44 protein-coding genes, 2 tRNA genes and 1 pseudogene (1 of these 47 only partly in view) are annotated in these 57671 nt (G+C 70.6%); 7 read left to right on the plus strand and 40 right to left on the minus strand.

What is annotated here, in order from left to right; all coding sequences use genetic code 11:
• Positions 1-113: 113 nt before the first annotated feature.
• Complete coding sequence (locus ACIBCU_RS04445) at positions 114-2003, minus strand: AMP-dependent synthetase/ligase (protein ID WP_399229151.1); 1890 nt, start codon at positions 2001-2003, stop codon at positions 114-116.
• 310 nt (positions 2004-2313) lie between these two features.
• Positions 2314-4188 (minus strand): translation elongation factor 4, encoded by a 1875-nt coding sequence (gene lepA / locus ACIBCU_RS04450; RefSeq protein WP_362935804.1) that lies wholly within the window; start codon positions 4186-4188, stop codon positions 2314-2316.
• 215 nt (positions 4189-4403) lie between these two features.
• Here lepA and rpsT point away from each other — a divergent pair, with 215 nt between their 5' ends.
• Positions 4404-4670 (plus strand): 30S ribosomal protein S20, encoded by a 267-nt coding sequence (rpsT, locus tag ACIBCU_RS04455; protein ID WP_014156344.1) that lies wholly within the window; start codon positions 4404-4406, stop codon positions 4668-4670.
• A gap of 267 nt (positions 4671-4937) precedes the next feature.
• Here the strand turns inward: rpsT and holA are convergent, their stop codons facing one another.
• Positions 4938-5927 carry a DNA polymerase III subunit delta gene (holA, locus tag ACIBCU_RS04460; RefSeq protein WP_104785575.1) on the minus strand — a complete coding sequence of 330 codons (990 nt, stop codon included), beginning with the start codon at positions 5925-5927 and terminating at the stop codon, positions 4938-4940.
• A gap of 89 nt (positions 5928-6016) precedes the next feature.
• Here holA and ACIBCU_RS04465 point away from each other — a divergent pair, with 89 nt between their 5' ends.
• Positions 6017-6262 (plus strand): hypothetical protein, encoded by a 246-nt coding sequence (locus tag ACIBCU_RS04465; RefSeq protein WP_362935807.1) that lies wholly within the window; start codon positions 6017-6019, stop codon positions 6260-6262.
• 33 nt (positions 6263-6295) lie between these two features.
• Here ACIBCU_RS04465 and ACIBCU_RS04470 read toward each other — a convergent pair.
• A pseudogene (locus ACIBCU_RS04470) lies at positions 6296-7180 on the minus strand (YceI family protein).
• 221 nt (positions 7181-7401) lie between these two features.
• The gene (locus tag ACIBCU_RS04475) at positions 7402-8220 is read right to left on the minus strand and encodes an arylamine N-acetyltransferase (RefSeq protein WP_399229155.1); all 819 of its coding nucleotides are present in this window, start codon (positions 8218-8220) and stop codon (positions 7402-7404) included.
• Positions 8221-8320: 100 nt separating this feature from the next.
• Here ACIBCU_RS04475 and ACIBCU_RS04480 point away from each other — a divergent pair, with 100 nt between their 5' ends.
• Positions 8321-8776 (plus strand): pyridoxamine 5'-phosphate oxidase family protein, encoded by a 456-nt coding sequence (locus ACIBCU_RS04480; RefSeq protein WP_399229158.1) that lies wholly within the window; start codon positions 8321-8323, stop codon positions 8774-8776.
• A gap of 23 nt (positions 8777-8799) precedes the next feature.
• Here ACIBCU_RS04480 and ACIBCU_RS04485 read toward each other — a convergent pair whose 3' ends face one another.
• From ACIBCU_RS04485 to leuS, 5 genes are all read right to left on the minus strand, one after another.
• A complete protein-coding gene (locus ACIBCU_RS04485; protein ID WP_399229161.1) occupies positions 8800-11388 on the minus strand; it encodes a ComEC/Rec2 family competence protein in 2589 nt (862 codons plus the stop codon).
• Positions 11385-12062 carry a helix-hairpin-helix domain-containing protein gene (locus ACIBCU_RS04490; protein WP_399229163.1) on the minus strand — a complete coding sequence of 226 codons (678 nt, stop codon included), beginning with the start codon at positions 12060-12062 and terminating at the stop codon, positions 11385-11387. Before ACIBCU_RS04490 ends, ACIBCU_RS04485 begins: the two co-directional genes overlap by 4 nt.
• Positions 12063-12819: 757 nt before the next feature.
• On the minus strand, positions 12820-13665 hold the full coding sequence (locus ACIBCU_RS04495; RefSeq protein ID WP_362935831.1) for a DegV family protein: 846 nt from the start codon (positions 13663-13665) through the stop codon (positions 12820-12822).
• Between the two features lie 159 nt (positions 13666-13824).
• Positions 13825-14517, minus strand: coding sequence for a hypothetical protein (locus ACIBCU_RS04500; protein ID WP_362935834.1), 693 nt, complete (start codon positions 14515-14517; stop codon positions 13825-13827).
• A 153-nt stretch (positions 14518-14670) separates the two neighbouring features.
• Entirely contained in the window at positions 14671-17544 is a 2874-nt protein-coding gene (gene leuS / locus ACIBCU_RS04505) for a leucine--tRNA ligase (protein WP_362935837.1), read from the minus strand.
• 483 nt (positions 17545-18027) lie between these two features.
• On the opposite strand from leuS, the gene ACIBCU_RS04510 reads away from it, so the two are divergent.
• Positions 18028-19239 (plus strand): hypothetical protein, encoded by a 1212-nt coding sequence (locus tag ACIBCU_RS04510; RefSeq protein WP_399229166.1) that lies wholly within the window; start codon positions 18028-18030, stop codon positions 19237-19239.
• Positions 19236-20810 carry a ferredoxin gene (locus ACIBCU_RS04515; protein ID WP_399229168.1) on the plus strand — a complete coding sequence of 525 codons (1575 nt, stop codon included), beginning with the start codon at positions 19236-19238 and terminating at the stop codon, positions 20808-20810. The genes ACIBCU_RS04510 and ACIBCU_RS04515 overlap by 4 nt, the downstream gene beginning before the upstream one ends.
• A 75-nt stretch (positions 20811-20885) precedes the next feature.
• Here ACIBCU_RS04515 and ACIBCU_RS04520 read toward each other — a convergent pair.
• The 9 genes from ACIBCU_RS04520 to ACIBCU_RS04560 form a co-directional block, all read right to left on the minus strand.
• Positions 20886-20958: transfer RNA gene (locus ACIBCU_RS04520), tRNA-Ala, on the minus strand.
• A 163-nt stretch (positions 20959-21121) separates the two neighbouring features.
• On the minus strand, positions 21122-21355 hold the full coding sequence (locus ACIBCU_RS04525; RefSeq protein ID WP_033305681.1) for a hypothetical protein: 234 nt from the start codon (positions 21353-21355) through the stop codon (positions 21122-21124).
• Positions 21356-21808: 453 nt separating this feature from the next.
• Positions 21809-21881 (minus strand) — tRNA-Ala (locus ACIBCU_RS04530).
• Between the two features lie 116 nt (positions 21882-21997).
• The gene (locus ACIBCU_RS04535) at positions 21998-22651 is read right to left on the minus strand and encodes a histidine phosphatase family protein (RefSeq protein ID WP_362935924.1); all 654 of its coding nucleotides are present in this window, start codon (positions 22649-22651) and stop codon (positions 21998-22000) included.
• The gene (gene rsfS / locus ACIBCU_RS04540; protein ID WP_099172529.1) at positions 22648-23079 is read right to left on the minus strand and encodes a ribosome silencing factor; all 432 of its coding nucleotides are present in this window, start codon (positions 23077-23079) and stop codon (positions 22648-22650) included. The genes ACIBCU_RS04535 and rsfS overlap by 4 nt, the downstream gene beginning before the upstream one ends.
• A gap of 60 nt (positions 23080-23139) precedes the next feature.
• Positions 23140-24837, minus strand: a complete 1698-nt coding sequence (locus tag ACIBCU_RS04545) for an LCP family protein (RefSeq protein WP_399229172.1) — start codon at positions 24835-24837, stop codon at positions 23140-23142.
• A gap of 19 nt (positions 24838-24856) precedes the next feature.
• Positions 24857-25474: a nicotinate-nucleotide adenylyltransferase gene (nadD, locus tag ACIBCU_RS04550; RefSeq protein WP_362935849.1), complete on the minus strand. Its 618-nt coding sequence runs from the start codon at positions 25472-25474 to the stop codon at positions 24857-24859.
• A 38-nt stretch (positions 25475-25512) separates the two neighbouring features.
• A complete protein-coding gene (locus tag ACIBCU_RS04555; RefSeq protein ID WP_164493695.1) occupies positions 25513-25674 on the minus strand; it encodes a hypothetical protein in 162 nt (53 codons plus the stop codon).
• Positions 25675-25758: 84 nt separating this feature from the next.
• Positions 25759-25911 (minus strand): hypothetical protein, encoded by a 153-nt coding sequence (locus ACIBCU_RS04560; protein ID WP_362935852.1) that lies wholly within the window; start codon positions 25909-25911, stop codon positions 25759-25761.
• Positions 25912-26022: 111 nt separating this feature from the next.
• On the opposite strand from ACIBCU_RS04560, the gene ACIBCU_RS04565 reads away from it, so the two are divergent.
• On the plus strand, positions 26023-27168 hold the full coding sequence (locus tag ACIBCU_RS04565) for a M48 family metallopeptidase (RefSeq protein WP_399229175.1): 1146 nt from the start codon (positions 26023-26025) through the stop codon (positions 27166-27168).
• Here the strand turns inward: ACIBCU_RS04565 and ACIBCU_RS04570 are convergent.
• The 5 genes from ACIBCU_RS04570 to proB all read right to left on the minus strand — a co-directional run bounded on the left by ACIBCU_RS04570 (position 27101) and on the right by proB (position 32357).
• A complete protein-coding gene (locus ACIBCU_RS04570) occupies positions 27101-28222 on the minus strand; it encodes a hypothetical protein (protein WP_399229177.1) in 1122 nt (373 codons plus the stop codon). The genes ACIBCU_RS04565 and ACIBCU_RS04570 overlap by 68 nt on opposite strands.
• A gap of 342 nt (positions 28223-28564) precedes the next feature.
• Complete coding sequence (locus ACIBCU_RS04575; protein ID WP_399229179.1) at positions 28565-29164, minus strand: hypothetical protein; 600 nt, start codon at positions 29162-29164, stop codon at positions 28565-28567.
• Positions 29165-29240: 76 nt separating this feature from the next.
• Entirely contained in the window at positions 29241-30524 is a 1284-nt protein-coding gene (locus ACIBCU_RS04580; RefSeq protein WP_362935864.1) for a glutamate-5-semialdehyde dehydrogenase, read from the minus strand.
• A gap of 98 nt (positions 30525-30622) precedes the next feature.
• The gene (locus ACIBCU_RS04585) at positions 30623-31108 is read right to left on the minus strand and encodes a hypothetical protein (RefSeq protein ID WP_362935867.1); all 486 of its coding nucleotides are present in this window, start codon (positions 31106-31108) and stop codon (positions 30623-30625) included.
• Positions 31109-31238: 130 nt separating this feature from the next.
• Positions 31239-32357: a glutamate 5-kinase gene (gene proB / locus ACIBCU_RS04590; protein ID WP_362935870.1), complete on the minus strand. Its 1119-nt coding sequence runs from the start codon at positions 32355-32357 to the stop codon at positions 31239-31241.
• A 297-nt stretch (positions 32358-32654) separates the two neighbouring features.
• Between proB and ACIBCU_RS04595 the strand changes: the two genes are divergently transcribed.
• Positions 32655-34067: a polysaccharide pyruvyl transferase family protein gene (locus ACIBCU_RS04595; protein WP_399229182.1), complete on the plus strand. Its 1413-nt coding sequence runs from the start codon at positions 32655-32657 to the stop codon at positions 34065-34067.
• Between the two features lie 31 nt (positions 34068-34098).
• Here ACIBCU_RS04595 and ACIBCU_RS04600 read toward each other — a convergent pair whose 3' ends face one another.
• The 16 genes from ACIBCU_RS04600 to ACIBCU_RS04675 form a co-directional block, all read right to left on the minus strand.
• Positions 34099-35322: a glycosyltransferase family 2 protein gene (locus ACIBCU_RS04600; protein WP_399229184.1), complete on the minus strand. Its 1224-nt coding sequence runs from the start codon at positions 35320-35322 to the stop codon at positions 34099-34101.
• A gap of 211 nt (positions 35323-35533) precedes the next feature.
• The gene (gene rfbC / locus ACIBCU_RS04605; protein WP_362935879.1) at positions 35534-36130 is read right to left on the minus strand and encodes a dTDP-4-dehydrorhamnose 3,5-epimerase; all 597 of its coding nucleotides are present in this window, start codon (positions 36128-36130) and stop codon (positions 35534-35536) included.
• A 94-nt stretch (positions 36131-36224) separates the two neighbouring features.
• Entirely contained in the window at positions 36225-38219 is a 1995-nt protein-coding gene (locus ACIBCU_RS04610; RefSeq protein WP_399229187.1) for a glycosyltransferase family 2 protein, read from the minus strand.
• 237 nt (positions 38220-38456) lie between these two features.
• Positions 38457-39308 (minus strand): hypothetical protein, encoded by an 852-nt coding sequence (locus ACIBCU_RS04615; protein WP_399229189.1) that lies wholly within the window; start codon positions 39306-39308, stop codon positions 38457-38459.
• A gap of 227 nt (positions 39309-39535) precedes the next feature.
• On the minus strand, positions 39536-40414 hold the full coding sequence (gene rfbD, locus ACIBCU_RS04620; protein ID WP_362935888.1) for a dTDP-4-dehydrorhamnose reductase: 879 nt from the start codon (positions 40412-40414) through the stop codon (positions 39536-39538).
• Between the two features lie 144 nt (positions 40415-40558).
• Complete coding sequence (gene rfbB / locus ACIBCU_RS04625; RefSeq protein ID WP_362935891.1) at positions 40559-41545, minus strand: dTDP-glucose 4,6-dehydratase; 987 nt, start codon at positions 41543-41545, stop codon at positions 40559-40561.
• Positions 41542-42612: a glucose-1-phosphate thymidylyltransferase gene (locus ACIBCU_RS04630; RefSeq protein WP_362935894.1), complete on the minus strand. Its 1071-nt coding sequence runs from the start codon at positions 42610-42612 to the stop codon at positions 41542-41544. The genes rfbB and ACIBCU_RS04630 overlap by 4 nt, the downstream gene beginning before the upstream one ends.
• A 445-nt stretch (positions 42613-43057) precedes the next feature.
• On the minus strand, positions 43058-45103 hold the full coding sequence (locus ACIBCU_RS04635; RefSeq protein ID WP_362935897.1) for a hypothetical protein: 2046 nt from the start codon (positions 45101-45103) through the stop codon (positions 43058-43060).
• Between the two features lie 129 nt (positions 45104-45232).
• Positions 45233-46735, minus strand: a complete 1503-nt coding sequence (locus tag ACIBCU_RS04640) for a bifunctional cytidylyltransferase/SDR family oxidoreductase (protein ID WP_362935900.1) — start codon at positions 46733-46735, stop codon at positions 45233-45235.
• A gap of 299 nt (positions 46736-47034) precedes the next feature.
• Positions 47035-48477, minus strand: coding sequence for a GTPase ObgE (gene obgE, locus ACIBCU_RS04645; RefSeq protein ID WP_362935903.1), 1443 nt, complete (start codon positions 48475-48477; stop codon positions 47035-47037).
• Between the two features lie 140 nt (positions 48478-48617).
• Complete coding sequence (gene rpmA / locus ACIBCU_RS04650) at positions 48618-48875, minus strand: 50S ribosomal protein L27 (RefSeq protein WP_014045902.1); 258 nt, start codon at positions 48873-48875, stop codon at positions 48618-48620.
• Positions 48876-48889: 14 nt separating this feature from the next.
• Complete coding sequence (gene rplU / locus ACIBCU_RS04655; RefSeq protein WP_015577124.1) at positions 48890-49210, minus strand: 50S ribosomal protein L21; 321 nt, start codon at positions 49208-49210, stop codon at positions 48890-48892.
• A gap of 502 nt (positions 49211-49712) precedes the next feature.
• Positions 49713-53927 carry an Rne/Rng family ribonuclease gene (locus tag ACIBCU_RS04660; protein WP_399229194.1) on the minus strand — a complete coding sequence of 1405 codons (4215 nt, stop codon included), beginning with the start codon at positions 53925-53927 and terminating at the stop codon, positions 49713-49715.
• Positions 53928-54156: 229 nt separating this feature from the next.
• The gene (locus ACIBCU_RS04665; RefSeq protein WP_362935909.1) at positions 54157-54936 is read right to left on the minus strand and encodes a TIGR03936 family radical SAM-associated protein; all 780 of its coding nucleotides are present in this window, start codon (positions 54934-54936) and stop codon (positions 54157-54159) included.
• A 122-nt stretch (positions 54937-55058) separates the two neighbouring features.
• The gene (locus ACIBCU_RS04670) at positions 55059-56192 is read right to left on the minus strand and encodes a hypothetical protein (RefSeq protein ID WP_399229197.1); all 1134 of its coding nucleotides are present in this window, start codon (positions 56190-56192) and stop codon (positions 55059-55061) included.
• A 75-nt stretch (positions 56193-56267) separates the two neighbouring features.
• Positions 56268-57671 carry the 3' portion of a TIGR03960 family B12-binding radical SAM protein gene (locus ACIBCU_RS04675; RefSeq protein ID WP_399229199.1) on the minus strand. The gene runs 522 nt beyond the window's last position, so the window shows 1404 of its 1926 coding nt (coding positions 523-1926); its start codon lies off the right edge, out of view; the stop codon is at positions 56268-56270.

Raw genomic sequence — 57671 nt, forward strand, 5'->3', positions numbered from 1 at the left:
GGGTGCCCAATACGCCGGTGTTGCGGGTGGGGCCCGGGGCCCCCCCCCCCGGGGCGGGGGGGGGGGGGGGCCCCCCCCCCCCCCGGCCCCGGCTCCGACCTGCTCCTCGGCCGCTACGCCTCGCGGGAGCCCGCGTACATGTCCTCGATGAGGTCCTTGTACTCGCGCTCGACGACCGGCCGCTTCAGCTTGAGGCTGGGGGTCAGTTCACCGTGTTCGATGTCGAGGTCGCGCGGCAGGAGCCGGAACTTCTTGATCGTCTGCCAGCGCTGCAGGCCCTCGTTGAGGCGCCGCACATAGCCCTCGATGAGCTCCACGGCCTGCGGCGACGCCACCACGTCGGCGTACGGCTTGCCGCCCAGCCCGTTCTCCTGCGCCCAGCCGAGAATGGTCGGCTCGTCGAGCGCGATGAGGGCGGTGCAGAAGTTACGGTCCGCGCCGTGCACCAGGATGTTGGAGACGAACGGGCAGACCGCCTTGAACTGCCCCTCGACCTCGGCCGGGGCGATGTACTTGCCGCCGGACGTCTTGATCAGGTCCTTCTTGCGGTCGGTGATCCGCAGGTAGCCGTCCTGCGAGAGCTCGCCGATGTCGCCGGTGTGGAACCAGCCGTCCGACTCCAGGACCTCGGCGGTCTTCTCGGGCAGCCGGTGGTAGCCCTCCATGAGGCCGGGGCCCCGGAGCAGGATCTCGCCGTCGTCCGCGATCCGGACCTCGGTGCCGGGGAGCGGCTTGCCGACGGTCCCGGTGCGGTAGGCCTCGCCCGGGTTGACGAAGGAGGCGGCGCTGGACTCGGTGAGCCCGTAGCCCTCCAGGATGTGGATGCCGGCGCCGGAGAAGAAGAGGCCGATGTCGGGGGCGAGCGCGGCCGAGCCGGAGACACAGGCCCGGAGCCGCCCGCCGAAGGCCTCGCGGATCTTCGCGAAGACGAGGGTGTCGGCGACCTTGTGCTTGGCGCCGAGCCCGAACGGCACGGAGGCCTTGCCGGTGCGCCGGAAGTTGTCCTGCGACACCGTGGCGTACTCCCGGGCGACCCCGGCCGCCCACTGGAAGATCTTGTACTTGGCGCCGCCGCCGGCCCGGGCCTTGGCCGCGACCCCGTTGTAGACCTTCTCGAAGATGCGCGGGACCGCCGCCATGTAGGTCGGCCGGACCACCGGGAGGTTCTCGATGATCTTGTCGACGCGTCCGTCGACGGCCGTGACGTGACCGACCTCGATCTGGCCGGAGGTGAGCACCTTGCCGAAGACGTGGGCGAGCGGCAGCCAGAGGTACTGGACGTCGTCCGCGGTGATCAGCCCGGTCGCGACGGTCGCCTTGGCCATGTACGACCAGTTGTCGTGCGGCAGCCGTACGCCCTTGGGGCGGCCGGTGGTGCCCGAGGTGTAGATCAGGGTCGCCAGCTGGTCGGAGGTGATCGCGGCGACCCGGTCGGTGATCGCGTCCGGGTTCTTCACCAGGTGTTCGGCGCCCCGGGCTTCGAGGTCGGCCAGGGTGAGCACCCAGCCCTCGGGGTCGCCCTCCACGGACTCCGCACCGGCGGGGTCGATGACGACGACATGCGCCAGCTCGGGCAGCCCGGCCCTGTTCTCCCGGGCCTTCGCCAGCTGGGCGGCGTCCTCGGCGATCAGGACGCGGCTGTCCGAGTCGGCCAGGATGAAGGCGGACTCCTCGGTGTTCGTCGAGGGGTAGATCGTCGTGGTCGCGGCACCCGCGCACATCACGCCGAGGTCGGCGAGGATCCATTCGACGCGGGTGGAGGAGGCCAGCGCGACCCGCTCCTCCGGCCGGACACCGAGAGCGATCAGACCGGCCGCGATGGCGTGGACGCGCTCGGCGGCCTGCGCCCAGGTGAGCGACTTCCAGTCGTCCGGTCCCTGACCGGAGGCGGCGGGCACCGGATAGCGGTACGCCTCCCCGTCCGGGGTGGCCGCCACGCGGTCGATGAAGAGAGTCGCCACGGAGGGCGGTCGGCTATCGATCAAGGTCTGTGTGTCGCTCACGACGTCCTCCGGGCCTGCGGCATTGCTACGACCGGCTTATGGGTGCTGCTGCTTGTATGTCCTGCTTCTCGTTCCCGCTCGGCCTGCTTGTTTAACTGGCGAGTAACTAACGGGTGGTGATCAGACTAGAGCGCGTCGGACCGTCGCGTAAGAGGCAACAGGCCGCCGCTTGATAACGAACCGGGCCCCTGTGCCGCGGACGTCCGCGGCACAGGGGCCCGTGGGGCTACCCCCGGGTACGCCCGACTACGTACTCCCGGGTGGCCCCGGGCGGGGCGGGCGGGGGAACGGGGCGGGCGCCGGGCGGGTGCTACTTCTTGCCCTTGCTCTCGCCGGCCGACTCGTCGGTCGACAGGACGGAGATGAACGCGTCCTGCGGCACCTCCACGTTGCCGACCATCTTCATCCGCTTCTTGCCTTCCTTCTGCTTCTCCAGCAGCTTCCGCTTACGGGAGATGTCACCGCCGTAGCACTTGGCGAGGACGTCCTTGCGGATGGCGCGGACGGTCTCACGGGCGATGACCCGGGAGCCGATGGCCGCCTGGATCGGCACCTCGAAGTTCTGCCGGGGGATGAGCTTCTGCAGCTTGGCGACGAGCCGGACGCCGTACGCGTACGCCTTGTCCTTGTGTGTGACCGCCGAGAAGGCGTCGACCTTGTCGCCGTGGAGCAGGATGTCCACCTTGACGAGCTGGGCGGACTGCTCACCGGTGGGCTCGTAGTCCAGCGAGGCGTAACCACGGGTCTTGGACTTCAGCTGGTCGAAGAAGTCGAAGACGATCTCGGCGAGCGGCAGGGTGTACCGGATCTCGACCCGGTCCTCGGAGAGGTAGTCCATGCCGAGCAGGGTGCCCCGCCGGTTCTGGCAGAGCTCCATGATCGCGCCGATGAACTCGCTGGGCGCCAGGACGGTGGCCCTGACGACCGGCTCGTGCACCTTGTCGATCTTGCCCTCGGGGAACTCGCTCGGGTTGGTGACGGTGTACTCCGAGCCGTCCTCCATCTCGACGCGGTAGACCACGTTGGGGGCCGTGGCGATGAGCTCGAGACCGAACTCGCGCTCGAGCCGCTCGCGGATCACGTCGAGGTGCAGCAGGCCGAGGAAGCCGACACGGAAGCCGAAGCCGAGCGCGGCCGAGGTCTCCGGCTCGTACACCAGGGCGGCGTCGTTGAGCTGGAGCTTGTCCAGGGCCTCGCGCAGGTCCGGATAGTCGGACCCGTCCAGGGGGTAGAGCCCCGAGAACACCATCGGCTTGGGGTCCTTGTAGCCACCCAGCGCCTCGGTCGCCCCCTTGTTCAGGGAGGTGATGGTGTCACCGACCTTGGACTGCCGGACGTCCTTCACACCGGTGATGATGTAGCCGACCTCGCCCACGCCGATGCCGTCGGCCGGGGTCATCTCCGGGGAGGAGACACCGATCTCCAGCAGCTCGTGGGTGGCGCCCGTCGACATCATGCGGATGCGCTCGCGCTTGTTGAGCTGGCCGTCGACGACCCTGACGTAGGTCACGACACCGCGGTACGCGTCGTAGACCGAGTCGAAGATCATCGCCCGGGCGGGGGCGTCCGCCTGGCCGATCGGTGCCGGGACGTCCCTGACGACCCGGTCGAGCAGCGCGTCCACGCCGATGCCGGTCTTCGCGGAGACCTTGAGCACGTCCTCGGGCTGGCAGCCAATGAGGTTGGCCAGCTCCTCGGAGAACTTCTCGGGCTGCGCGGCGGGCAGGTCGATCTTGTTGAGCACCGGGACGATGGTGAGGTCGTTCTCCATCGCCAGGTAGAGGTTGGCCAGCGTCTGCGCCTCGATGCCCTGCGCCGCGTCGACGAGTAGGACGGTGCCCTCGCACGCGGCCAGCGAGCGGGAGACCTCGTAGGTGAAGTCCACGTGGCCCGGGGTGTCGATCATGTTGAGGATGTGGGTCGTGCCCTTGTCCTCACCCTCGGTGGGTGCCCACGGCAGGCGGACCGCCTGGGACTTGATGGTGATGCCGCGCTCGCGCTCGATATCCATCCGGTCGAGATACTGGGCGCGCATCTGCCGCTGGTCGACCACTCCCGTCAGCTGGAGCATCCGGTCGGCAAGGGTCGACTTGCCGTGGTCGATGTGCGCGATGATGCAGAAGTTGCGGATCAGCGCCGGGTCGGTACGGCTCGGCTCGGGCACGTTGGTAGGAGTCGCGGGCACGCAGGGTCCTGATTCTTGAGACGCCGGACGCCGTGTCTCGGGTCGATGTCGGGTCGGACGGATCGATACGTAGCCTCCATGGTCCCACGCCCACGGGGCCGGGACCGGTTTGGGCCGGTCCGAGGGTGACTGCTACCGTGGGCAGCTGTGCCTCGTGGCCCTCAGAAGCGGCGTGGCGCACATAGAAGATCCAACGAACCTGAAAAGGCTCTTTCGTGGCGAACATCAAGTCCCAGATCAAGCGGAACAAGACGAACGAGAAGGCGCGCCTGCGCAACAAGGCCGTCAAGTCCTCGCTCAAGACCTCGATCCGCAAGGCCCGTGAGGCTGCCGCTGCCGGTGACGTCGAGAAGGCCACTGTGGCCGTCCGCGACGCCTCCCGCCAGCTCGACAAGGCTGTCTCGAAGGGTGTCATCCACAAGAACGCCGCCGCCAACAAGAAGTCGGCGCTGGCTCTCAAGGTTGCCGCCCTCCAGGGCTGAGCTACTGATGTGATCGCCGGAACGGACTCAGCGGGCCCTCTCTCCCGCTCCTGACCGGCACCCGCGCCGCACACCGAACCTGCGTTCGCCACGCGGGTGCGGCGCACCAAGCGTGAACCGAAGGCCCCGGCCGCGTCCTCCCCAGGACGCCGGCCGGGGCCTTCGCGCGTGCCTCTCGCGGGCGGAAAAGGCTGCGGGGCGGGGCGGGCTGTGCTGGGGCCGGGCTGTCCCGGGCCGGGCTGGACGGCGGGGGTTGTCGGGCGGCGTTCAGCGGCCGCCGGAGCGTGCCGCGCGGGCTACCGCGACCACGGCCTTCTCCAGGGCGTACTCGGGATCGTCCCCGCCGCCCTTCACACCGGCGTCGGCCGCGGCGACCGCGATCAGCGCCGCTGCCACTCCGTCCGGGGTCCATCCGCGCATCTGCTGGCGGACCCGGTCGATCTTCCAGGGCGGCATGCCGAGCTCGCGGGCCAGGTCCGCGGGCCGGCCGCCCCGGGCGGAGGAGAGCTTGCCGATCGCCCGGACGCCCTGCGCGAGGGCGCTGGTGATCAGGACGGGGGCGACGCCGGTCGACAGCGACCAGCGCAGCGCCTCCAGCGCCTCCGCGGCCCGGCCCTCGACCGCGCGGTCGGCGACCGTGAAGGAGGAGGCCTCGGCGCGGCCCGTGTAGTAGCGGCCGACGACCGCTTCGTCGATGGTGCCCTCGACGTCCGCGGCCAGCTGCGAAACGGCGCTCGCCAGCTCCCGCAGGTCGCTGCCGATGGAGTCCACCAGCGCCTGGCAGGCCTCCGGGGTCGCGGAGCGCCCGAGCGCCCGGAACTCCGACCGCACGAAGGACAGCCGCTCGGCGGGCTTGGTGGTCTTGGGGCAGGCCACCTCACGCGCCCCCGCCTTCCGCACCGCGTCCAGCAGGCTCTTGCCCTTGGCCCCGCCCGCGTGCAGGAGGACGAGGGTGATCTCCTCGGCGGGGGCACCCAGGTACGCCTTGACGTCCTTGACGGTGTCGGCGGAGAGATCCTGCGCGTTGCGCACGATCACCACCTTGCGCTCGGCGAAGAGCGAGGGGCTGGTGAGCTCGGCGAGCGTGCCGGGCTGCAGCTGGTCCGGGGTGAGGTCGCGGACGTCCGTGTCGGCGTCGGAGGCGCGCGCCGCGGCCACCACATGCTGCACGGCACGGTCCAGGAGCAGGTCTTCCTGGCCCACGGCGAGCGTGACGGGGGCGAGCGGATCGTCGGTGGAACTACGTCTGGTGGCCATCGCGGTCCAGCATCCCACGCCCCTGTGACAAGGCCGCGGGGCAGCCGCCCCGGCGCACCGCCCACCCGGGCATACCGGAGAATGACCGGGTGAGCGATGTGAGACATGTGCTGGTGCTACCCGACCGCGACACGGCCGAGGAAGTCGCGGGGGAGCTGTCCGACCGGTTCGGCGTCACCGAGGAGCCGCAGCTCGTGCGGGACGCCCTGGCGGGCGAGGACGACGCCGAGGACGCCCAGTGGCTGGTGGTGGTGGAGGACCCGGCCGCACGGCTGGACCCGGCGGCGCTCGACGCGTTCGCCGCGGAGTACGAAGGGTGGCTGGAGGCGCCGTAGGGGCACGGCCGGGCCTCGGTGAGCAGAGCGGGATCAGCCCTTGGGGACGATCTGGATGTCCATCTCGATCTTGATGCTCGGGCCGACCACGGCGATGCCGCGCGCCAGCATCGTCTGCCACGTCAGCGTGAAGTCCTCGCGGTGCAGCTCGGTGGTCGCCCGGCAGGCGGCCCGGGTCTCGCCCTCCAGGCCGTTGCCCAGACCGAGGTACTGGGTGTCCAGCGTGACGGTACGGCTCACACCGTGCAGGGTGAGCGCACCGGTGACGCCCCAGCGGGTGCCGCCGCGGTGGACGAAACGCTCGCTGTAGAAACTCGAGGGTCGGGTAGCGCTCGACATCGCGGAAGTCGCCGGACCGCAGGTGGTCGTCACGCATCTGGACGTTCGTATCGATCGACGAGGCGTCGATGATGACGTGCATGGCGGAGTCCTCCATGCGGTCGGCGATCCGCACGGCGCCGGCGAAGGTGTTGAACCTGCCGTGGATGCGGGCCATGCCGATATGACGTGCCGTGAAGCCGATCTGGGTGTGCGACGGCTCGATCTCCCAGTCACCCGGGTCGGGGAGCTGCGGGGGCTGGGCCACTTGGAGGGAGACGTCGCCGAGGCTCACGTGGCCGCCCTGGGCAACGGTGGCCGAACCGTGGAACGGAGTGAAGCCCTCAGCCGTGACACCGAGGCGGTAGTCGCCGACCGCGAGGGTGGCGACGACGTTCCCGAAGGGTCCGTCTCTCCGCCGACGACCTTGCGCCCCGCGCTGTCGGTCACCACGAACTCGGCCTGCCGTACGGGCTCGGAGACAGGGTCCAGCACGCGGCAGCTCAGCATTCCGGCGTTCTGCGGCACCGGGAGCCCGGCGAGGGCGTTGCTCTGCGGGGTGCCGGACTTCGCTCTGCTGCCTAGCCAACGGCCGAACATGTGCACGCACTCCCCAGGGGCGGTTCTCACCTGCCCCTGACAGCCGGACGTCGTTGTCGGAGCAGCAGCCCGCCGACGAATACGCATTCGATCACCGTTGCGACGTTCGAGGCAAACGCAGCAGCTCAGAGAAGGTTGTGCCGAGCTGTACCCAGCTGTGCGTCGCTGTACGCAGGTAGTACCTGAGGTCCGTATTGCCCGGGGTCCCGGCGTGGGCACGGTCAGCCCCGGGGGCGCACCGTGGGCGGGCGGGTGAGCGCCAGACCGAAGTGGTCGCGGTAGGCGGCGAGTACCTCGGCGTCGTCCTTCAGCTCCGTCTCGTGCCGTTCGCCACGCACGGTCGTGATCAAGGTGCGCCCGCGGAGCGTCACCCTGCCGTCCGCGGTGCGCCGGGAGCAGATGAGGGACCGTGCGAAGTGGGAATCCGGCGAAGTGCGGTGGTACCAGGACCCGGCCCGGAAGTCCGACAGCACCCGCGGCCGCAGATCCAGGCGGAACTGGCGCGAACCGTCGCGCAGCAGATCGAGGTCTCCCTGCGGCGCCTCCCGGAGCCGGAACCTGCCGCAGGGATCGTCCTGCTCGGTGCGGGCCTCCAGTTCGAGCGGGTGCAGGGCGTGGTCGCCGAACCCGACATCGGCGAGCCACGGGCCCGTACCGTCGTCGGTCCCGACGCGCAGCGCGACGTGGTCGTACGGGATACCGAGGCGTCCGCCGTCGCCGAACACCCGTGCCTGGAGCAGGGTGACGCGGAAGCCCAGCTCTCGGAGCAGTGCGGCGAAGGCGCCGTTGAGCTCGTAACAGAAACCGCCCCGGCGGTCCGTGACGATCTTGTCGACGAGCTTCTCCTCCTCCAGCACGATGTCCTGGCCGAGATGGATCGAGAGGTTCTCGAAAGGCACGGTCATCAGGTGGCGGAGCTGCAGCTCGCGCAGTGCGGCGGCGTCGGCACGCGCGGGGCGGGTCGCACCGATGCGTTCCAGGTAGGCGTCCACCCGGGCGGCGGCGGGCGCGTGGGCCTGCCGCTGCGTTTCCTCGTTCATCCCTGAAGTCTGTCGCGGTGCGCCGGACGACGCCATGGGCCCGTCGGCCTAGGACCGCCGACGGATGTGGCTCGCCCTGCCGGTGGCTAGCGTGTCGGCCATGACGGAGCGAGAGCCGGCGCGCGGCCCGGAACAGCGCAAGCAGGACGCACTCGACCGCCTGGAGAAGGACGAAGACGTCTGGGTGGCGACGGCCTCCGCCGACGGTGTGCCGTGTCTGGTGCCGTTGTGGTTCGTATGGGACCGGGGCACGCTGCTGCTGGCCACCCGGCGCACCAATCCGACGGCGGTGAACGTGACTCCGTCCGGGCCGGTCAGGCTCGCTCTCGGACACACCCGCGATGTCGTGCTGATCGAGGGAACGGCGGAGATCGTGGAGGGGGCGGACCTTCCCACCGAGTCGGGGGACGCCTTCGCCGGGAAGTTCCACTGGGACCTGCGCGGACGCCCCGCCTGGGTGTATCTGCGCATCACTCCGGCCACCGTCAGGGCGTGGCGCGAGGCGAACGAGCAGGCCGGGCGCGATCTGATGCTCGACGGCACCTGGCTGGTCTGACAGCCGGCGCAGGCGACTCGCCTTCATGACCGGCCTGCCGCACGCAGCCCCGCGCCGGAACCCGTCACCGCGATCGCACCGTGGACGTCGGTGCGCAGGACCTTCGCTCCCGCCGCCTCGAGCGCTTCGACCGTACGGGCCGCCGGGTGACCGTACGGGTTGTCCCTGCCGCAGCTGATCAGCGCGAACCTCGGGCGTGCGCTGCGCAGGAGCGCGGCGTCCTGGTGGGCGGAGCCGTGGTGCGCGACCTTCAGCACATCCACCCGGGGCAGCACCGGATGGCTGCGCAACACCCCTTGCTGCGCCGGGGGTTCCAGGTCACCGAGGAGCAACAGGGTCAGCCCGCCGGACCGGACGAGCAGCGTGACGCTGGAATCGTTCGGCTCCTCGGTCACGTAGGCCGCTGCCGCACCCGGCGCGCCGGGCCAGAGCACCTGCCAGTCGAGGGGCCCCGTCCGGCGCCGCTCCCCCGCAACCGCCCGGACCATCGGAACACGCGCCGCCGAGGCCGTTCTCTCCACGAAGGCCGCCTGCTCCGGCGGTTCGTCGAGACTCGTGGTCTCGATCGCGCCGACCTCGCGGCCCCTCAGCACGCCGGGGAGGCCGCGCACATGGTCGGCGTGGAAGTGGGTCAGCAGCAGAAGCGGCACACGGGTGATGCCGAGGTCGCGCAGGCACCGGTCCACGAGGCGGGGTTCGGGACCGGTGTCCACGACCACTCCCGTGCCGTCCCCGGCGGCGAGCACCATGGCGTCTCCCTGTCCCACGTCACAGAGCGCGAAGGCCCAGCCCGGCGGCGGCCATCCCGTCACGATCCGGGTGAGCGGTACCGGCCTCAGCACCACGAGCACCAGAAGGAGCGCGGCGGCGGAGCAGACCCAGGGGTGGCGGGCCAGGCGGCGGGCCGACAGCACCAGCAGGGCCGTGAGGACCGCCAGGAGGGCCGCGCCGCGCCAGCCGCCCGGCCAGTCGGCCTCCGCCCCGGGAAGTGCGGCGCCGGTGCGGGCCACGGACGCGATCCACCCGACCGGCCAGCCGGCGATCCCGGCAAGCACCTCGGCGGCCGGCATGGACGCGGGGGCCACGGCGAGGGCGGCGAACCCCAGGACCGTCGCGGGCGCCACCGCGAATTCGGCCAGCAGATTGCAGGGAATCGCCACCAGGCTGACCCTGGACGCGAGGACCACGACCACGGGTGCGCAGACCGCCTGAGCGGCTCCCGCGGCGGCCAGCACCTCCGCGATCCGTGCCGGGACCCCGCGCCGCTGAAGAGCGCCGCTCCACCTGGGCGCGAGGGTGAGAAGCGCCCCGGTGGCCAGCACGGACAGCAGGAACCCGTAACTACGGGCCAGCCACGGGTCGTACAGCACCAGCAGCAGCACGGCCGCGGCCAGTGCGGGAATCAGCGATCTGCGCCGGCCCGTCCCGATGGCGAGCAGCGTGATCAGGCCGCAGGCGGCCGCCCGCAGGACGCTCGGCTCGGGGCGGCAGACGATCACGAAAGCCAGCGCGATGCCGCCACCCGTCAGGGCGGTCATGCGCAGGGAGATGCCCAGTCGGGGTGCCAGCCCGCGGCGTTCGCTGCGCGACGCCGTTCCCGGCGGACCGATGAGGAGGAAGAGCAGGATCGACAGGTTGGCGCCGGAGACGGCGAGCAGATGCGTGAGGTCGGTGGCCTTGAAGGCGTCGTGCAGGTCGGGCGGGACCCGTGAGGTGTCACCGACCACCAGCCCCGGCAGGAGAGCTCGCGCATCGGCGTCGAGCCCGTCGGTGGCTTCACGCAGGCCGGACCGCAGCCGCCCTGCCGCGCGTTGGAGGAGGGTGGGCTCCGTGGTGACCTGCGGCGGGTCGTCCGCGTCGGCGCCCAGCACGGCCGCCATGCGCTCCCCCTCGTGACGCGGTGGTGCGAGCCGACCGCTGATGCGGAGACCTGTCGAGGGCAGCAGCCGCTGCCACCGCCCCGCCGCGTCACCCGGGGCGACCATGACGAGAACGGGAGTGCTGAGCCTGGTGACCGTGCCGTCGGGGGCGGTCAGCCGGTCGATCTCGGCGTCCAGAAGGAGGGAGACGGGCGTGCTGTGATCCCCCTGCACACGCGGCCGGGTCCGGCGGGGGTCGGAGGTGACGGTCACCTCCGCCACGACGCGCGCGTACGACTCCGCCAGTCCGGGGACGGGGCCACTACGGGAATCCGCGCCGTGGAGCCCGGCCGCAGCCGCGCCGGCCGCGGCGCAGAGCAGCACCCCGGCGGCGGCCGTGGTTCGCGTCCCGGCACGCCGGGGCGCCCGCGCCGGCCCTGAGCCCGCAGCCGCCGTATCCGCCGGGCCCGCCGGATCCGCCGCCGCCACGACGCCGCGGGGCTCTGCTCGCGGCACGATCCGGGGTTCTGCTCGTGGCACGATCCGGGGTACGGCGATGAGGCCGAGCCCCGCGCACCCGCAGAGGACCGCCCCGACCGCCACCCACCGGCCCGGCTCACCCAGTGCCAGGACGGAGGCCGCCCAGGCCGCCAGGGCCGGAGGGACCAGCCGCAGATCGGCCGGAGCCTCCTGGTGCGGGTCGGCAGCGCCCAGTCGGCCGCCCGAGTCCGCGTGGACGTCAGGACCGGTCATGGCCTGACCAGCGGCCGGATATCCGCGAACCGGCGGTCCCCGATGCCGTTGACCTCGCGGAGTTCGTCGACGGAGCGGTAACCCCCGTGCTCGGTGCGGTAGTCGACGATGTGCTGGGCGAGCACCGGCCCGACGCCCGGCAAGGTTTCGAGCTGCTCGACGGTGGCCGTGCCGAGGCTCACCGGCGCAGCCGGCCCGGGTTGTCCCGGTGCGCCGCCGCCCGCCCCCGTGCCGCCCGCCGGTGGTGGGGCGGCGGGCAGGCCCACCGCTACCTGCTCACCGTCCGTCAGGACACGCGCCCGGTTGAGTGCGGAGACGTCGGTACCCGCGCGGACACCTCCCGCGGCGCGCAGGGCGTCCGCGACGCGGGAGCCGGCCGGCAGATACTGGATCCCCGGCCGGCGCACCTTGCCGCTCACGTCGACGACGATCTGCCCGCCGGGCGCGGTGCCCGTCCTCGCTCCCGCGTCCGGACCGGGCGTGAGGCTCGGCAGAGCCTTCGGGGCCCCCGGCCCGCCGTCCTGGACCGCGGCGGCCTCCGCGACACGGTCGGGCGCGCGTACGGGCTCGGGACGGGCCGACCAGAAGTGGGCCGCCGCGAATACCGCGGCCCCGACCAGGACGACGGCGAGGGCGGCGAGCGGGCGTGGCTCCAGGCCGCATCGCAGCTGCACCCACAGGGGTAAGCGATCCCGCAGAGCGGGCCCGGCTTCTCGCCACCACGGCCTCCGCACGCCGGAGTCGTCGGGCACTGCGCGTCGCAGCGGACCCGGCGGGGCTGACGGGCCTGTCCCCGAACTCGCGTCGGATGCCGGGCGCGGTGGCGTGGCCACTGCCCAGGAAGGTGCGACGCGGGCACGACCGGGCCCGCCGGGCAACGCGGTAGCCGTGCCCGCTGCCGCCTCCGTGGCGGAAGTAGACGCAGGCCCAGCAGCCCAGGGTCCGGACGCAGGCCCAGGAGGCCCGGACGCCGGCCCGGGCGCGGGCGCAGACCGGTCGGCGGTCATGAGCGCGTCCGCGCGGAGCCGGGAAGCTGCCGCGATCTCGGCGTCCGACCCGCGCAGAGTGGGCCGTCGGCGCCCGTGCCGCCCGCCGGACGCGGCGCCGGGCGAGCTGCCCGCCGCTCCGCCGGGGCGGACACCGGACCTGTGCCGGGCACGCCCCGCCGGGCCGGGCCCGTGGGGCACACGGCGTGCGGCACCGTGCGTGGGCGGGTCCATGGCCGCGTGCGCGGGCAGATCCGCGGGCCGGTGTGCGGGCGTAGCGGCGCCGGCCTGGCTCAGCCGGTCTGTGGCACGGTCAGCTGCGAGAAGTGAACGGAGTGTCATGCCTCACGACGCTAGACACTTCCGTGAAAATCTGCCGAGCTGCCCCACTTACGGTGGATAACTCGCCAGTTGTGGATAACCGCATCACCCGCCGGAGTGACGTTCAGCGCGGTGCGACCACGGCTCCCAGCAGCCCCGGCCCGGTGTGCGCCCCGATCACCGCGCCCACTTCGCTCACATGCAGGTCCACGAGTCCGGGCACCCTGCCCCGCAGCCGCTCCGCCAGCCGCTCGGCCCCGTCCGGAGCGGCCAGATGATGGACGGCGATGTCCACAGCCCCCGTTCCGGCCCGCGCGGCGACGATCTCCTCCAGCCGTGCGATCGCCTTGGATGCCGTCCGCACCTTCTCCAGCATCTCGATGCGCCCGCCGTCGAGTTGAAGGAGCGGCTTGACGGCCAGGGCCGATCCCAGCAGCGCCTGGGCCGCACCGATGCGCCCGCCCCTGCGCAGGTAGTCCAGCGTGTCGACGTAGAAGAACGCCGACGTGCCCGCCGCCCGCTTCTCTGCCGCGGCCACCGCCTCGTCCAGCCCACCGCCCGACTCGGCGGTCTCGGCCGCGGTGAGCGCGCAGAATCCCAGGGCCATGGCGACCATGCCGGTGTCGACCACGCGCACCGGCACGGGCGCGTCCTTCGCGGCGACCACGGCGGCGTCGTACGTGCCGGAGAACTCGGCCGACAGATGGAGGGAGACGATGCCGGTGGCCCCCGCCTCGGCCGCGGCTCGGTACGCGGCCGAGAAGACTTCCGGACTGGGCCGTGAGGTGGTCACGGAGCTGCGCTTCTGCAGGGCCAGTGCCAGCGACCGGGCCGAGATCTCCGTGCCCTCCTCCAGGGCCTGATCACCCAGGACGACGGTCAGCGGCACCGCGGTGATGCCGTGCCGCTCCATCGTCTGGGGCGGCAGGTAGGCCGTTGAATCGGTGACGATCGCGACATGGCGGGACATGAGCCGGAGGTTACCTTCCGGGGCGGGGGCACGGCAGCCCGGGACCGGCCTGCTGATCATTTCAGGTCGGTCCCGGAGCCGTAGTTGACGTGCCCCGAACCTCTTCGGAGGCGTTCAGGACGCGCCCGTGCGCGTCCCCGATTCCGCCGCCGACGCCCGTCAGTTCGTGGTCTCCGGCCTGGCCGACTTCTGCCACGGGTAGCCCGTGCGCAGCCGCGGGTCCGGAGGGGTGAGCGAGGGCGGCGTCTCCTCGTCGGCGGGCCCGCTCCAGCTGTGCCCGGCCGTATCGGCCTGTGCAGCCGGCTCCTCGGTCGTCCAGTGCCGCAGGGCACCGGACTCCAGGTCGATCTGCGCGTTGAGTGCGGCCAGGTCGTCGTCGGCGAACTGCCGGGCCCGGTCACGCGCCGCCCAGCGCAGCGATTCCGCCGAGTGCGTGATGCGCTCCGTGCGCTCCTTCAGCCCCGGCAGCAGCGTGGCCACGGTCGCCCGGTCAGGCTCGCGCTCCAACCGCTTGAGCTCGTTGTCGAGCTCGCGTCCGTGCGCGCTCAGGCGCTGGAAGAGCCCGATCGACTCCGCCAGGGAGGCGTCCTCCGCCGCCCCGGCGTTCAGCGCCTCTTGGGTCGCCCGCATCGACGTACGCAGCGTGAGCCTCAGCTGCGCGAGTTCCCCCGGCACGCCCGGCTGACCGTAGCTCTTGGCCCGCAGGGCGGTGTCCTCGACGGAACGGCGCGCCTGCGTGATCGTCCGGTCCACACCGCGTTTGGCGGCGCGCACCGTCTTCACACCGGCGTACACCCCGAGCGCCATGAACGCCACGAACAGCAGCGTCAGGATCAGGATCACGGCTTCCATGAACGCCCCTCGGGTTGTCGGTCGGCAGCCGCGTGCGGTCGCCCCTTCTACCGTAAACGGAACGGGCAGGCCGAGGGTTCCACCGGAACCCCCAACCTGCCCGTAGGGGAAAGCCCTGGCACGCCCGCGAGGACCGCCGGGCCGCCCGCGCCGTTACGCGGGGACGATGTTGACCAGCTTCGGCGCCCGCACGATCACCTTGCGGATCCCGGCCCCGCCCAGCGCGGCGACGACGTTCTCGTCGGCCAGGGCCAGCGCTTCCAGTTCCTCGTCCGAGATCGACGGGGAGATCTCCAGGCGCGCCCTGACCTTGCCCTTGACCTGAACGACGCAGGTCACGGTCTCGTCCACGACGTACGCCGGGTCCGCGACCGGGAAGTCCTGGTGCACGACGGACTCGGTGTGACCCAGCCGGCGCCACAGCTCCTCCGCCACGTGCGGCGCCAGCGGAGCGATCAGCAGCACCAGCCGCTCGGCGACCGACCGCGACAGCGGCCCGCCCGCCTTCGTCAGGTGGTTGTTCAGCTCGGTGACCTTGGCGATGGCGGTGTTGAACCGCATCCCCGCCATGTCCTGGCCGACACCGTCGATGGCCTTGTGCAGCGCCCTCAGCGTGTCCTCGCCGGGCTCCGTGTCCACGACGGTGACCTCACCGGTCTCCTCGTCGACGACGTTGCGCCACAGCCGCTGCAGCAGCCGGTACTGGCCGACGACGGCCCTGGTGTCCCACGGACGCGAGACGTCCAGCGGGCCCATCGCCATCTCGTACAGCCGCAGGGTGTCCGCTCCGTACTCGCCGCAGATCTCGTCCGGCGTCACGGCGTTCTTCAGGGACTTGCCCATCTTCCCCAGGACGCGGCTGACCTTCTCGCCGCCGTGGTAGAACGCCCCGTCGCGCTCCTCGACCTCGGCCGCCGGCACCGCGATACCGCGGCTGTCCCGGTAGACGAAGGCCTGGATCATGCCCTGGTTGTACAGCTTGTGGAACGGCTCGACGGACGAGATGTGCCCCAGGTCGTGGAGCACCTTCGACCAGAAGCGCGCGTACAGCAGGTGCAGCACGGCGTGCTCGGCACCACCGACGTACAGGTCGACGCCACCGGTCGGCTGGCCCTCGCGCGGCCCCATCCAGTACTGCTCGATCGCCGGGTCGACGAGCCGCTGGTCGTTGTGCGGGTCCAGGTAGCGCAGCTCGTACCAGCAGGAACCCGCCCAGTTCGGCATGGTGTTGGTCTCGCGGCGGTACTTTCGCGGGCCGGCGCCGTCGCCCAGGTCCAGGGTGACGTTGACCCAGTCGGCGTTCCGGGACAGCGGGGTCTCGGGCTGGGTGTCGGCGTCCTCCGGGTCGAAGGTGCGCGGCGAGTAGTCGTCGACCTCGGGCAGTTCCAGCGGCAGCATCGACTCGGGCAGCGGGTGGGCGATGCCCTCCTCGTCGTACACGATCGGGAAGGGCTCCCCCCAGTAGCGCTGGCGGCTGAACAGCCAGTCACGCAGCCGGAAGTTGACGGTGCCCTCGCCGACGCCGCGCGCCTGCAGCCACTCGGTGATCTTCGCCTTGGCGTCGACGACGCCCAGGCCGTCCAGCGAGATCTCCTCGTTGGCGGAGTTGACCAGCTTCGCGTCGTACGAGCCGAAGGCGTCATCCCAGGTCGAGGGGTCCAGGCCGCGGTCGTCAGCCGGCTCGACGACGCAGCGCATCGGCAGTTCGAAGGCGCGCGCGAAAGCGAAGTCGCGCGCGTCGTGCGCCGGTACGGCCATGATCGCGCCGGTGCCGTAACCCATCAGGACGTAGTCGGCGATGAAGACGGGAACCTTCTCGCCGCTGACCGGGTTGGTCGCGTAGGCGCCGGTGAAGACACCGGTCTTGTCCTTGGCCTCCGCCTGCCGTTCCACATCGGACTTGGCCGCGGCCTGCTTGCGGTACGCGGTGACGGCCTCGGCCGGGTTCGCGTGGCCGCCGGTCCACACGGGATGGGTGCCCTCGGGCCAGGCGGCGGGGATGATCCGCTCGACCAGCTCGTGCTCGGGCGCCAGCACCATGTAGGTCGCGCCGAACAGCGTGTCCTGGCGGGTGGTGAAGACGGTGATGTCCCCGGCCCCGTCGACGGGGAAGTCGACGCGCGCACCCTCGGAACGGCCGATCCAGTTGCGCTGCTGCAGCTTGATGGCCTCGGGCCAGTCCAGGCCGTCCAGGTCGTTCAGCAGGCGGTCCGCGTACGCCGTGATGCGCATGTTCCACTGACGCAGCTTGGCCTTGAAGACGGGGAAGTTACCGCGCTCGGAGCGGCCGTCGGCCGTCACCTCCTCGTTGGCCAGCACGGTGCCCAGCCCGGGCGACCAGTTGACGGGGGCGTCCGAGGCGTACGCCAGGCGGTACTGCCCCAGGATGTCGGCGCGCTCGGCGGCGCTCAGCGCGCCCCACTGACCGCCGCCGGGGACGGGGCGCTCACCGCTCTCGAACTGCGCGACCAGTTCGGCGATCGGACGGGCCCGGTCGGCCTCGGTGTCGTACCAGGAGTTGAAGATCTGCAGGAAGATCCACTGGGTCCACTTGTAGTAGTCCGAGTCGATCGTCGCGAAAGAGCGGCGCTTGTCGTGGCCCAGGCCCAGCCGGCGCAGCTGGACCTTCATGTTCTCCATGTTGGCCTCGGTGGAGGCCCGCGGGTGTGTGCCCGTCTGCACGGCGTATTGCTCGGCCGGCAGGCCGAAGGCGTCGAAGCCCAGGGTGTGCAGGACATTGTGCCCCGTCATCCGCTGGTGGCGGGCGTAGACGTCGGTGGCGATGTAGCCCAGCGGGTGACCGACATGCAGGCCGGACCCCGAGGGGTACGGGAACATGTCCATGATGAACTTCTTCGGCTTGGCGGCCAGCTCCGGATCGTCCGCCAGGTCACCGGTCGGGTTGGGCGCCTCGTACGTCCCCTCGGCGTCCCAGAAGTCCTGCCAGCGTGCCTCGATGTCGGCGGCCATCGCTGCCGTGTAGCGGTGCGGCGCGGCCACCTCGGCCGCGGAATTCGTCTCGCTCATGATCCTCAAAGCTCCATCGATCGTCATCTGCCGGCGCCCACGTCTACGGACACACGTCTACGGAAACGAAAAATCCCCTCGCACAGGAGGGGACGCCGCGCCGAGTCCGACCAGGCATTCTCACCGGTCGGGAATGATCAGCGCGGCTCGCTAAGCAGAAGGCGTACGGCACGCATGGCGTCAGGGTACCGCACAGGCCCGGGAGCCGGCCCGGCACATATGCGGCAGAGGGGCCGCCCGGGGCCCGCCGCCCCGCGTCCGGAAGGCACGCCATCAGCGCCAACCTTCCACATGACCCACACACTCCGGAGGTTACTCCGCGTACTGCCTCCTATCGGGGCAACAGTTCAAACCTCGTACCGGCCGGTATACGGCGACCTAGCATGCCGCAACGGGACCGCATTGCCGAACCATTCGGAGTCGCCCCCCATGAAGCCTCATCGCAGGATCCGTACGTCCTCCTCCATGAGTACCGGCCCAGGTATGAGCCGCCAGGTGCAGGGCGGGCTGATCGTCGCGGCGCTGGTCCTCATCCCTCTGCTCGCCGTCGCGGGGAGCGACGGCATGCGCGCCGCATTCGACTTCACCACCGGCGTCCTGACGCTGGTGTCCCTCACCGCCGCGGTCGCCTGGGGCCTGCTGGCCACCGACCGGGTGTTCCTCTCGACCCGCCAGCGGATCGTCTGCCAGGGCATCCACCGGGCCGCCGCCGTCGCCTCGCTCGGATTCCTCCTGCTGCACGGCACGGTGAAGGTCGCCCTGGGGCACGTCGGTCTGCTCGGCGCCCTCATACCTTTCGGCGCGGGGGTGAGCGGCGCGGCCGGCCTCATCGGCTTCGGTTCGCTCGCCGGGCTGCTGATGATCACCACGGCGGCGACCGGCGCCATGCGCAGCGCCTTCGCCACTCCGGGCAGGGTCGCCGGCCGCTGGCGCGCGCTGCACGCACTGGCCTACCCGGCCTGGTGCTCCGCACTGGTGCACGGACTGTACGCCGGCAGGCAACCCGCGACCTGGGTCGTCGTGATGTACATGCTCTGCCTGACGGCGGGGGCCGCGGCGCTCGCCCTGCGGCTGCTTCCCGGCCCGACCAAGCGTCTGCTCACCGACCTGGTCACCGGCCTGATCCGACCGGACGGCCCTCCGTCCGCGCCCGACCCGGTCATACGCCCTTCCCCGCTCCCCCGCCCTGAACACACGGCGTCCCCGGCCGGCCGGGGCCTGCCCCCCGACGCACCCGGCTGGGGCGACGACGACCGCGGCGCACGCGGTACCCCGGTCCGCCCCAGGACGCTTTCGGCCCCGGCGCCAGGAGCCTTCGAACCACCGACGTACGAGCCCCAGCCGCACGACCGGCCGCCGTACGGACACCAGCAGTACGGGGCGCCTCCGTACGAACCCCCGCCGCGCAGCTCCGAACGGCTCACCCCGAGCCCGGTTCCGGCACCGGCGACGGGGCCCCGGCCCGGCATCTCCGCGGCGTATAGGGCCGTCTCCCGGCCTTCCGGCCGCCCGCCGGAGCCGACGCACCACCGCTGGCCCGCTCCGGCCCCCGCGCCTCCCGCGCAGGCGCTCAGGCCCGCGTACGCCCCGCCCCCCGGCCCCGCCCCCACCCAGGAGACCGAGCAGTTGCCGGGCCCGCTCTACCCGCCCTCGGCAGGAGAGCCCTGGAACACACCGGCAGGAGACCGACCGTGAACGTCCCCCTCCCCGATGTGCCCGAGGTCCGCGTCGTCGGACTCCCCCAGCTGACCACCGGCTTCGACCTGGTGGAACGCCTCGACCTCGCCATGCACCTGAAGGTGCACGGCCCCCTCGAACCGATGACCGGCGAGCGGCTCGCCGAACTGGCCGAGTCCATCTCGCTGCGCGGCCGCGGCGGTGCGGGCTTCCCGTTCGGGAAGAAGCTGCGCGCCGTGGCGAAGGCCTCCGTACGCCGCGGCGTACGGCCGGTCGTCGTGATCAACGGCAGCGAGGGTGAGCCGGCCTGCCGCAAGGACACCGTGCTGCTCAACCGCACCCCGCACCTCATCCTCGACGGCGCCCTGCTGGCCGCGGAGGCGCTCGGCGCACGCACGCTGGTCGTGGCCGTCACACGCAACTCGACGGAGATCTCCGTACGGACCGCCCTGGCCGAACGCGGTCTGTCCGACCGGCGTGGCCGGCATCTTCGCGCCCAGGTGGTGCGCACCCCGGAGCGCATGGTCTCCGGGGAGGCCTCGGCGGTCATCCGGGCGGTGAACGGCGGTCCCGCCCTGCCGCCGGGCCGCCGCGAGCGCGCCGCGGAGTCCGGCGTCGGCGGCGCCCCGACCCTCCTGTCCAACGCGGAGACCTACGCGCAGCTCGCCGTCGCCGCACGGCTCGGCTCCCGCCGCTACGGGCACACCGGCCTGCCCGACGAACCCGGCACGGTGCTGCTCACGGTCTCCGGGGCGGTGGGCCGCCCGATGGTGATCGAGGTGCCCACCGGCGTGCCGCTGCGCTACGTCCTGCAGCTGGCCGGCGCCCCGCCGCTGCCCCAGGGCGTGCTCACCGGCGGCTACCACGGCAACTGGATCGACGCGCTCGCCACACACGACGCCATGGTCTCCAGAGCCTCCCTGGCCGCGGCGGGCGGCGCGCTCGGCGCCGGTGCCATCCTGCCGATCGGGCCGGAGACCTGCCCGATCGGCGAGTCGCTGAGAATCGCGAACTGGCTGGCCGCCGAGACCGCGGGGCAGTGCGGCCCGTGCAAGCTCGGGCTGCCTGCCGCAGCGGGCGGCCTCTCCGACGTGCTGAACGGCGGCGGCCCCGCCGCCCTGGAGGCGCTCCGCGAGGTGACCCAGGCGGTGAAGGGCCGCGGGGCGTGCAAACATCCGGACGGATCCGCCCGGTTCCTGGCCTCGACCCTCTCGGCGTTCACGGACGATCTCGCCGCGCACGTGCTGGACGGCGGCTGCGGACGGGAGACGCTCGGGGTGCTGCCGCTGCCTTCACCCGGCTACGAGGACCTGGAGGAGTCCATCCCGAGCGGCGAGAAGCTGGCGGTGGACTGGACGCTCTGCCAGGGCCACGGCCTCTGCGCGGACATCGTTCCGGAGCTCATCAGGCTGGGTCCCGACGGCTACCCGGCGCTCGCGGACGCCACTGTTCCGATGCACCTGCGGGGCCGCGCCCAGCGGGCCGTACGGAGATGCCCCGCTCTGGCACTCCGTATCGAACAGGCGCCGGCAGAACGTCCCGCGCTCCCGAGCGCACAGCGCAGGGCCCTGGGCAGCGGACGCGGCTGACCTGCGGGCGGCGACAGAGGTGACGGACACAACAAGAAGCGGGTCATCCGATCCGGATGACCCGCTTCTTCACTGTGGAGCTAAGGAGAATTGAACTCCTGACCTCCTGCATGCCATGCAGGCGCTCTACCAACTGAGCTATAGCCCCGTGCTGTTTGCCACCCGGTTCCCCCGGCGACATCGAGAACATTACACGGTCCCACCGGCCCATCAAAAATCGTTTCCACTCTGTCCGCATATGGCCGGTGCGCACTGCCCTGACCAGCGGTTGCTCCGGTCATGAGGAGCGTGTGCCGGAGGCACACGGCACGTCAGGCGGTGGCGAAGGAGTAGAACCTCTTCAGGGTGCAGTGCTCCTCGAGGAGCCGACCGTAGATGGGCTCCCCTTCGAGCTCCCGGTACGTCTCGATGGGGTCGCCTTTTATGATCAGCGCCCGCGCGCACTCCTCGCACCAGTACTGGAACTCCGCGTTGACGGGGTCCATGTCCCGGACGATGGGCGTACCGCTGCCGCACCAGTCGCACTTCCTCCTGTGTGCACCCATCCGGTCAGCTCCGGGGGTGGCCGCAGGCCGCGCACGCGGAGGAGCCCTCTTGCGAGGCGCCGGAAGAACGGGTCGCGGTGGGGCCATGAGCGGCGAATCGGTGACCGGCGGAGCGATGGGTCCCGGTGGGGGTAAGGGGCGGGCCCGGGGCCCGTACGCGGCTCGCAGGCATCGCGCTCCCTCCCGATCGGTCCGTCGCCCCCTCCGGCGCTCCGATTCTGCCATGGCCCCGCAAGGAGGTCAGCCCGACGACCGCCCCGCCGGGCGGCTTTGCCCTGAAGGAAGGGGACCGGAGCGGCCGGCCGGCCTGCGAAGAAGGAGCCGGCGCGCCCTGTCGGCCCTTGTCCCAGGCGGGCCGGGGCAGTTGAGGCACGGCGGCGCGGACCACCGCGCCGCATCCTCATGAACGGCAAAAAAAGATCCCGCCCCCTGCTGGGGACGGGATCTTGACTGTGGAGCTAAGGAGAATTGAACTCCTGACCTCCTGCATGCCATGCAGGCGCTCTACCAACTGAGCTATAGCCCCGCTGTCCGCTGTGTTTCCCTGCGTTTCCGCGCTGCGAACAAGAAGAACTTTAGCCTGCGACGAGCCGGAAAGTGAAATCCGGCCCCCGGCGCCCTGAGGGGGCCTCCGGGCACCCGCTAGTCGTCGTCCCCGAGCACCGGTTCAGGTAGCGTCCCGGCGTTGTGTTCGAGGAGGCGCCAGCCACGCGCGCCCTCGCCCAGCACGGACCAGCAGCAGTTGGACAGCCCGCCGAGCCCTTCCCAGTGGTGGGCCTCGAGACCGAGCAGCCGGCCGATGGTCGTCCGGATGGTGCCGCCGTGGCTCACGACGACGAGCGTGCCCGCGTCGGGCAGCTTGCCGGCGTGCTCCAGGACCACCGGGGCGGCCCGGTCGGCAACCTCGGTCTCCAGCTCGCCACCGCCCCTGCGGACCGGCTCACCGCGCTTCCACGCGGCGTACTGCTCGCCGTACTGCCCGACGATCTCCTCGTGCGTGAGGCCCTGCCAGGCGCCCGCGTACGTCTCGCGCAGCGCTGAGTCGTGCGCGACGTCGAGACCGGTGACCGAGGCGAGCTCGGCAGCCGTGGCCGCCGCCCGCCGCAGGTCGGACGCCACTATCGCGTCCGGCTGCAGCGAGGCGAGCAGCCGGGCGGCGCGGCGGGCCTGCCCGACACCGGTCTCGGTCAGCTCGATGTCCGTGGAGCCCTGGAAACGGCGCTCCAGATTCCACGCCGTCTGTCCGTGCCGCCAGAGGACGATCTTGCGGCCCCTGCCGCTGCTGCTGCCGTTCAGCTCTGGTCACCTTCCGTGCCGCCGTTGAGCTGGGCGTGCTCCTCGGCCTTGCCCCGGGTCTTGAGCGCGTCCTCCGGGAGGGCGATCTCGGGGCAGTCCTTCCACAGCCGCTCGAGCGCGTAGAACACGCGCTCCTCGCTGTGCTGGACGTGGATCACGATGTCGACGTAGTCGAGAAGGATCCAGCGGGCGTCGCGGTCGCCCTCGCGGCGCACCGGCTTGGCGCCGAGCTCCTTCTGCAGCCGCTCCTCGATCTCGTCGACGATCGACTTGACCTGGCGGTCGTTGGGAGCCGATGCCAGCAGGAAGGCGTCGGTGATCGACAGCACGTCGCTGACGTCGTAGGCGATGATGTCGTGCGCGAGCCGGTCGGCCGCCGCCTGGGCGGCGGCGTTGATGAGCTCGATGGAGCGGTCCGTGGCGGTCACATGCAGGCTTTCGTCGGCGGTCAGATCGACCTCTAGGGTCTCACGGACCGCCGACAGCCCTTACGACGTCGGCTCGGCGATCTTGTAGTCCTGTCCGAGGGCGACGGACACGTCGGCGTTCGCGGCCGGCTCGCCCTTCTTCACAGTGCTCTCCGGCAGGCCCAGGGTCTTGGCGACCTCGACCGCCTTCGCCTTGTCCTCGGCGGCCCCGTAGACCACCTCGGACGACGCAGCGGCGTCCGCCTTGCCGCTGTCGACGAAGGCGTAGCCCCCGTTGACGAGCTGCACCCTGGCGTTCTCCGTGCCCTTCGTGTCGCCCGTGGCGTTCTTGATGCCGACGCGTACCGCCGCGCCCTGGTCCGGGGCCTTCACCTTGCCGCCCAGGACGTCCTTGACGACGCTCTCGGTCGCCGCATCGGTGAGGGTTCCGTCGCTCTGCACCGGGAGCAGCTCCGTCTCGTAGTCGCCCACCTTGGCGTGCCCGGCGAGCTTCGCGAGCGAGGCGCCCAGGTCCTGCTCCGGCAGGGACGGGTCGAGGATCTGCGCGAGGGTCTCGATGGTGACGGTCGCGGCCTTGGGGTCCTCGGACAGCTTGCGCAGCACGCCGCGCATGACCTGCCCGAAGCGCATCAGCTGCTTGGCCTCCGGCTCGCCCGCACCCTGGTAGGTGGCGTACGCCACGGCCATCGGGCCGCTCAGCGTCTGCGCCTCCCCCTTGTTCACCAGGGGCGCCGCGCCCTTCTTGGAGTCGGGCACAGCGGTGTCGGTGTCCACCTCGATGTTGCCCACGAGCTCGACGAGGTTCTCGAGGTACGGGGTGTCGAGGCGCCAGGTGCCGCTGATGCTGGTGCCGAGCAGGGTGTCGATCGCCTCACGGGTGCCGGTGGACCCGTCGTCGTCGACGGACTTGCCGAGCGTGGTGGTGGACCCGTCGTCCGCGGCCACGGCCAGCGAGTTGGGGAGCAGGACGGTGGTGCCCTGCTCGGTGGTGACGTTGTCGACGAGCAGCGCTGTCGAGGTGCCGCCCTTCTTGGTGTTGTGCAGGTGGACGACGATGACGTCCCGCTTCTGCGGTCCCGTCGCCGCCGCGTTCTGCTCGTCCTTGCCCGAGACTCCCGGGATCTTTCCGGCGAACCAGAGGTAGCCCGCTCCGCCGACGACCACGAGAGCCACGACGACTATGAGCGCGACCATCCGGTTGTGCCCGCGCCGGCGTGCTTCCTCGCGCCGCTCGCTGCGGCTCTCGGTGAATTTGAGCCAGTCGATGACATCTTCGGAGTCCTCGTCGGGCTCCTCGATGAAGGAGAACTGCTCGGTGCGGTAGTCGCGGTCGGCACGGCGTTGCCCCGGGAGGGCTGCGTCCGCCGGCGGTTCCGGTTCGCTCCGCTGTTCCGGGAACGGGGGCGGGGGCGCGGCCGCCGGTGCGGCGGGGGGCTGGGGCGCGTTCCACTGCTGGGTGGAGTCGTCCACGGCGGGCTGCCGACCGGTGTCGTAGCCGTACGTGCCGTAGCCGCCGTCGTAGCCGTACCCCTGCTGCGTCGGCTGGGCCTGCTGGGCGGCGTACGGGTCGTACTGCTGCGTACCGGCGTACGGGTCGTAGCCGTAGCCCTGCTGCGACTGCCCGTCCTGCTGGGGCTGTTGGGCGTACGGGTCGTACTGCTGCTGGCCCTGCTGCTGATAGACCGGCTGCCCGTACTCGTCGTAGCCCATGATCTGTGGCTGCTGGTACGGGTCGTACGGGTCGTGTCGGTCGGTCACAGGTGCCCCTCTCCGTGGCTCATTCGCCGCGGTACAGCTGGCGCTTGTCGATGTAGCGGACGACACCGTCCGGCACGAGGTACCAGACCGGCTCCCCCTGCGCGACCCTGGCACGGCAGTCCGTGGACGAGATCGCCAGCGCGGGCACCTCCATCAGCGAGACGCCGCCCTTGGGCAGCCCGTCGTCCGTCAGCAGATGCCCCGGCCGCGTCACGCCGATGAAGTGGGAGAGCGAGAAGAGCTCCTCGGCGTCCCGCCAGGTCAGGATCTGGGACAGGGCGTCGGCGCCGGTGATGAAGAAGAGGTCCGCGTCGCCGTGGACCGCGCGCAGGTCCCGCAGCGTATCGATCGTGTACGTCCGTCCGCCACGGTCGATGTCGCTGCGGCTGACCGAGAACTGCGGGTTGGACGCCGTCGCGATGACCGTCATCAGATAGCGGTCCTCGGCCGGCGAGACCTGCTTGTGACTCTTCTGCCAGGGCTGCCCGGTCGGGACGAAGACGACCTCGTCGAGGTGGAAGTGGGCCGCCACTTCGCTCGCCGCCACCAGGTGTCCGTGATGGATCGGGTCAAAGGTCCCGCCCATCACGCCGATTCGGCGCTTGCCGCGGCCGGTAGGCACTTCCTGCTCTCCCATGCGTGCAGACCCTACTGGCACAGCTGTTCGCCTCTGCCTCAGCGGTCCCGGTTGAAGCGGGTGGTGATCCACAGCAGGAGCAGCAGCACGAAGAGCGCGCCGCCACCGGTGAGGTACGGGCTGAGGCTTTCGTGGTTACCACCCTGCTCGCCTTCGGAGGCGAGGGTGACCAGCTGGTGCGCGGTGCTCGAGAGGCTCATCTTCTGCAGGACCTATCCATCGGGAATCAGGAGGGAGACGTCGCGCACATCGTATGCGGGCGCCACGGGCACGCTCACGCCGACTCAGTCGTTGTTGTCGTCGTCGCGGTATCCACGCAGGAGGAACCAGGCGAGCAGGGCGGCGCCGACGAGCGAGACGAGCAGCACGATCCGGAGCGTGTTGCCCGGTCCCTGGTCCTCGGACACGGCGGCGAGCATGACGGCGGTGTGCGGCATTCCGGGCGCTCCTCAAAGTTATCCACAGCCCCCCGCACACCGTAGCTCCAGCACATACGCTGGCTTTTGTCAGGGGGACGAGCAACGTCTCGTACGAACAGGGGGCCATCCATGACCGACGCCAGTCACGAGAGCGTGCCGAGCAGGCACCGCAAGCGATTCCCGGACATCTCCTCGCGGGCCTACGAGCATCCGGCGGATCGCTCGGCCCTGGTGGCCCTGCGCAAGCTGAGCGGTTTCGACACCGTGTTCAAGGCGCTGAGCGGCCTCCTGCCCGAGCGCAGTCTGCGGCTGCTCTTCCTCTCGGACTCCGTCCGGGTGAGCGACGCCCAGTTCACACATCTCAACGACATGCTGCGGGACGCGTGTTACATCCTGGACCTCAAGAAGGTCCCGCCGATGTATGTGAATCAGGACCCGCAGCCCAACGCCATGTGCATCGGCCTCGACGAGCCGATCATCGTGGTGACGACCGGACTGGTGGAGCTGCTCGACGAGGAGGAGATGCGGGCCGTCGTCGGCCACGAGGTGGGCCATGCCCTCTCCGGCCACGCGGTGTACCGCACGATATTGCTCTTCCTCACCAATCTGGCGCTCAAGGTGGCGTGGATCCCGCTCGGCAATGTCGCGATCATGGCGATCGTGACCGCGCTGCGCGAGTGGTTCCGCAAGTCGGAGCTGTCCGCCGACCGCGCCGGACTGCTGGTGGGACAGGATCTGCGTGCCTCGATGCGCGGGCTGATGAAGATCGCCGGCGGTAATCATCTCCACGAGATGAATGTGGACGCCTTCCTGGCCCAGGCCGACGAGTACGAGAAGGGCGGCGACCTCCGCGACTCCGTGCTCAAGATCCTCAATGTGCTGCCCCGGACGCATCCGTTCACCACGGTCCGCGCGGCCGAGCTGAAGAAGTGGTCGGAGACCCGCGACTACCAGCGCATCATGGACGGCCATTACCCCAAGCGCGACGAGGACAAGGACACGTCGGTGACGGACTCCTTCCGTGAGTCCGCGTCGCACTACGCCGACACGGTGCGCACCAGCAAGGACCCGCTGATGAAGCTGGTCGGTGACATCGCGGGCGGTGCGGGCGACCTCGGCGGCAAGCTCCGCGACAAATTCACCGGAGCCGCGGGCGGGGGCGCCGCCGGTGGTGGCGCGGGCAAGGGCGGCGCTCCGGCCTCGGACGCTACGGACGGGTCCGAGGGGACCTGGCGACGCCCGGATCCCGAAGAGGGCTCTGGGTCGGGGAGCTGACGGTCAGGGTGCCGCAGAGCGCCGCCGCGGGTACACCCGTGGCATAGGGGTCGGTGCCTGCGGGCCCCCGGGTGTCCGCCCGCTCGCCCGCGAGCAGCGGACGCAGCACTCCCGTCGTATCGGCCGAGCACGACTGCGGGCCGGCCTGGACGTAGGCGCTGCGGACCTCCAGCCGGTGCAGCCGGATGTCCTCGCGGTCGAGCAGGAAGTGCAGGACGCGGCGCACGGTGAAGAGCGAGGCTCCGTCGGCCCGGTGGGGGCCGGACACGGCGGGTCGCAGCGCGTAGGTGAAGGTGTGGTCGGACACCACCTCCAGGGTGTCCGCCCCCGCTTCCGAGTAGGAGAGGGTGCCCTGGACCCTGATGTCGGAGTCGGCCAGTTCCACCTCGGCCGGGTCGAAGCGCACCAGCCAGCCGGTCGCACTGTGCTCGCCGTCGTCAGCCGGTGAGTCCATGCTCCGGTCGAACTGCGCCGTCTGGTCCGGGTCGAGCAGCCGGCCGATCGGCCTCACGACCCCCGAGGTGAGTACGTCGGGGTCGAGGGAGGAGCCCACCAGGTAGTCCTTCACCGTGGTCAGGGCCATGGTCACCTGGTTGTCCGAGAAGTTCTTCGTCCGCCGGACCGACGGAAAGTTGATGCCCGCGGCCCCCGTCCGGTGCCCGGCGGCCGGGCCGTCGGCGAGGAGCGACTCGGCGGCCCCTCCGGGTACGGGGCTTCGGGGGGCGAGCGGGATCACCGTGGTCTGGAGGGGTTCGGCGCGCCTGCCGACAGGCGTCGGGTAGGGGTTGCGGAAGCCGAAGTAGACGGCGGTGGCGAATGCCAGCGCGATCAGCACGACGAGAGCGATGCCCGCCCTGGAGCGGTGCCGGCGGGTGGGGCGGCCAGGCAGGGAGCGCACGGCGCGCGCGTGGTCACCCATGCGCTCCTGGGCGGAGAACTCCTGCAGCCGGGCAGCACGGACGAACGATTCGTCGAAGACGAGTGAGCGGTACTCGTCCTCCCCGCCCGAGGGGTTCTCGGGCGGCCCTTCCGGCGGTTCTCCGCGGCCTGTCATGACTTCTCCCGTTCTCCGCGCCACCGGCGGGGGCTGGCGCTGGGGTCCGCCTCAGCCGCTTGGCGTCGGGCGGGCCTGTCCGTCACGGGTTTCGACACATGGACACGTGACTTGCCCTCTTCCCGGGGACGGGGACGAGAGGAGGGGTCACAAGGTCATACCTTCAGATTGGGTCGATCCTCATCAAGGTAAACGCCCCGCAGGTGGGAGCGCAGGTGGAGCGCCGCCGGGAGGACGGCGGGGAGGACGGCCGTGGCAGCGTCACCGGGCAGGCGTCCCACCGTCGGACAGGGGTCGTCGCCGTCCGGCAGGAGCGGCGTCGGCATACCCCGGGAGCCCGGCTCAGGGGGTATGCGGAACGGCCGGGACAGCAGGGCGGGAGTAGTCGGCCGAGGCGGAGGGAGCCACGCCCGGCTTGTCGACGCCGCTGGTCGCCGGGGGCGGCACCTTGTCCTGCCTACTGGCCGCGGCGCCCCGGTACACGGCGCTGAAGGCCAGCGCCACCATCCCGATCCCCATCATGAGGGCGAGCAGCCAGGCGACCGGCCGGTGCCAGCGCGACGTACCCCGGTAAGGGCGCAGGGAGCCGCCGTGACGCCCGTAGGGGCCGTTGTCGCCCTCGTGGACGGCATCGGGGTCATCGGGGTCGTAGAAGTCGCCGAAGGCCCTCTCGCGGCCGTACGCACCCTCCGGGCCGTAACCCTCGTCGTAGAGGTCGTCGTCCAGGGCTCCGCCACCGGAGCGCGCCCTGCTCGCCTCGGCTTCGGCGCGGGCCTGCGCGGCGGCCAGCAGACGCTCGACCGCGGTGGGTTCGTGGATCTCTGCGGACCGGACGAAGTCCTCGTCGAACACCACGGAGGCGAAGTCCTCGTCCGCGCCCCCGCGGTCGTCGTCGGGCTCCCAGCCGTCCGGGAACGGCCTGCCCCCCACGTCGTCCGGCACAGCTTCAGCGTAGCCCCGGCGGGGCGATTTGGGCAGGGAGCCCGCACATTCGCCCGCCCCGCCTGAGGGCTCCGGGTCAACGGATGTGGCCGTCGCCGGTGACGATGTACTTCGTGGAGGTCAGCTCCGGCAGTCCCATCGGCCCCCGGGCGTGCAGCTTCTGCGTGGAGATGCCGATCTCGGCGCCGAAGCCGAACTGGCCGCCGTCCGTGAAGCGCGTGGACGCGTTCACGGCGACCGTCGTGGAATCGACCAACTGGGTGAACCGTCGGGCCGCCGCCTGCGAGGTGGTGACGATCGCCTCGGTGTGGCCGGAGGACCAGAGCCTGATGTGCGCCACGGCGGACTCCAGCGACTCCACGACCGCGGCCGCGATGTCGTACGAGAGGTACTCGGTCTCCCAGTCCTCCGGAGTCGCCGGCACGACGGTGGCCTTGGACCCCTCGGCATACGCGAGCACCCGCTCGTCCCCGTGCACCGTGACCCCGGCCTCGGCCAGCGCGTCCAGGGCGAGGGGCAGGAAGTCCGCGGCGACGTCCTTGTGGACCAGGAGGGTCTCGGCGGCGTTGCAGACGCTCGGCCGCTGCGCCTTGGAGTTGACCAGGATCTCGACGGCCATGGAGAGATCGGTCTGCGCGTCGACGTACACGTGACAGTTGCCGGTGCCCGTCTCGATGACGGGCACCGTCGACTCCTCCACGACCGTGCGGATCAGGGAGGCGCCGCCGCGCGGGATCAGTACGTCGACGAGGCCGCGGGCCCGCATCAGCTCGCGGACCGAGTCGCGGTTCTCGCCCGGGACGAGCTGCACCGCGTCCGCCGGGAGGCCGGACCCGCCCACCGCGTCACGGAGCACCCGCACGAGAGCGGTGTTCGAGGCGTACGCCGACGAGGATCCACGCAGCAGTACCGCGTTCCCCGACTTCAGGCAGAGCGCGGCGGCGTCGACCGTCACATTGGGCCGGGCCTCGTAGATGATGCCGACCACTCCGAGCGGCACCCGCACCTGGCGCAGATCGATGCCGTTGGGAAGGGTGGAGCCCCGGACCACCTCGCCGACCGGGTCGGGCAGCGCCGCCACGTCACGTGCGTCGGCGGCGATCGCGCGGATGCGCTCCGGCGTGAGGGTGAGCCGGTCGACGACCGACTCGCTCGTCCCGGCCTCCCGGGCCTTCGCGACGTCCTCGGCGTTGGCCTCGACGATCTCGCTGGTGCGCACCTCAAGGGCGTCCGCGATCGCCAGCAGGGCGTCGTCCTTCGCCGCACGCGGGAGTGGCGCGATGTCGTCGGCGGCTGCGCGTGCCCGGTAGGCGGCCTGGGCGACCGGGGACATGTTGTCGTACGGCGAAAGCGTGGTCATGCCCGCAGGGTAGTGCGCACACTGCGGGCATCCGTCACGTATCCCGTGATGCGAGACAGGCGTATCAGCGCCCGCACACCCGGTCCGCTACGCCCCCGTCAGTACGGGTGTACCCCGACGGGGGCGGCCGGTGGCGGTCCGTAGCCCTCGGCGATGCGCAGGTGGTAGGTCTCCCGGTCGATGACCTCCAGGCCGACGATCTCCCAGGGCGGGAGCTTCGCGCTGGACCGGTGTTCGCCCCACAGCCGCAGCGCCACCGCCGCTGCGTCGTGGAGGTCGCGGGCCTCTTCCCAGTAGCGGATCTCCGCGTGGTCGTTGGCATACCGGCTGGTCAGCAGGAACGGGTGATCGTGCGCCAGCTGTTCCAGCCCGCGCCTGATCTCTTTCAGCGGTGTCTCACCGCCGGAGACACTGAGGGTGATGTGCCACAGCTTGGAGCGGGTCAGCTCCTCGTCCGTCACCACCGGTTCCTGCTCGGTGGTCTGGTCGGTGGGCGTGCCGACGAAGTCGGCTCCCGCCCCGACGCTGGTCAGGGCACGGCTGCCCGTTCCGCGGGGCAGCGCCCCCGGGCGCGCTCGTCTCACCGGCGGCCTCCTGTGAATGTGTAGCTGTGCCGACTCCTCTGTGTCCCCGTGACAAAGTTGACCAGCCCGGGGCCGGGCGCGGGGCGCTTTTCGTGAAGGTCTCCGCCCGAAGGCTGGACTTTCAGCCGTTTCAGGGGGTCGGGCGGGGCGTGAGGACGACGAGATCGTCCCTGTGTACGACTTCCCGCTCGTAGGCCGGACCCAGCTCGCGCGCGAGGTCGCGAGTGGACCGCCCGAGCAGCTGCGGGATCTCCTTGGCATCGAAGTTGACCAGCCCGCGGGCGACGGCCCGGCCGGCCGGGTCCCGCAGCTCGACCGGGTCCCCCGCGGAGAACTCGCCCTCGACCGCGGAGATCCCGGCGGGGAGCAGGGATGTCCGGCGCTCGACGACGGCGCGCACGGCTCCGTCGTCGAGCACGAGGGCGCCCTGCGGCGTCGAGGCATGGGCCAGCCAGAGCAGCCGGTCGGCCGATCGGCGCCCGGTGCGGTGGAAGTACGTGCCGGTGTCACGCCCGCCGAGGGCGTCGGCGACGTGGCTCGCCGAGGTGAGGACGACCGGGATCCCTGCGGCCGTGGCGATCCTGGCGGCCTCCACCTTGGTGACCATGCCTCCGGTGCCGACACCCGCCTTCCCCGCGCTGCCGATGGTGACGCCTTCCAGGTCGGCCGGCCCGCTCACCTCCGCGATGCGGGAGGTGCCCGGCCTGCTCGGGTCCCCGTCGTAGAGTCCGTCGACGTCGGACAGGAGGACGAGCAGATCCGCGTGGACCAGGTGGGCGACGAGCGCGGCGAGCCGGTCGTTGTCCCCGAACCGGATCTCGTCCGTGGCGACCGTGTCGTTCTCGTTGACGACGGGGAACGCGCCCATCTCCAGGAGCTGGTCGAGCGTGCTGTAGGCGTTGCGGTAGTGGGCGCGCCGGCTGGTGTCGTCCGAGGTCAGCAGCACCTGCCCGACCCGTACGCCGTAACGGGCGAAGGACGCGGTGTAGCGGGCGACGAGGAGCCCCTGGCCGACACTGGCCGCGGCCTGCTGGCGGGCCAGGTCCTTGGGCCTGCGGACGAGACCGAGGGGGGCGAGGCCGGCCGCGATGGCGCCGCTGGAGACGAGGACGATCTCGCGTTCCCCGCCGCTCCTGACCTTGGCGAGGACGTCGACGAGCGCGTCCACCCGATCGGCGTCAAGCCCTCCCGCCGCTGTGGTGAGCGAGGAGGAGCCGACCTTGACGACGACCCGGCGGGCGTCGGTCACACCGGGCCTGCGCCCCGCGCCGCCCCCGGAGGGTGTGCGGAGCGCGCCTTCGGGCTCCCTTGCCGCGCCTTCGGATTCCCTTGCCCCTGACACGTACGCCCGTCCCCATCACGTCGTCCTGCTCGGTTCCGCTCAATCTACGCGAGGGGGCGGGGCCGGCACCGAGCCGTCTCAGCTGCTGTCGCCGCGCGGACGTCATTACACAGACCGGCCGGTCCGGGTCACGTTTCGACATGCGCCTGAATGGGCCCATTTACGCAATCTCCACCCGCCATTCATAGAGCTACCCTCTATTGCGTGACAGATGAACTCTCCCGCCAGAAGCGCATTCTCCTCAGATCGGGCAAAAGCCCCTTCGATGTGGCTTCGCTCGAACAGTCCCTCGACAGAGATGTCTTCGCGACCAACGCGGGCAACCTGATCTTCAGTGACGCGGCGCACAAGCTTCTGGCGACTCCGCGGGCAGAGGTCTTCTCCAACGGCATCCGTACGGATCCGGCGGCGGCCGACCGCATGAACGAGGAGTTCGACGTCTTCGTCGTCCCCCTGGCGAACGCCTTCCGCCCGACGTTCGAGCGGCCCCTGAAGCGAATGACGCAGCTGATCAAGAAGCTGCGCATCCCCGTCGTCGTCCTGGGTGTCGGCGCGCAGGCCGACCTCAAGTACGACGCCGCCCGGCTCAAGGCGATGGAGCCGACCGTCAGGGAGTTCGTCACCGAGGTGCTCAACCGCAGCGCCTCCATCGGCGTGCGGGGCGAGTTCACCGAGCAGTACCTCAAGAACATGGGATTCCGGGACGTCGAGGTCATCGGCTGCCCCTCCATGTTCATGAACGGCGAGACGTTCACGCTCGAGAAGAAGTCCGAGTCGCTCACGACGGAATCCCGCATCTCGGTGAACGGATCGCACAGCGCCGTACGTTCGCACGGCCTCGACGCCATCATCCGTCAGGCCCACAAGCGCTATCCGAATCTGCGGTTCATCGGGCAGAACCTCCTCGAGGCCGAGCTGCTCCACTGGCGGGAGACGTCGAACCCGATCGGCGCCCAGACCTCGATGCCGACCCATCCGTCCCACCCGATGTACCGCGAGGGCAAGGTCCGGCTCTACGTCGACCCGGCCACCTGGATCGAGGAGCTACGCGCGTTCGACTTCTCGTTCGGCTCGCGCATCCACGGGAACATCGCGGCGCTGCTGGCCGGCGTCCCGAGCACCGTGCTCTGCAGCGACTCGCGGACCCTGGAGCTCTGCCGCTACTTCGGCATTCCGCACCGCAAGATCACCGAGACGCCCAAGAACATCGACCCCGCCGAGCTCTACGAGGCGGCGGACTTCGGCGAGCTGGTGAACGGCCACAAGGAACGCTTCCTCCGCTTCACCGGCTTCATGGAGAAGAACGGCCTGGAGAACACCTTCCACCACGGCGACGGCGGGAAGGCGTTCGACGCGCAGATGTCCAAGCTCGCGCTCCCGCCCGCCGCCCGGCCGTGGACCGACACCGACCCCGAGACCCTGAGCAGCCGCTTCAGCTGGCTGCAGAGCAGGCTCGAGGAGCTGACGGAGGAGAACAACGAGCTGAGGCGGGCCCAGCTCACCGGCAGGCCCGACCGCTTCGGCATCAGGGCACGCGGCGGCGCGGGCGCCACGTACAGGCGTGCCCGGCGCGTGGTGGGCAGACCGGTCAGGAGGTTTCTCCGCCCGGAGCAATGAGGGCGGGCCTGGAGCCGCGTCCGCCCGGTCCCTAGTTGTGCGCCCGGTGCGGGATGCGCCGGGCCGACCGGGCAGCCCTGCCCGCCTTGCGGACCAGGCGACGCGTGATCGAGGTGACGGTCTGCTTCTTCGGCACCTCGATCCGCTTGCCGCCGACCCACTCCCTCACGGTCAGTTCGTACGCGGAGTCCGGCAGCCCCGCGTCCTCGCCGAAGTGCGGATAGGCGAGGTACACCCTGCCCCGGAGCCCCTTGCGGACCACCTCGGGCTCATGCTTGTCCGCCATGAACCGGAGGACGTCCAGGAGGAGATCCAGCCGGCCACGGGCCATGCAGGCCAGCCGCAGCCGCTCGTGGACCTTGAGGCGGCGGCCCAGACCCGCCGACCAGTAGGCCTTGAGCAGCGGGGTGGCCAGCTCCATCTTCTCCCTCCGCACGGCCTCGGACTGCCGCAGCAGGGACGGGCCGAACTGCGGCAGCAGGGTGATGACGAAAGGCCGGACCATCAGGTCGTCCCGCTCGGGCCCCGGCGGAAGCTGTGCCGCGATGAGCTCCGCCAGTGCCCGGGCGGAGTCGAAGCGCAGCCGGTGGCTCCCGCTCCGGGTCACGTGCTTGCCGTCGTCCCGGCCCACCAGGTAGTAGCAGGTGTAGTCGGCGACGACGGACACCCCGTTGCCGCGCAGGTACGCCTCCATGGTGAAGAGCGCGTCCTCGCCGGTCTTCAGCCCTTCGTCGAAGGTCAGTCCGAGCCGCACGAGCATCTCCCGCCGGAAGAGCTTCTGGGCGCTCAGGGTGAACTTGATGCGGGAGGAGAAGAGGTCGGCACGCTCGACGGTCTCCTTCCACATCGACTTCGGCGCTCCGCGGTTGACGCCGACGACCTTGCCGAGCACCACGTCGGTACCGGCCCGGTCGCCCATCGCGACCAGCCGTTCCAGGGCCTCCTCGCCGAAGTAGTCGTCCGCGTCGAGGAAGAAGACGTAGCGCCCGCGGGCCAGCCCGAGTCCGACGTTGCGTGGCCCGCTGGGCCCGCCGGAGTTCTCCTGGTGGACGACACGGGTCTCGATCGCGGTACGGGCGGCGAACTCGTCCAGGTACTCCCCCGTGCCGTCCTTGGACCCGTCGTCGACGGCTATGATCTCCATCCGTCCGGCCGGCAGGGTCTGCGCCTCCACGGACTCCAGGCAGCGGATCAGGTACGGCATCGCCTCGTAAGCCCCGATGACGACGCTGACGTCTGGTGCGCTTGTGCTCATCTCTCCCCGGTCCGCACACTTCGCTCTTCAGGAGAAGACGGCGGAACGGTGGTTCATGCCGCGTTCCTCGCGCAGACACATGAAAGCGGCCTGCCCGTTCCCCTCTTGACAAAGGAGACGGACAGGCCGTTCATAAGGTTGCCTCTGATGCCGGACTACCTGTGGACATGCGAGGAACAACTCCGCGCGGGCCAGGAGCCCGCGGGCCGGGTCAGCGTGCGCGCAGCTGCTCCCGGAAGGAGACGCAGTCCTCGTAGCGGGGCAGCAGACCACGCTCCTCCGCCTCGGCGAGCGTCGGCGCCTGCTCGTCCTTCGGGGAGAGCAGGGGCGCGATGCCCTCGGGCCAGGTGATGGCCAGACCGGGGTCGAGCGGGTTGATGCCGTGCTCACGCTCGGGGGCGTACCCCTCGGAGCAGAGGTACACCACGGTGGCGTCGTCGCTCAGGGCGAAGAAGGCGTGTCCGAGGCCTTCGGAGAGGTACACCGCGTGGTGGGTCTCGTCGTCGAGCCGGACGATCTCCCACTGCTTGTACGTCGGCGAGCCGACCCTGATGTCGACGATGACGTCGAGAACCGCGCCCCGCACACACTTGACGTACTTCGCCTGGCTCGGCGGCACGTCCGCGTAGTGGATGCCGCGCAGGGTGCCGCGCCTGGACACCGAGCAGTTCGCCTGGACGAGGCTGAGTTCCTGTCCGGTCGCGGTACGGAAGTCCGCGCCCCGGAACCACTCGTGGAAGCTGCCGCGGTCGTCCGGGAACACCTTCGGCTCGTGAACCCAGGCGCCTTCGATGGACAGAGGTCGCATACGTCTCTACTTCTCTCTCGACTGACTGTTCTGTGCGCTGCGGCGTACGCCGCCGGAGTGGGACGCCGGCCCGCCGTCGTGGCGGGCCGGGCCCTCAGCCGAACAGGCCGCGCTTGATCCTTCCCGCCACGCGTCGGGGGAAGGATCGCTTCTTCGGGGCGGGGGCGGGCTTCTTCTTCGCGGCGGGCTTCTCGGCGGGAGCGGGCTTCGCGGCTGCGACGGTGCCGTCGTCCGCGACCCGGAGCACTGCGGGGAGGGAGCTCCACCGCGGCTTGCCGCGTCTGGCCGAGGGCATGCCCAGCCCCATGTCCCAGACCTGCCCCGGGAGCAGGCCGCCGGGCAGCTCTGCGGTCAGCACGGCACCCTTGGGAGCCGCGGTGAGGGTGGCGTCCGCCTGGACCGTATCGGCGCCCGCGGACTTGAAGCGCAGGACCACGGGCTCGGTACCGGCCGCGGGGCCCACCGCGAGCGGCAGCGGCAGCTTCACGCGGCCGCTCTCGATCCGGACGTCCTCGGGCGCGAGCCGTCGCACGTCCCGGTCGATACGGCCGGTGGCGAGGTCCACGTCGAGCGAGAGGTTGCCGTGCGGCTCGGTCCAGTAGGGCAGGACCACCCTGCGCGGCGAGCCGGTCAGGCGGCCGAGGCGGCTCTCCTCGACCTGGTCGGCACGGACCGCTCCCAGGCGGGTCTCCTTGGTCCAGCCGCAGGAGCTGATCCGGAAGAGGATGTCCCAGATGCCGTCCCCGAGCGGTGCCCCGTTGGCGGCGGTCTCCGGATCGATCGTCGCGGCGGCCCGCAGTTCCTGCCGGAACGTGGAGCCGCTCCCGACCGGGATCCGCTCCCTCGTGAACTCCACCGGCTGGAAGAACTCGGCAGCCGTGGAGCGCTCACGCACGACGAGGTCGACCTTGGAGTTCTCGACCGGCGCCACGATGCTGACCCCGAGGCCGGCGATCCTGCTCAGGGTCTCCTCGGCGAGCTGCGGGGCGAGCAGGTCCTCGCCGTCCTCGGAACGGAAGGTCATCGGAGCGTCCGACACCTGGTACTCGGCGCTGAAGCCCACCTTCAGGGAACCGCCGTCCCAGGCGAGGCTCTCGAGGCGACCGACGGGCCTGATGCCGGACTCCCACCGGGCCAGCTCCTCGATGTCACCGAGGCGGCCGTCCACGATGAGGGCGGCGACTATCTGCTGGGTCGGCTGCATGCCCGCGGCGACGCCCGGGCCGAACCGCTCCGTGACCACACCGCGGATCTCGGTGAAGAGTTCCGCGCGGTAGTCCTCGGGGAGGCTCAGCAGCCGATTGCCACGGAGCCGCTCCACCATCTCGTTGCGCAGCCAGCGGCGGTAGAGGCCGTCACGGATCTTCCCCGGCTCGGTGTACTGCTCGACGATGTCCAGCGCTTCACGGAGGTTGCCGTAGTAGCCCACCGGGTCGAAGCGCTGGAAGCCGGCGTTCGAGGCGTCCTCGCGCTTGATGTGGTAGTAGCACAGGTAGTCGCTGAGGACGGAGATGTTCGCCGCCCGCAGGTAGGTCTCCACGACGAAGACGTGGTCCTCCAGGCGTCGGCGTCCCTCACGGAACTTGATGCCGTTGCTCTCCAGGAACTCCCTGCGGAACATCTTGTGCGGCGTCAGGCTGTCGATCAGCGGGGCGTTGGAGACGCTCGCCCGCGGGCGGTTGACGCGGAAGAGCTCCACCGGGACCGGACGGCCCTTGCCCGCCATCTTCCCGATGATGACGTCGGAGCCGTTCTCCACGCCGTAGCGGTACATGCGTTCGAGCGCCTCGTCGCCGAGCCAGTCGTCGTTGTCGACGTACATGACGAACTCGCCCTTGGCCGCCGCCGTCCCGACGTTGCGCGGCTTGCCCGACCAGCCCGACGACTCCTGATGGATGACGTGCATGTTCGGGTGGGCAGCGGCGAGTTCGTCCAGGCGGGCGGGGGTGGCGTCCGTGGAACCGTCGTCGACGAAGATCGCCTCGTACTCGTCGTCCGGCAGGGACTGCCGCAACAGGGAGGAAATGCAGTCCTCGATGTACTCGCCCGGGTTGTATACAGGAATGACGACGCTGACCTTGACGGACATGCAGAACCTCATCTGGTAATCAGGAAAAAATCGGCGCTGAATCCCACCCGGGACGCCCGCCCGACAGGATATATCCGGAGAGGAGGGCCCTTCTCCGGGGTGGATGTTCGGTAATCAGGCGAGGACAATGAGTAACGGGCCGACGCGGGGCGAACGACGAGCCGCCGGGCCCAGAATGTGCCCGGCGGCGGTCGGAGTCCGGCGACTTCAGGAACGGACGCCGGACGGGCCACGCATTCAGCTCTTGGTGCTTTCCTCGCTGTAGCGCTTCTTGAGCACCCGCTTCTTGTTCGTTCCTTCTGCGTTCTTGCCCTTCTCAATGATGACCAGGTTGTGGTAGAAGTGCATGCCCACAATGTTGAGGTCCGTGTAGGACGGCTCGTAATCCTCGTCCACGAACTCCTCGTAGTTGAGGCCGTCGGCGAGCCTCTTCAGCATCGACATGCTGGTCTTCGGGTCGTCGCGGTCCTCACTGCCCTGCCATTCCGGCCAGTACGAGGTCTGCGTGTCCTCGACGGCATAGATCCCGCCGTCCTTGAGCAGCGGGAAAAGCGTCTTGAACGTTGTCAGAATGTGCGGACTCAGATGACTGCCGTCGTCGATGATGACGTCCAGCGTGCCGATCTTCGATGCCACACCGACGAGGGAGCCGGGGTCGGACTGGTCGCCGATGAAGGTCGTGATCCGCTCCTCGTCGACAAATGACTTGTCCTGAATGTCCATTCCGAAGATCTGCGCCTTGGGGAAGAAGTGCTTCCACATGCGCAGTGAGGCGCCGCCTTGCCCCGCTCTGCTGTAACCGCCGATACCGATCTCCAGCAGATTGAAGGATTCGTTCTTCAGGTGCTCGAGGTGCCGCTGATAGTGCTGCGCATACCGGTGGGTGCCCCACTTGTCCGTCCTGAAGTGCTGGGCGAGCTTGCGCAGGTCGTGCGAGATCGCAGCAATCCCCGTGGGCGTAGGCGCGGCGGGACGGGGAACAGCGACAGGCACGCCCGCCAGTCTCCTCCGGAAACGGCGCAGCCGCTTCCACCCCGCCTCTCCGACAATTGCCCTGACCATCTTCTTCGCAGCCGTCGTTGTTGCCATCGTACGGATCCCCTTCCGTATGGAACACTGCAGAGGCATCACACGGTGAGTCGTGACACAAGAAGTCCAGCCTGTCAGCGATTCGTGAACCCGGGAGTTCGGAGTCGATTCGCCGGCTCGGCCGACACAGGAACAGCGTGACCGCCGAAATGCGTCAGCCTCGCGCCGACCGGCTCGATAGGCAGTGAACTTACTGGGTCCGGGCAACAGTCGGCAATCACCACAGGTCACGGAGTTCCGTGGAGATCCTTGAAAGACTCCGCGAGTGCCTCCCGCCAATTCCGGATGGGCTCAAGACCGGCTTTCGCCCAACGGTCGTGACCCAGCACGCTGTACGCGGGACGCGGAGCCGGCCGGGCGAAGGCCGCGCTGGTGGTCGGGCGGACACGTTCCGGGTCGGCGCCCAGCTGCTCGAAGATGGCGCGGGTGAAACCGAACCACGTCGTCTCGCCGCCGCTGGTTCCGTGGTAGATGCCCGCCGGTGCCGTACCGGCGAGGGCGCCCTGCCCCAGCCGTACGAGCCGGTCGGCCAGGTCAGCGGTCCAGGTGGGCTGGCCCAGCTGGTCGTCCACGACGTCCAGCGTGTCCTTGATGCCCTCGAGCTTGATCATCGTACGGACGAAGTTACCTCCACCCGCTCCGTACAGCCACGCGGTGCGGACGACGTAACCCTTGTCGGGCAGCAGGGAGAGGACGGCCCGCTCGCCCGCCAGCTTGGTCCGCCCGTAGGCGCTCCTCGGCGCGGTGGGCGCGTCCTCGGCATAAGGCTCGCTCGCCTGCCCGTCGAACACGTAGTCGGTGGAGACCTGGAGGAGCACGATTCCGTGCTCGGCGCAGACCTCGGCGAGGAGCCGTGGGCCCTCCCCGTTGATGCGCAGCGCCTCGTCCTCGCGGGTCTCGGCGTCGTCCACCGCGGTCCAGGCGGCACAGTTGACGATCACGGACGGACCGTGCTCCTCGACGGCCTGTCGCACGGAACCCGCGTCGGTGATGTCCAGCGCCTTGCGGTCCAGACCCACGGCGATCGCGCCGTCCCGGGCCAACCTGGCCAGGACGTCCCGCGCGAGCATCCCGCCCGCTCCTGTGACCAGCCAACTGCCGCTCATACCGCATCCCGCTTTCTGTTGTGCCTGCCGGCGTGAACCCCGAGCCGGCGCGAACCCGGCAGCCCGTGGGGAGCCGGAACCCCTGGGGCCCGGCTCCCGCGTCGCTCACCGCCGGGGTTCACCCCGCATCGTAGGGCGTAGGGCTCAGAGAGCCGCGCTGTCCTTCAGCGGCTCCCACCAGGCGCGGTTGTCGCGGTACCACTGGACGGTCTCGGCGAGCCCCTGCTTGAAGTCCTTGCGGGGCTCGTAGCCGAGCTCTTCCCTGATCTTGGCGCAGTCCACCGAGTAACGGCGGTCGTGGCCCTTGCGGTCCTCGACGTAGGTCACGCTGGTCTCCCAGTCGGCGCCGCAGGCCTCGAGCAGCAGGCCGGTCAGCTCCTTGTTGGAGAGTTCGGTGCCACCGCCGATGTTGTAGACCTCGCCGGCCCGGCCCTTCGTGCGCACCAGCTCGATGCCCTGGACGTGGTCGTCGATGTGCAGCCAGTCGCGGACGTTCGCCCCGTCGCCGTACAGCGGGACGGACTTGCCGTCCAGCAGGTTGGTGACGAAGAGCGGGATGACCTTCTCGGGGAAGTGGTGGTGCCCGTAGTTGTTGGAGCACCGGGTCACCCGCACGTCGAGGCCGTGCGTGCGGTGGTACGAGAGGGCGATCAGGTCGCTGGACGCCTTGGCGGAGGAGTACGGCGAGTTGGGCTCGAGCGGGTGCGTCTCCGGCCAGGAGCCCTCGTCGATCGACCCGTAGACCTCGTCCGTCGAGATGTGCACGAAGGTCTTGATCCCGGCCAGGTGTGCGGCGTGGATCAGGGTGTGCGTGCCCACGACGTTCGTACGGACGAACTCGGCGCCGCCGTCGATGGAGCGGTCCACGTGGGACTCGGCGGCGAAGTGCACCACCTGGTCGTGCTCGGCCATCAGCTTGCCGACGAGTTCGGGATCGCAGATGTCACCCTGCACGAAGGCGAAGCCGGGGTGGTCACGGACCTCGTCGAGGTTGGCCGGGTTACCCGCGTAGGTGAGCTTGTCGAGCACCGTGACAGCCACGTCGCCCGGCCCTTCGGGGCCCAGCAGGGTGCGGACGTAGTGGGAACCGATGAAGCCGGCCCCGCCGGTCACCAGGATGTCGGTCGTCATGAGGAGATCTGCACCTTGCTGTGGTCGCCGAGCACGAGTCGGTGGGCGGAGGGGCTGCGGGGCGCGGGGGTCACTTCGACGTTACGGCCGATGAGCGACGCCTCGACCCGCCGGACTCCGATGATGGAGGCGTCCTTCAGGACGATGGAGTACTCGATCTCGCTGTCCGCGATGTTGCAGCCTTCGGAGATCGAGGTGAACGGGCCGACGTAGGAGTCGCTGATCACCGAGTCCGCCCCGATGATCACGGGGCCCACGATGCGGCTCCCGGTCACCTTGGCCCCCTTCTCGATGCGGACCCTGCCGATGATCTCGCTGCCGTCGTCGACCTCCGCCTCCTCGGCGTACGGCTCGACGGTCTCCAGCACCGAGCGGTTGACCTCCAGCATGTCGGTGACGTTGCCGGTGTCCTTCCAGTACCCGGAGATCGTGGTGGAGCGCACGTTCCGCTGCTGGTCGATCAGCCACTGGATGGCGTGGGTGATCTCCAGCTCGCCCCGCCAGGACGGCTCGATCGAGCGGACCGCCTCGTGGATGGAGGGGGTGAAGAGGTAGACGCCGACCAGGGCCAGATCGCTCTTGGGGGCCTTCGGCTTCTCCTCCAGGGCGACGACCCGTCCGTCGGAGTCGAGCTCCGCGACACCGAAGGAGGTGGGGTTGGGGACATGCGTCAGCAGGATCTGGGCGTCGGGCCGGTCGCTGCGGAATTCCTCGACCAGCCCGCTGATGCCACCGACGATGAAGTTGTCGCCGAGGTACATGACGAAGTCGTCGTCGCCGAGGAACTCCCGGGCGATGAGCACGGCGTGGGCCAGGCCCAGCGGCTCGTCCTGCGGGATGTAGGTGACCTCGATACCGAACTCGGAGCCGTCACCCACGGCTTCCCGGATCTCGTCGACCGTGTCACCGACGACGATGCCGACCTCGGTGATGCCCGCGTCGGCGATGGCCTCCAGGCCGTAGAAGAGAACCGGCTTGTTGGCGACCGGCACCAGTTGCTTGGCCGATGTGTGGGTGATGGGGCGCAGACGGGTGCCCGCCCCACCGGAGAGTACGAGAGCCTTCACGTTTTTCTGTCCCCATATTGAGAGTGTGGTGATCGAGTGCTGGACACCGGTGCGAACGAAGCATGCTGAGCGCAATGTGATTTTACTGTGAAATCCCTCGCTCCCCCGCCGCACGGGAAGGTGAGGCCGACGCGTCCACCCGGTCGCGCGGGCCCCGGGCGGAGCCGGCCCCGCAGGCGGGAACATCCCTCTCCACGGCTCCGTCCACTACGGACCCCTACCCGATGCAGGCCAAGGAGTGAACACGGCATCACCGATGTACACCCCGGCGACGTCGCGCAGCCGCCGGGAATCGCACTGTCGTTCACGTTCAATTGAGACAGCCGATACGGCGCGTTGGTTGTGCGCTGCACCCGGTTTCGGCCTGTGAGCTGCACCACAAAGGCCCGCCGAAACCCGTTTCCAGGTTTCGACGGGCCCATGCCCGATGTGCGCCTTCCCGGGATCAGCCGCCCACGGGTTCGCCGAGGCTCCGGGCGACACCGATGTTGCGCGCCTCCGCCTTGGCGGCCAGTTCCCGGACCGCCGTGTCGAACTGTTCGATGGAGGTGGGCTCGTCGGGGCCGAGCAGATACTGCTTCAGCTCACGCCGGGCCTCTCCCAGGGAGTCGGCTGCCGGGTCGGTGACGGCGGCCATCAGCTCGTCCAGCTCGACCGCCGAGTTCGAGAGGATCACCGCGGCGCGTACCGCGGTGTTCTGGCGCCGGAATTCCTCCACGCCCATCGCGGCCGAGTCGGTCACCGCGTAGGGCTTGCCGCTCGCGATGAAGTCCGAGACCACGCTGGAGATGTCCGAGACCATGGCGTCCGACTCGTTGAAGCAGTCGTACAGACGGGGCGCGGCCCCGACGATGACCTTGTGCTCCCACCAGCCGGTGGAACGCCAGTAGGCGTCGTTCCACTCTTCCCTGAGCTTCGCGGTCTCCGCCTCGATCTCGGGGTCGACCTTGGCGTCCCGGGACTGCTCGGCCTCGTCCCTGTCGGTCTGCGAACTGCCGGCGAGCCGGGACAGCCTCGTCTCGATGCTGAGCATCGCGGCCTGCGCCTCGGCCTGCCCGGCGCGCAGCGCGTCCCGCTCCTTCGCCCACCGGGGGTCGGTGGCGCGTTCGGCGGCGGCCTGCTCGATCATCGCGGTGATACGGGCGTGCACGGCCTTGGCCTTCCGGCTGCGGGTGCCGGTGAAGGGGTGCGGCTTGTAGAGCACCCGGACCGGCTCGTCGGCGGTGAGCAGACGCCTGACGATGTTCTCGCCCGCCAGCAGCAGTGAGGTGTTGCCGGGATTGTCGTCCCAGCCTTCCCAGGTGGGCGCGTACAGCACGGTCGGGATCGGGTTCTTCGGGGCGCCGGTCCACGGTTTGATCGAGGCGAGCTGGGGGCGTCCCACCTCGACGATGTCCTCGTCGCGGATGCCGACGTCGGCCAGCGCGTAGCGGTCCCGCCCGGCCTTCCCGGCGGTCCACACCTCGTCGTACACCTTGCTGTACGGGTTGACGCTGGCGAGCTTGTCGCTGTCGCCGTGACCGATGAAGACGTGCTTCATCGTCGGGACCCGCAGCATGTGGATGTTCTTGCCGACGTTCGCCGCGTACAGGGCCACGCGGACCGACGAGAGGTCCAGGTTCATCAGGTGGACCCCGCCGGGCACGCAGAGCACCGGCACCGAGGTCATGGCCAGCTGCGGGACGATGTTGCGCTCACGCAGGAAGATCAGCGGCCGCCCGCCGAGCTGGGCCATCGTCTCCAGCCACATGTTCACCTGGTACGCCGAATCCTTGGATCCGGAGAAGTACATGATGACCGTCGGCCGGTAGGTGCCCAGCCAGTCGTCGACCGCAGCGAGGACCTTGGCCTCCGGCGGGACGAGGCGGCTGGGGCGCGCGTAGGGCAGCAGCGCGGCAAGGTAGAGGACGGCGAAGCCGAGCATGAGAGCCAGGCCGCCGTACGCGAAGGCCGCGGTGCCGGTCTCGATGGCGATCAGCACGCCGATCAGGCCGAACAGGTCCAGGTGCAGCATCTTCTCGGCCGGACGGCTCATCAGCCTGCGCGGCGGGGCGTCCCCGATGGCCACGGCGCTCAGGTCGATGTTCCGCGTGACCACCGGCAGCTTGCGGCGCAGCCGGATGAGGGTGACTATCGCGCTCTGCGGCGCCTGGAGCCCGTAGAAGGCCAGCAGGCAGGCCACGGTCACGTAGAAGAGCATCGCCTCGCCGTAGCCCATGCGCGAGAGCAGCAGGACCAGCAGCAGTTGACGCACCAGGAAGCGGATCGAAAGACCCGCGCGCACCGCGGCGAGCCGGTTGATGAGATAGCTGCCGCAGCGGTGAAGATATTGGTCCGCCGCATAGGTCACGAAGGCTGCTGCCGCGAAGAACCACAGGTTGGGGACTATGGCCGCGACCATGACGCACGGGAAGCCCAGACCCAGGAGAAGCGCGGCGGCCAGCTCCGAACCGCTGCCGACACGAGCCAAACGAATGGCTTTCGAAATCACGAAGTACCGCTCCTGAGAATGCCGACTGGAAACCTTACGGGGAAATTGTGAAGAGCGCCTTCACGCATTCGGACCCCGCCGGTTTCGCCCTTACGGCGAACCGACGGGGTCCGAATAGTCGATCACTGATTATGGCACATCGATCTGACGGTCCAGCACCGAGGCCAGGGCCTGCTCGAAGCCGGACGCCTCGCTCGCCCCGCGGGTCGGGTCCTGCTGGCGGACGTCGATCACATGGCCGGTCATCTCGGACAGCAGGACGTCCACGGACGTACGGGCCACGGCCTCGGACGAGAGCAGCGAACCCACCGGCTCCTCGCCGAACGCCTTGGTCCGCATCGGCGTCGCGGTCCGCTCGGGGTTGACGCAGTTCACCCGGACCCCGTCCGCCGCCCACTCGTCCGACAGCGCCTGGGTGAGGTTCACCATGGCGGCCTTGGTGGAGGAGTAGAGGCTGTACTCGGCGCGGCCGCGGGTGTAGGAGCTGGAGGTGTAGAGCAGCAGCTGGCCCTTGGTCTCCGCCAGGTACTTGTACGAGGCGCGGGCGATCTGGACGGGCGCCAGGTAATTGACGTTCAGCGCCTCCTGGATCGTCGCGCTGTCGGTCTCGGCCAGCTTGCCGATACGCAGCACGCCGGCGGTGTTGACCACGTAGTCGATGCGCCCGGTCTCCGCGTACGCCTTGGAGAGCGCCTCGTCGACGTGTTCCGGGTTCTCGATGTGCGTCCCCGTGGTGGAGCGCCCCAGGGCGTACACCTTGGCGCCGAACGACTCCGCGAGCGACGCGATGTCGGCTCCGATGCCGTACGACCCGCCGAAGACCACCATGGTCTTGCCGGTGAGCAGTTCCCGGTAGCCCGCCTCGCCCGTCGGCTGCGGAACGGCCGTCGAGGCCAGCTGGAACAGCTTGTCCGCGATGAAGACGTCGACCGGCTGGGTGACCTTCATGTTGTACTCGTCGCCCGCCACGACGTAGATCGGCACGTCCGGCAGGTACTTCAGGACTACCGAACAGTCGTCGGTGGCCTGGAAGTTGGGGTCACCCGAGGCGACCTCGTACGCCCGCCGGATGGTCGACAGCTTGAACGCCTGGGGCGTCTGGCCGCGACGCAGCCGGGAGCGGTCCGGTACGTCCGTGATGAACGCGCCGTCCTCGCCGTGGGTGCGGGTCACGATGATGGTGTCGGCGGACGGGATGGCGACGTCGACCGCCTGGTAGCGCTCGAGTGCCTCGACGCAGTCCTTGATCACCCGCTGGGAGAGCAGAGGACGCACGGCGTCGTGGAACAGTACGTTGCGGTCCTCCCCGTCGGCCAGGCCCTCGCCGAGTGCCGCGATGGCACGCTCGGTGGTCTCGTTGCGGGTCGAACCGCCCTCGATCACCTTGATGACTTTGGTCAGGCCGGCCTTCGCGACGATCTTCTCGACATCGGAGACATAACCCGGAGCCATCAGGACGATGACGTCGTCGATCGATTCGGCCTGCTGGAAGATGCTCAGAGTGTGCTCGATGACGGCTTTGCCGGCGATCTTCAGCAGCTGCTTCGGTATCGACAGACCCACGCGCTGACCGGTACCGCCGGCGAGTACGACTGCCGTGGTGCGGACTTGGGCTATGTACTGCTCAGACACAGACGACCTACCTTGCGAGGGCTGGGGAACATCCCGATGGTTACACTCTCCGTTACCATCTCGCAAGGTGGACGTCGAGTGCGCCTCACCCGGTGAACACCTGCCGTTCCCCTGCCACACAGGAGAAATACCTGGACCGCGGCCCTGCGGGCAGGTGACCGACGCCACACGCGTGAGCGGCATGGAGCACCTTTGAGCGGGCCTCCGCACACCGGATTTCACCCGGGCGGCCCATCGGCACCCTCCGTACTCCCGCGTCCCGCCCGGGCGGCTTCCCGTCCCCGGGCGGGACCGCGTCATCAGTCGCTGAAGGGCTCGAACCCCTCGTACTCGCGCTGCGCGGCGTCGCCGTCGGACTCGCGCTCGCGGCGGCGCTGCGCGGCGGGGCGCGGAGCCTCCATACGGTGGTCCTCGCCACGGCGGCCCAGCATCTCGGCCCCGGCGGCCATGGTCGGCTCCCAGTCGAAGACGACCGCGTTGTCCTCGGCGCCGATGGCCACGCCGTCGCCGGCCCGGGCGCCCGCCTTGCGCAGCTCGTCCTCGACACCGAGCCGGTTGAGCCGGTCCGCGAGGTAGCCGACGGCCTCGTCGTTGTTGAAGTCGGTCTGCCGGATCCAGCGCTCGGGCTTCTCACCGCGCACGCGGTAGATGCCGTCGTCCTCCACCGTCACGGTGAAGCCGGCGTCGTCGACGGCCTTGGGACGGATGACGACCCGCGTCGACTCCTCCTTCGGCTTGCTGGCCCGGGCCTCGGCGATGATCCCGGCGAGGGCGTACGAGAGGTCGTTGAGGCCCTTGTGCGCGATGGCCGAGACCTCGAAGACGCGGTAGCCGCGCTCCTCCAGGTCGGGGCGGATCATGTCGGCGAGGTCCTGGCCGTCCGGGATGTCGACCTTGTTGAGGGCGACGATGCGCGGGCGGTTCTCGAGGCCGCCGTACAGCCGCAGCTCCTCCTCGATCATGTCGAGGTCGGAGACCGGGTCACGGTCCGACTCCAGCGTCGCGGTGTCCAGGACGTGCACCAGGACGGAGCAGCGCTCTACGTGCCGCAGAAACTCCAGGCCGAGGCCCTTGCCCTGGCTGGCGCCGGGGATGAGCCCCGGGACGTCGGCGATGGTGTAGACGGTCGAGCCGGCGGTGACGACGCCCAGGTTGGGGACGAGGGTCGTGAACGGGTAGTCCGCGATCTTCGGCTTGGCGGCGGAGAGCACCGAGATCAGCGAGGACTTGCCGGCGCTCGGGTAGCCCACGAGCGCGACGTCGGCGACGGTCTTGAGCTCCAGGACGATGTCCCGGCTCTCCCCCGGCTCGCCGAGCAGCGCGAAGCCGGGCGCCTTGCGACGGGCGGAGGCCAGCGCGGCGTTGCCGAGGCCGCCGCGGCCGCCCTGGCCCGCGACGAAGGTGGTCCCCTGGCCGACCAGGTCGGCGAGGACGTTGCCGGCCTTGTCCAGGACGACGGTCCCGTCCGGCACGGGCAGGACGAGGTCCTGGCCGTCCTTGCCGGAGCGGTTGTCACCGGCGCCGGGCTGGCCGTTCGTGGCCTTGCGGTGGGGGTGGTGGTGGTAGTCCAGCAGCGTGGTCACGGCCTGCTCGACGACGAGAATCACATCGCCGCCGCGCCCGCCGTTGCCCCCGTCGGGCCCGCCGAGCGGCTTGAACTTCTCACGGTGTACGGAGGCCACGCCGTGGCCTCCGTTACCCGCGGCGGCATGCAGCTCGACGCGGTCCACGAAGGTGGTCATGGTGGGTGCCTCCAGGTACTACGGAAAAATACGGGAATGTCTCTTGACGTAACGCGCCGAGGGCGGACCCGCTTCCCCGGGTACCGGGAAAGCTGAGATCCGCCCTCGGAAGGTGCTGTGTCGTTCAGTCGTTGCCTGACTCAGGCAGCGACGGGAACGATGTTCACGACCTTGCGGCCACGGTGCGTACCGAACTCCACCGCACCGGCGGTCAGCGCGAACAGCGTGTCGTCGCCGCCACGGCCGACGCCCGTGCCCGGGTGGAAGTGGGTGCCGCGCTGGCGGACCAGGATCTCACCGGCGTTGACGGCCTGACCGCCGAAGCGCTTCACGCCGAGCCGCTGAGCATTGGAATCGCGCCCGTTCCGAGTGGACGATGCGCCCTTCTTGTGTGCCATGTCTCCTCAGTCCCTTACTTCGCAGCCGCGGGAATACCGGTGACCTTGATCGCCGTGTACTGCTGGCGGTGACCCTGGCGACGGCGGTAACCCGTCTTGTTCTTGTAGCGAAGGATGTCGATCTTCGCGCCCTTGTGGTGGTCCACGATCTCGGCCTGGACCTTGATGCCGTCCAGGACCCAGGGGTCGCTGGTCACGGCGTCGCCGTCGACAACGAGCAGGGTCGAGAGCTCGACCGTGTCGCCAACCTTGGCGGTGGAAATCTTGTCAACCTCAACGATGTCGCCGACAGCAACCTTGTGCTGGCGACCACCGCTGCGCACGATGGCGTACACGCGGATCTCTCTCTCACTCGGAACGGATCCCCTGATGCCAGCCGCTCGCACGGGCCGGGGCCCGGGACGATCCGGAAGGATGAGCGGCCTCTCCCGGCAGGTGCGCGATGCGCGCACCGAAGACCGGAAGGGATGTGCTCAGGGGGAGGTGCGTACGGAAACACACCGAGTGTTAAGACTACGGACAGCCGCCTTGCCGGTCAAACCGGCCCCGGCCCGCCCACGGAACCGCCGGGATCCTCCGAAAAACACCTGAGGACGGACGTGCCAGGCCGACGTCGCCGGAGGCCACCGCCCTCGCGGGACGACGTGCTGGGGCCCGTGGCGATGGCCCTCCGGCCCTCTCGCGCCACCCCTGCGCCGGCCGGGCGTACGGGGCGGTTGTGCGCACCTTCCCCCCGCCGCCGGGCGGGACGGGCCCCTGCACGGCCCCACACGCGTCTGTGGGCCCCGTCTCGGTCGAGGCGGGGCCCACAGACGCTGTCACTTCCCGGCCGGTCCCCTAGAGGTCGGTCGAGGCCGTCACGGAAGGCGACGACTGCTCGGCGGCGACGGTCTTCTTCGCCGCTGCCTTCTTCGTCGTCGTCTTCTTCGCCGCGGTCTTCTTCGCGACCGTCTTGGCGGCCGTCTTCTTGGTGGCCGCCTTCTTCGCCGTGGCCTTCTTCGCGGTCTTCCGCGCCGCGGTCTTCTTGACCGGCGCCTCCGATTCCGCCGCTTCGGTGCCGGATGCCTCGGACGCGTCGGAGTCGGTACCCGTGACCACGACGGCCGCTGCCTCCTCGGCGCCGGTCGGCGGCCCCGCCGGAGCGGTGACCTTGCGGGTCACCCGGCGACGGGCGCGCGGCGGGGCGGCCGGAGCGGACTCCTCATCAGCCGCCGGGGCCTCGGGCTCCGCCGCCTTCTCCGAGGGAGCGGGCGCCGGTGCCGCGGCGGCCTCGACCACCGGGTCCTCGGCCGCGACGGGCTCCGTCGCGGGCTCGGCCGGATGGACCGGCGGTGTCACGTCGGCCTGCTTGGGCGAGCCCGCCGGGGCGGTCGCCTTCCTGGTCGCCCTGCGACGCGTACGCGCCGGAGGTGCGGCCTCGGCCTCGGGTGCGGCGGGAGCCTCCGCCGGGGCCTCGGCCACCGGCTCGGGCTGCTGCTTCTCCTCGGCCGCCGGGACCGCCGGGGCGGCCTCGGCCACCGGGGCGGGCGCGCCGGCCGGAGCTGTGACCTTACGGGTCGCACGCCGGCGGCCACGGCCGCGCGACGCTGCCGCCTCGGCCTCGGCCGGGCTGCTGTACAGCTCCTCGTCGGCGATGAACTCCGGCTCGGGCAGCGCCACCGGGGCGGCGACCTCGGCGGCCAGCTCGGCCTCGGTCTCGGCCTCGGCCTCGGCCGGCAGCTCGTGCTCCTGGCCGTGCTCGTGCTCGTGTCCCGCGCCGCCGCGGCCGCGCTTCTTGGACCGCTTGCCACCGCCGCCACCGGCGGCCGTGGGCTGCTCCATGTGGACGATCACGCCGCGGCCGTTGCAGTGGACGCAGGTCTCGGAGAAGGACTCCAGCAGACCCTGGCCCACCCGCTTACGGGTCATCTGGACCAGGCCCAGCGAGGTGACCTCGGCGACCTGGTGCTTCGTACGGTCGCGACCCAGGCACTCCAGGAGCCGCCGCAGCACCAGGTCCCGGTTGGACTCCAGCACCATGTCGATGAAGTCGACGACCACGATGCCGCCGAGGTCGCGCAGCCGCAGCTGGCGGACGATCTCCTCGGCCGCCTCCAGGTTGTTCTTGGTGACGGTCTCCTCGAGGTTTCCACCCTGGCCGGTGAACTTGCCGGTGTTGACGTCGACGACGACCATCGCCTCGGTCTTGTCGATCACCAGCGAGCCGCCGCTCGGCAGATAGACCTTGCGGTCCAGCGCCTTCATCAGCTGCTCGTCGATGCGGTACGTCGCGAAGACGTCGACCTCGGAGGTCCAGCGCGACAGCCGGTCCGTCAGGTCCGGTGCCACGTGCGACACGTAACCGTGGATGGTGTCCCAGGCGTCGTCACCGCTGACGATCACCTTCGAGAAGTCCTCGTTGAAGATGTCGCGGACGACCCGGACGGTCATGTCCGGCTCGCCGTAGAGCAGCGTCGGCGCGTTGGAGCTGCTGGTGCTCTTCGACTTCTTCTGGATCTCTTCCCACTGGCCCTGCAGCCGCTCGACGTCGCGGCGCAGCTCGTCCTCGCTCGCGCCCTCGGCTGCGGTGCGCACGATGACGCCCGCGTCCTCGGGGACGATCTTCTTGAGGATGGTCTTCAGCCGGGCGCGCTCGGTGTCGGGCAGCTTGCGGCTGATGCCGGTCATCGAGCCCTCGGGCACGTAGACCAGGTAGCGGCCGGGCAGCGAGACCTGGCTGGTCAGGCGGGCACCCTTGTGGCCGATCGGGTCCTTCGTCACCTGGACGAGGACGGACTGGCCGGACTTGAGCGCGGTCTCGATGCGGCGCGGCCCGTGGGCCATGCCGAGTGCCTCGAAGTTGACCTCGCCCGCGTAGAGGACGGCGTTACGGCCCTTGCCGATGTCGACGAACGCGGCCTCCATGGACGGCAGTACGTTCTGCACCTTGCCCAGGTAGACGTTGCCGACGTAGCTGCTGGCCTGCTCCTTGTTCACGTAGTGCTCGACGAGCACGTTGTCCTCGAGGACGCCGATCTGGGTGCGCTCGCCACTCTGACGGACGACCATGACGCGCTCGACGGCCTCACGGCGGGCCAGGAACTCGGCCTCCGTGATGATCGGGACGCGGCGGCGGCCCTGCTCGCGCCCCTCGCGGCGGCGCTGCTTCTTGGCCTCCATACGGGTCGAGCCCTTGATGGACTGGACCTCGTCGAAGCCGGTGCCGGGCTCGCGCTCGGCCTCCTTCTTACGGGGCTCGCGGACCTTGACGACCGTGCGCTCCGGGTCGTCGGCGCCCGTGCCCGTGTCCTCACCGGCGGCGTCCCCGCTGCGGCGGCGACGACGGCGGCGGCGACGGCTGCTGCTGGAGCCGGAGGAGGACTCGTGCTCCTCCTCGTCCTCGTCGTCGTGCGCCTGCTGCTCGTCCTCGGAACGGTCCGCGGCGTCGTCCTGCTGCTCCGCGTCGTCCGTGTCGTTGGCCTCACCGCGACGGCGGCGACGGCCACCACGGCGGCGACGGCGCGAGGGGCGGTCCCCGTACTCGTCCGTCTCGTCGCCCTCGTGCTCGGCGTCCGTCTCGGTCTCGGCCTCGTGCTCGTCCTCGACGGGGGCGGCCGGAGCCGCCTGCTCGACCGGAAGCGTCACCGGGGTCGCGGCCGGCTCGGTCTCGACGGCCTCGCCACGACGGCGGCGACGGCGACGCGAACCGCCCTGAGGCGCGGAATCGGCGGCCTCGGCGGGTGCGGCGGCCTCGGCGGTCTGCCTGCTCTCGGCCTTACGCGGCGCGCGGTCCGCGCTCTTCTGCTCCTCGACCTCGTCGCTCTCGTCGTAGGCCGGGGTGGAGCCCGCGGCGGCAGCGGCGGCAGCCGCGGTCTCCGGGGTCTGGAACATCGGCTCGGCGAAGACCGGGGCCTGGAAGACGGCCACGGCGGGGCGCGTCGCACGGCGTCCCTTGCGGGCGGGCTCCTCGGTCTTCCCGGTGAACTCGGGGCGGCCGGCGCCGGCGGTGGCGCGGCGGCGCTGGCGGCCGCGCGGCGCGGCCTCCTCGACCTGCTCGGCCTCGGAGGCCAGCTCCTCGGCCACTGCGGCGGGGAGGTCCTCGCCCTTCTCGGCGGCCTCCTCGGCGGCCTCCTCGGCGGCCTCCTCGACGGGCTGCGGGGCACCGGCCGGCGCGGACGCCTTTCGGGAGGCACGGCGGCGGGCGCGGGCGGGCGGCGCGGCCTCGGCGGCCGGCGCCTCGACGGTCTCCTCGGTGCGGGCGGGTTCGACGGCCTCGGCAGCCGGTTCGGCCACGATCGCGGCCGGGGACTCGGCGGTCCGGGCGCCCTGCGGCGCACCGGCCGGGGCCGACGCACGACGGCGGGTACGGCCTCGCGGCGCGGCGGGCTCGGCCGGCTCCGCGGGGGCCTCGGTGACGGGCTCGGGAGCCTTCACCGGCTCGGCCACGATGTCCTGCGCGGCGGTCTCGGCCGTCTGGGGGGCACCCGCCGGAGCGGTGGCCTTGCGGGTGGCGCGGCGACGGCCACGGGGGGCCTCCACGACGGGGGCCTCGACGGCCTCTTCGGCCTCTTCCTCGGCCGGCGCCTCGGCGGCGGGCTCGGTGACCGGCTCCACGACCTCGGCGGCGGCCTGCGGCGCACCCGCCGGAGCCGTCGCCTTACGGACCGCACGACGACGGGCACGCGCGGGCGGCGCGGCCTCGTCCGTCTCGGCGCTCACGGCAGGGGTCTCGGCGGCGGCCGGCGCCTCGGCGGCGGGCTCGGTGACCGGCTCCACGACCTCGGCGGCGGCCTGCGGCGCACCCGCCGGAGCGGTCGCCTTACGGACCGCACGGCGACGGGCACGCGCCGGCGGCGCGGCCTCTGCGTCGGGCTCGGCCTGCTCGGCGGAAGCGGCCGGTATGGCCGGCGTGACGTCCTCGGCGGCGGACGCGCCCGGCGCGCCCGACGGCGGGCCGGCGGGGCGGGACGCCGCGCGGCGCCTGCGGCGCGGCGGCAGCTTGTCCCCGGGGGCGTTGTTGTCCTCCGGCTTTGCGGGGTTTCCGGTGGTACCGGGTTCGTTCGGCTCGTGCATGCGGGCGGTTCTCCCGTCGCGCTCCCGGGCGCCACGCCTTGTTCCGGTCCGACGCGATTCGCGTGATGTGCGCGATACCGCCGTCCGGGGCGCGGGCGCCGCACGGGAGCTGATGTCTGGCTCGCCGGTTCCGTACGCGCTACGCACGGCCTGGCGAAAGTCTTATGGGGCGGTGCGCGGCCGGACCCAGATGGCTCCCGAGTCCAAGGGCCGCGCTACAACGACCGCCTTACGCGGAACCTGCACCTTCCGGCGCCGTCGCGGCGGCTGCCGGATCGGCCGTGGAAACGGCCGGGGCTGCCTCGCGGTCAGGCGCGAGCGGGTCGGTCACCGTGCCGGACTCCTCGTCGAAGAGCCCCTGCGCCAGCCTGGTCACCGCTGCGGGGACCGGCGGCGCCAGGTCGGCCACAGCTCGGAGACCGGACAGGACGTCGTCGGGTCGCACGGCAGGTGTCACGTGCCGCACTACCAGCCGCAGTATCGCACAGGGCCTGTCCCCGGACCTATCAGGCTGTGGATCAAGGGCCTCCAGACCGGCGACCGCCGCACGGGCGTCGAAGGTCCGCATGCCGTTCTTCGCCCGGCGCTGGACCTCCACGGTCTCCGCGCCCAGGAAGGCGGCGACGGCCTTTTCGGCGTCCTGCACGGTGACCCCGTCCAGCCGCATCTCCCATACGGAGGCGGTCAGCCGGTCCGCGAGGCCCGAGGTTCGGGCCTCCACCGCGTCGATGACGTCGAGGCCCTCGGGCATCGACGCGTCGAGCAGCTTGCGCAGAGTGTCCGGATCCCGCGCCTCGGTGAGGGCGATCTCCAGGAATTCGGCCTCACTGCCCGTACCCGTGGGGGCGGCGTTGGCGTACGACACCTTCGGGTGGGGGGTGAAGCCGGCCGAGTAGGCCATCGGCACCTCGGAGCGGCGCAGCGCCCGCTCGAAGGCACGCTGGAAGTCTCTGTGACTGGTGAACCGGAGGCGGCCCCGCTTGGTGTAGCGCAGTCGGATGCGCTGCACCGCCGGTGCGGGCGGCGGGCCTTCGGGCTGTCGCTTGCCCAGTGGTTCTTCTCCTCGGTGCGGGGCGGCCGCGGTGGCGTGCCGCCCACGAAGTACGGGGTGCCCCGGGGTGCCGCTCCGGCTCACCCCCGCTTGACGGTTTTGTCGGCAAGCAGGGAGATCTCGGGTGCGGGCGCCGCACTGGGGACAGTCGTTGTCCTACCCAGGGTACGCGCAGCGGACCCTTCGAGTTCCCGCGCGTCCGTGACCTGCGGTGGTCCCACCAGTGCGCGCCACGCGTCCCTGCGGGCCGCGCGGAGGGTCTCCCGGGCCGAGGCGAGCGCGCCGCGGGCCGCACGTCCCGCCTCCAGCGCGACCCGCTTGACGGGCGCCCAGGCCGCGTCGCGCAGGAAATGCCCCACCGGCGTGCACACCGCGCGGTAGACCCAGGTCACCGGCGCACCGACCAGGTGCCACGCCAGCCAGGCCAGGGCGCGGCCGACGGCGCGGGAGATGAACCCGGCGATCCGCCAGGCGATGCCGAAGGCCGCCGCGATCTCCCGGCCCACCGGCGCCAGGACCCTGCGGTACACCCACACGAGCGGCAGCACGAGCAGGGTCATGACCAGCCACACGACGGCGGTCCACAGCCCCCGGCCGGTGGCGGCGATCCCCTTTCCGGCCATCAGGAACGTCCACGCGATGCCGTGTCCCACCGGGGTCAGCACGTGCCGGTGGACCCACACGATCGGCAGTACGACGAGGTGGGTCACGAGCCAGTCCGCCGCGATGCCGAGCGGCTTCAGGACGTACCGCCACGCGGCCACGGCCGGCCACACCAGGAGGAAGGTGACGAGTCCGGTGACCGCCGGGACGAGCAGCTTGTCGTACACCCACCGCAGCCCGTGTCCGGCCGGGGTGAGTACAGCTCCGTAGAGCCACACCAGCGGGACGACGACCCCGTACCGGACGGCCGGGACGACGACGTGGCGCCACAGGCCTACCCAGGGCCGTACGAGAAGGGCCACGGTCAGCCAGGCGAGCGCCCTCCCGACCGGGACGAGCACCTGGTCGTACACCCACTCCAGCGCCCGTCCGAGGGGGCGCAGCAGCACCCGTTCCGCGAGACGCCCTCCCGCGAGGAGAAGATCCCAGAGCATCCGGACCGGCAGGACCAGGACGAGCACCACGATCCTGACGGGAATCCTGACGAGGGTCGTCAGACAGCCTTCTCCGTCTTCGTACGGCGCGGGCGTGCGGTGCTTGTCGAGGTCCATGCCCTCAGGGACGCGAACGCCCGGCCCGGAGTTTCCCGGGCCGGGCGTTCGTCACCAGGCTGTCACCCGGAGGGCCTACTTCACGACCGTCAGCGGCAGGAGCTTCTTGCCGGTGGGGCCGATCTGGATGTCCAGGTCGAGCTGCGGGCACACGCCGCAGTCGAAGCACGGCGTCCAGCGGCAGTCCTCGACCTCGGTCTCGTCGAGGGAGTCCTGCCAGTCCTCCCAGAGCCAGTCCTTGTCGAGACCGGAGTCCAGGTGGTCCCAGGGCAGGACCTCCTCGTACGTCCGCTCGCGGGTGGTGTACCAGTCGACGTCGACACCGAAGGCGGGGAGCGCCTTCTCCGCGCTCCTCATCCAGAGGTCGTAGCTGAAGTGCTCGCGCCAGCCGTCGAAACGGCCGCCGGACTCGTAGACCTCGCGGATGACGGCGCCGACCCTGCGGTCGCCGCGGGAGAGCAGGCCCTCGACGATGCCGGGCTTGCCGTCGTGGTAGCGGAAACCGATGGAGCGGCCGTACTTCTTGTCGTCGCGGATCTTGTCCCGGAGCTTCTTCAGCCGGGCGTCGGTGTCCTCGGCGCTGAGCTGCGGGGCCCACTGGAAGGGGGTGTGCGGCTTGGGTACGAACCCGCCGATGGAGACGGTGCAGCGGATGTCGTTCTGTCCGGAGACCTCGCGGCCCTTGGCGATCACGTTGACCGCCATGTCACCGATCTGGAGGACGTCCTCGTCGGTCTCGGTGGGCAGGCCGCACATGAAGTACAGCTTCACCTGGCGCCAGCCGTTGCCGTACGCGGTGGCGACCGTACGGATCAGGTCCTCCTCCGAGACCATCTTGTTGATGACCTTGCGCATGCGCTCGGAGCCGCCCTCGGGGGCGAAGGTGAGGCCGGACCTGCGGCCGTTGCGGGTCAGCTCGTTGGCCAGGTCCACGTTGAACGCGTCGACGCGGGTGGAGGGCAGCGAGAGGCCGATCTTGTCGTCCGTGTAGCGGTCGGCGAGGCCCTTGGCGATGTCACCGATCTCGGTGTGGTCCGCGGACGAGAGCGACAGGAGGCCGACCTCCTCGAACCCGGTGGCCTTGAGCCCCTTCTCCACCATCTCGCCGATGCCGGTGATGCTTCGCTCCCGCACGGGGCGCGTGATCATGCCGGCCTGGCAGAAACGGCAGCCGCGGGTGCAGCCGCGGAAGATCTCCACGGACATCCGCTCGTGGACGGTCTCGGCGAGGGGGACGAGCGGCTGCTTGGGGTACGGCCATTCGTCGAGGTCCATGACGGTGTGCTTGGACACCCGCCACGGCACGCCGGACTTGTTGGGCACGACGCGGCCGATGCGGCCGTCGGGGAGGTACTCGACGTCGTAGAAGCCGGGGACGTAGACGCCGCCCGTCCTCGCGAGGCGGAACAGCACCTCCTCGCGTCCACCGGGCCGGCCCTCGGCCTTCCAGGCGCGGATGATCTCGGTGATCTCCAGGAC

Origin of the sequence: Streptomyces sp. NPDC051064, from assembly GCF_044455985.1 — a bacterium.
Lineage (GTDB): Bacteria > Actinomycetota > Actinomycetes > Streptomycetales > Streptomycetaceae > Streptomyces.

Coding starts and splice junctions, on each gene's coding strand:
- holA (WP_104785575.1), bottom strand. CDS start 5,927: ATGGCCACCAGACGTAGTTCCACCGACGATCCGCTCGCCCCCGTCACG.
- ACIBCU_RS04475 (WP_399229155.1), bottom strand. CDS start 8,220: ATGAACGAGGAAACGCAGCGGCAGGCCCACGCGCCCGCCGCCGCCCGG.
- ACIBCU_RS04480 (WP_399229158.1), top strand. CDS start 8,321: ATGACGGAGCGAGAGCCGGCGCGCGGCCCGGAACAGCGCAAGCAGGAC.
- ACIBCU_RS04485 (WP_399229161.1), bottom strand. CDS start 11,388: ATGACCGGTCCTGACGTCCACGCGGACTCGGGCGGCCGACTGGGCGCT.
- ACIBCU_RS04495 (WP_362935831.1), bottom strand. CDS start 13,665: ATGTCCCGCCATGTCGCGATCGTCACCGATTCAACGGCCTACCTGCCG.
- ACIBCU_RS04500 (WP_362935834.1), bottom strand. CDS start 14,517: ATGGAAGCCGTGATCCTGATCCTGACGCTGCTGTTCGTGGCGTTCATG.
- leuS (WP_362935837.1), bottom strand. CDS start 17,544: ATGAGCGAGACGAATTCCGCGGCCGAGGTGGCCGCGCCGCACCGCTAC.
- ACIBCU_RS04510 (WP_399229166.1), top strand. CDS start 18,028: ATGAGCCGCCAGGTGCAGGGCGGGCTGATCGTCGCGGCGCTGGTCCTC.
- ACIBCU_RS04525 (WP_033305681.1), bottom strand. CDS start 21,355: ATGGGTGCACACAGGAGGAAGTGCGACTGGTGCGGCAGCGGTACGCCC.
- nadD (WP_362935849.1), bottom strand. CDS start 25,474: ATGGGAGAGCAGGAAGTGCCTACCGGCCGCGGCAAGCGCCGAATCGGC.
- ACIBCU_RS04555 (WP_164493695.1), bottom strand. CDS start 25,674: ATGAGCCTCTCGAGCACCGCGCACCAGCTGGTCACCCTCGCCTCCGAA.
- ACIBCU_RS04560 (WP_362935852.1), bottom strand. CDS start 25,911: ATGCCGCACACCGCCGTCATGCTCGCCGCCGTGTCCGAGGACCAGGGA.
- ACIBCU_RS04565 (WP_399229175.1), top strand. CDS start 26,023: ATGACCGACGCCAGTCACGAGAGCGTGCCGAGCAGGCACCGCAAGCGA.
- ACIBCU_RS04570 (WP_399229177.1), bottom strand. CDS start 28,222: ATGACAGGCCGCGGAGAACCGCCGGAAGGGCCGCCCGAGAACCCCTCG.
- ACIBCU_RS04580 (WP_362935864.1), bottom strand. CDS start 30,524: ATGACCACGCTTTCGCCGTACGACAACATGTCCCCGGTCGCCCAGGCC.
- ACIBCU_RS04600 (WP_399229184.1), bottom strand. CDS start 35,322: ATGAGCACAAGCGCACCAGACGTCAGCGTCGTCATCGGGGCTTACGAG.
- rfbC (WP_362935879.1), bottom strand. CDS start 36,130: ATGCGACCTCTGTCCATCGAAGGCGCCTGGGTTCACGAGCCGAAGGTG.
- ACIBCU_RS04610 (WP_399229187.1), bottom strand. CDS start 38,219: ATGTCCGTCAAGGTCAGCGTCGTCATTCCTGTATACAACCCGGGCGAG.
- ACIBCU_RS04615 (WP_399229189.1), bottom strand. CDS start 39,308: ATGGCAACAACGACGGCTGCGAAGAAGATGGTCAGGGCAATTGTCGGA.
- rfbD (WP_362935888.1), bottom strand. CDS start 40,414: ATGAGCGGCAGTTGGCTGGTCACAGGAGCGGGCGGGATGCTCGCGCGG.
- rfbB (WP_362935891.1), bottom strand. CDS start 41,545: ATGACGACCGACATCCTGGTGACCGGCGGGGCCGGCTTCATCGGTTCC.
- obgE (WP_362935903.1), bottom strand. CDS start 48,477: ATGACCACCTTCGTGGACCGCGTCGAGCTGCATGCCGCCGCGGGTAAC.
- rpmA (WP_014045902.1), bottom strand. CDS start 48,875: ATGGCACACAAGAAGGGCGCATCGTCCACTCGGAACGGGCGCGATTCC.
- ACIBCU_RS04660 (WP_399229194.1), bottom strand. CDS start 53,927: ATGCACGAGCCGAACGAACCCGGTACCACCGGAAACCCCGCAAAGCCG.
- ACIBCU_RS04670 (WP_399229197.1), bottom strand. CDS start 56,192: ATGGACCTCGACAAGCACCGCACGCCCGCGCCGTACGAAGACGGAGAA.